This window comes from Pedobacter sp. AK017, assembly GCF_014200825.1.
In the GTDB taxonomy this organism is placed as follows: Bacteria; Bacteroidota; Bacteroidia; order Sphingobacteriales; family Sphingobacteriaceae; genus Pedobacter; species Pedobacter heparinus.
In genome coordinates, this window is record NZ_JACHCW010000007.1 from 115344 (window position 1) to 173014 (window position 57671).

At 42.5% G+C, this 57671-nt stretch carries 50 protein-coding genes, 2 tRNA genes and 1 riboswitch (2 of these 53 cut by a window edge); of the genes, 32 read left to right on the top strand and 20 right to left on the bottom strand.

Annotation, left to right across the window (positions count from 1 at the left end):
• Positions 1 to 2122 carry the 3' portion of a glycosyl hydrolase family 28-related protein gene (locus HDC92_RS11680; RefSeq protein WP_183874656.1) on the top strand. 830 nt of this gene lie to the left of the window's left edge, so the window shows 2122 of its 2952 coding nt (coding positions 831–2952); the start codon falls outside the window, past its left edge; its stop codon occupies positions 2120 to 2122.
• Here the strand turns inward: HDC92_RS11680 and HDC92_RS11685 are convergent.
• Positions 2111 to 2995 (bottom strand): LysR substrate-binding domain-containing protein, encoded by an 885-nt coding sequence (locus tag HDC92_RS11685; RefSeq protein ID WP_183874658.1) that lies wholly within the window; start codon positions 2993 to 2995, stop codon positions 2111 to 2113. The two genes, HDC92_RS11680 and HDC92_RS11685, sit on opposite strands and share 12 nt — an antisense overlap.
• A 109-nt stretch (positions 2996 to 3104) precedes the next feature.
• Here HDC92_RS11685 and HDC92_RS11690 point away from each other — a divergent pair, with 109 nt between their 5' ends.
• Positions 3105 to 4334 (top strand): MFS transporter, encoded by a 1230-nt coding sequence (locus HDC92_RS11690; protein WP_015809556.1) that lies wholly within the window; start codon positions 3105 to 3107, stop codon positions 4332 to 4334.
• 18 nt (positions 4335 to 4352) lie between these two features.
• Here the strand turns inward: HDC92_RS11690 and HDC92_RS11695 are convergent, their stop codons facing one another.
• Entirely contained in the window at positions 4353 to 4835 is a 483-nt protein-coding gene (locus tag HDC92_RS11695; protein ID WP_015809557.1) for a hypothetical protein, read from the bottom strand.
• A gap of 234 nt (positions 4836 to 5069) precedes the next feature.
• On the opposite strand from HDC92_RS11695, the gene HDC92_RS11700 reads away from it, so the two are divergent.
• Together HDC92_RS11700 and HDC92_RS11705 are read left to right on the top strand one after the other, a co-directional pair.
• Entirely contained in the window at positions 5070 to 5669 is a 600-nt protein-coding gene (locus tag HDC92_RS11700; protein ID WP_015809558.1) for a Crp/Fnr family transcriptional regulator, read from the top strand.
• 12 nt (positions 5670 to 5681) lie between these two features.
• The gene (locus tag HDC92_RS11705) at positions 5682 to 6662 is read left to right on the top strand and encodes a GlxA family transcriptional regulator (protein WP_183874660.1); all 981 of its coding nucleotides are present in this window, start codon (positions 5682 to 5684) and stop codon (positions 6660 to 6662) included.
• A gap of 57 nt (positions 6663 to 6719) precedes the next feature.
• On the opposite strand, the gene HDC92_RS11710 is transcribed toward HDC92_RS11705, so the two are convergent.
• Together HDC92_RS11710 and HDC92_RS11715 are read right to left on the bottom strand one after the other, a co-directional pair.
• Positions 6720 to 6791, bottom strand: a tRNA-Glu gene (locus tag HDC92_RS11710).
• Between the two features lie 44 nt (positions 6792 to 6835).
• Positions 6836 to 6908, bottom strand: a tRNA-Met gene (locus tag HDC92_RS11715).
• A gap of 111 nt (positions 6909 to 7019) precedes the next feature.
• Here HDC92_RS11715 and era point away from each other — a divergent pair.
• Positions 7020 to 7907, top strand: coding sequence for a GTPase Era (gene era / locus HDC92_RS11720; protein ID WP_183874663.1), 888 nt, complete (start codon positions 7020 to 7022; stop codon positions 7905 to 7907).
• Positions 7908 to 7982: 75 nt separating this feature from the next.
• On the top strand, positions 7983 to 9284 hold the full coding sequence (gene der / locus HDC92_RS11725) for a ribosome biogenesis GTPase Der (RefSeq protein ID WP_015809578.1): 1302 nt from the start codon (positions 7983 to 7985) through the stop codon (positions 9282 to 9284).
• Position 9285: 1 nt separating this feature from the next.
• On the opposite strand, the gene HDC92_RS11730 is transcribed toward der, so the two are convergent.
• Positions 9286 to 10866 (bottom strand): S41 family peptidase, encoded by a 1581-nt coding sequence (locus tag HDC92_RS11730; RefSeq protein ID WP_183874665.1) that lies wholly within the window; start codon positions 10864 to 10866, stop codon positions 9286 to 9288.
• A 313-nt stretch (positions 10867 to 11179) separates the two neighbouring features.
• On the opposite strand from HDC92_RS11730, the gene murQ reads away from it, so the two are divergent.
• From murQ to HDC92_RS11750, 4 genes are all read left to right on the top strand, one after another.
• Positions 11180 to 11986: an N-acetylmuramic acid 6-phosphate etherase gene (gene murQ / locus HDC92_RS11735; protein WP_183874667.1), complete on the top strand. Its 807-nt coding sequence runs from the start codon at positions 11180 to 11182 to the stop codon at positions 11984 to 11986.
• 9 nt (positions 11987 to 11995) lie between these two features.
• Entirely contained in the window at positions 11996 to 12565 is a 570-nt protein-coding gene (locus HDC92_RS11740) for a hypothetical protein (RefSeq protein WP_015809581.1), read from the top strand.
• 48 nt (positions 12566 to 12613) lie between these two features.
• Positions 12614 to 13363 (top strand): Bax inhibitor-1 family protein, encoded by a 750-nt coding sequence (locus tag HDC92_RS11745; protein ID WP_183874669.1) that lies wholly within the window; start codon positions 12614 to 12616, stop codon positions 13361 to 13363.
• 92 nt (positions 13364 to 13455) lie between these two features.
• Positions 13456 to 14775, top strand: coding sequence for a glycosyl hydrolase family 28 protein (locus HDC92_RS11750; protein ID WP_183874671.1), 1320 nt, complete (start codon positions 13456 to 13458; stop codon positions 14773 to 14775).
• Between the two features lie 22 nt (positions 14776 to 14797).
• On the opposite strand, the gene msrA is transcribed toward HDC92_RS11750, so the two are convergent.
• The 8 genes from msrA to HDC92_RS11790 all read right to left on the bottom strand — a co-directional run bounded on the left by msrA (position 14798) and on the right by HDC92_RS11790 (position 27247).
• Positions 14798 to 15286, bottom strand: coding sequence for a peptide-methionine (S)-S-oxide reductase MsrA (gene msrA, locus HDC92_RS11755; protein ID WP_183874673.1), 489 nt, complete (start codon positions 15284 to 15286; stop codon positions 14798 to 14800).
• A 62-nt stretch (positions 15287 to 15348) separates the two neighbouring features.
• A complete protein-coding gene (locus tag HDC92_RS11760) occupies positions 15349 to 17556 on the bottom strand; it encodes an alpha-N-acetylglucosaminidase (protein ID WP_015809585.1) in 2208 nt (735 codons plus the stop codon).
• Between the two features lies 1 nt (position 17557).
• Positions 17558 to 18367, bottom strand: a complete 810-nt coding sequence (locus tag HDC92_RS11765) for an endonuclease/exonuclease/phosphatase family protein (RefSeq protein WP_221270957.1) — start codon at positions 18365 to 18367, stop codon at positions 17558 to 17560.
• Positions 18368 to 18444: 77 nt separating this feature from the next.
• Positions 18445 to 20022: a DUF5689 domain-containing protein gene (locus HDC92_RS11770; protein WP_015809587.1), complete on the bottom strand. Its 1578-nt coding sequence runs from the start codon at positions 20020 to 20022 to the stop codon at positions 18445 to 18447.
• A gap of 37 nt (positions 20023 to 20059) precedes the next feature.
• Positions 20060 to 21616: a SusD/RagB family nutrient-binding outer membrane lipoprotein gene (locus tag HDC92_RS11775; RefSeq protein WP_183874675.1), complete on the bottom strand. Its 1557-nt coding sequence runs from the start codon at positions 21614 to 21616 to the stop codon at positions 20060 to 20062.
• 7 nt (positions 21617 to 21623) lie between these two features.
• On the bottom strand, positions 21624 to 25133 hold the full coding sequence (locus HDC92_RS11780; protein WP_183874677.1) for a SusC/RagA family TonB-linked outer membrane protein: 3510 nt from the start codon (positions 25131 to 25133) through the stop codon (positions 21624 to 21626).
• A 230-nt stretch (positions 25134 to 25363) separates the two neighbouring features.
• Positions 25364 to 26542 (bottom strand): FecR family protein, encoded by a 1179-nt coding sequence (locus HDC92_RS11785; protein WP_183874679.1) that lies wholly within the window; start codon positions 26540 to 26542, stop codon positions 25364 to 25366.
• A 66-nt stretch (positions 26543 to 26608) separates the two neighbouring features.
• Positions 26609 to 27247, bottom strand: coding sequence for an RNA polymerase sigma factor (locus HDC92_RS11790; RefSeq protein WP_183874681.1), 639 nt, complete (start codon positions 27245 to 27247; stop codon positions 26609 to 26611).
• Positions 27248 to 27510: 263 nt separating this feature from the next.
• Here HDC92_RS11790 and HDC92_RS11795 point away from each other — a divergent pair, with 263 nt between their 5' ends.
• From HDC92_RS11795 to HDC92_RS11835, 9 genes are all read left to right on the top strand, one after another.
• On the top strand, positions 27511 to 28656 hold the full coding sequence (locus HDC92_RS11795; protein ID WP_183874683.1) for a pyridoxal phosphate-dependent aminotransferase: 1146 nt from the start codon (positions 27511 to 27513) through the stop codon (positions 28654 to 28656).
• Positions 28657 to 28684: 28 nt separating this feature from the next.
• Positions 28685 to 29533 (top strand): prephenate dehydrogenase, encoded by an 849-nt coding sequence (locus HDC92_RS11800; protein ID WP_183874685.1) that lies wholly within the window; start codon positions 28685 to 28687, stop codon positions 29531 to 29533.
• Between the two features lie 103 nt (positions 29534 to 29636).
• The gene (locus HDC92_RS11805; protein WP_183874687.1) at positions 29637 to 30029 is read left to right on the top strand and encodes a hypothetical protein; all 393 of its coding nucleotides are present in this window, start codon (positions 29637 to 29639) and stop codon (positions 30027 to 30029) included.
• A 30-nt stretch (positions 30030 to 30059) separates the two neighbouring features.
• Positions 30060 to 31475, top strand: coding sequence for a PLP-dependent aminotransferase family protein (locus tag HDC92_RS11810; RefSeq protein WP_183874689.1), 1416 nt, complete (start codon positions 30060 to 30062; stop codon positions 31473 to 31475).
• Between the two features lie 59 nt (positions 31476 to 31534).
• Positions 31535 to 32764, top strand: coding sequence for a carboxypeptidase-like regulatory domain-containing protein (locus HDC92_RS11815; protein ID WP_183874691.1), 1230 nt, complete (start codon positions 31535 to 31537; stop codon positions 32762 to 32764).
• Positions 32765 to 32883: 119 nt separating this feature from the next.
• Positions 32884 to 34863 (top strand): heparin-sulfate lyase HepC, encoded by a 1980-nt coding sequence (gene hepC / locus HDC92_RS11820; RefSeq protein ID WP_183874693.1) that lies wholly within the window; start codon positions 32884 to 32886, stop codon positions 34861 to 34863.
• 394 nt (positions 34864 to 35257) lie between these two features.
• A riboswitch (SAM riboswitch) is annotated at positions 35258 to 35367 on the top strand.
• 115 nt (positions 35368 to 35482) lie between these two features.
• Positions 35483 to 39142, top strand: a complete 3660-nt coding sequence (gene metH / locus HDC92_RS11825; RefSeq protein WP_183874695.1) for a methionine synthase — start codon at positions 35483 to 35485, stop codon at positions 39140 to 39142.
• Positions 39143 to 39163: 21 nt separating this feature from the next.
• Positions 39164 to 40120, top strand: coding sequence for a methylenetetrahydrofolate reductase [NAD(P)H] (gene metF / locus HDC92_RS11830; protein ID WP_183874697.1), 957 nt, complete (start codon positions 39164 to 39166; stop codon positions 40118 to 40120).
• A gap of 76 nt (positions 40121 to 40196) precedes the next feature.
• The gene (locus HDC92_RS11835; RefSeq protein ID WP_015809601.1) at positions 40197 to 40631 is read left to right on the top strand and encodes an META domain-containing protein; all 435 of its coding nucleotides are present in this window, start codon (positions 40197 to 40199) and stop codon (positions 40629 to 40631) included.
• On the opposite strand, the gene thrC is transcribed toward HDC92_RS11835, so the two are convergent.
• The 3 genes from thrC to thrA are packed head-to-tail and all read right to left on the bottom strand — an operon-like array spanning position 40609 to position 45327.
• Positions 40609 to 41928: a threonine synthase gene (thrC, locus tag HDC92_RS11840; protein WP_183874699.1), complete on the bottom strand. Its 1320-nt coding sequence runs from the start codon at positions 41926 to 41928 to the stop codon at positions 40609 to 40611. The two genes, HDC92_RS11835 and thrC, sit on opposite strands and share 23 nt — an antisense overlap.
• Positions 41929 to 41939: 11 nt before the next feature.
• Complete coding sequence (locus HDC92_RS11845) at positions 41940 to 42875, bottom strand: homoserine kinase (protein ID WP_183874701.1); 936 nt, start codon at positions 42873 to 42875, stop codon at positions 41940 to 41942.
• A 4-nt stretch (positions 42876 to 42879) separates the two neighbouring features.
• Positions 42880 to 45327 carry a bifunctional aspartate kinase/homoserine dehydrogenase I gene (gene thrA / locus HDC92_RS11850; protein ID WP_183874703.1) on the bottom strand — a complete coding sequence of 816 codons (2448 nt, stop codon included), beginning with the start codon at positions 45325 to 45327 and terminating at the stop codon, positions 42880 to 42882.
• Between the two features lie 300 nt (positions 45328 to 45627).
• On the opposite strand from thrA, the gene rsgA reads away from it, so the two are divergent.
• From rsgA to HDC92_RS11865, 3 genes are read left to right on the top strand one after another with little or no spacing between them, the layout of a single operon-like run.
• Positions 45628 to 46548 carry a ribosome small subunit-dependent GTPase A gene (rsgA, locus tag HDC92_RS11855; protein WP_015809606.1) on the top strand — a complete coding sequence of 307 codons (921 nt, stop codon included), beginning with the start codon at positions 45628 to 45630 and terminating at the stop codon, positions 46546 to 46548.
• Positions 46549 to 46550: 2 nt separating this feature from the next.
• Positions 46551 to 47003, top strand: a complete 453-nt coding sequence (gene dtd, locus HDC92_RS11860; RefSeq protein ID WP_183874705.1) for a D-aminoacyl-tRNA deacylase — start codon at positions 46551 to 46553, stop codon at positions 47001 to 47003.
• The gene (locus HDC92_RS11865; RefSeq protein WP_015809608.1) at positions 47003 to 47347 is read left to right on the top strand and encodes a nucleotide pyrophosphohydrolase; all 345 of its coding nucleotides are present in this window, start codon (positions 47003 to 47005) and stop codon (positions 47345 to 47347) included. The genes dtd and HDC92_RS11865 overlap by 1 nt, the downstream gene beginning before the upstream one ends.
• 82 nt (positions 47348 to 47429) lie before the next feature.
• On the opposite strand, the gene HDC92_RS11870 is transcribed toward HDC92_RS11865, so the two are convergent.
• The 4 genes from HDC92_RS11870 to rsmA form a co-directional block, all read right to left on the bottom strand.
• Complete coding sequence (locus tag HDC92_RS11870; protein ID WP_183874707.1) at positions 47430 to 47831, bottom strand: HIT family protein; 402 nt, start codon at positions 47829 to 47831, stop codon at positions 47430 to 47432.
• Between the two features lie 6 nt (positions 47832 to 47837).
• Positions 47838 to 48311 (bottom strand): transcription elongation factor GreA, encoded by a 474-nt coding sequence (gene greA / locus HDC92_RS11875; protein WP_015809610.1) that lies wholly within the window; start codon positions 48309 to 48311, stop codon positions 47838 to 47840.
• 167 nt (positions 48312 to 48478) lie between these two features.
• Positions 48479 to 49402 carry a 2-hydroxyacid dehydrogenase gene (locus tag HDC92_RS11880; RefSeq protein ID WP_183874709.1) on the bottom strand — a complete coding sequence of 308 codons (924 nt, stop codon included), beginning with the start codon at positions 49400 to 49402 and terminating at the stop codon, positions 48479 to 48481.
• A 53-nt stretch (positions 49403 to 49455) separates the two neighbouring features.
• On the bottom strand, positions 49456 to 50238 hold the full coding sequence (rsmA, locus tag HDC92_RS11885; RefSeq protein WP_015809612.1) for a 16S rRNA (adenine(1518)-N(6)/adenine(1519)-N(6))-dimethyltransferase RsmA: 783 nt from the start codon (positions 50236 to 50238) through the stop codon (positions 49456 to 49458).
• Positions 50239 to 50339: 101 nt separating this feature from the next.
• Between rsmA and pdxA the strand changes: the two genes are divergently transcribed.
• From pdxA to HDC92_RS11935, 10 genes are all read left to right on the top strand, one after another.
• Positions 50340 to 51419 (top strand): 4-hydroxythreonine-4-phosphate dehydrogenase PdxA, encoded by a 1080-nt coding sequence (pdxA, locus tag HDC92_RS11890; RefSeq protein ID WP_015809613.1) that lies wholly within the window; start codon positions 50340 to 50342, stop codon positions 51417 to 51419.
• A 60-nt stretch (positions 51420 to 51479) separates the two neighbouring features.
• Positions 51480 to 52013 carry a YceD family protein gene (locus HDC92_RS11895; protein WP_015809614.1) on the top strand — a complete coding sequence of 178 codons (534 nt, stop codon included), beginning with the start codon at positions 51480 to 51482 and terminating at the stop codon, positions 52011 to 52013.
• An 18-nt stretch (positions 52014 to 52031) separates the two neighbouring features.
• Positions 52032 to 52223: a 50S ribosomal protein L32 gene (gene rpmF / locus HDC92_RS11900; RefSeq protein WP_015809615.1), complete on the top strand. Its 192-nt coding sequence runs from the start codon at positions 52032 to 52034 to the stop codon at positions 52221 to 52223.
• A gap of 98 nt (positions 52224 to 52321) precedes the next feature.
• Entirely contained in the window at positions 52322 to 53260 is a 939-nt protein-coding gene (gene plsX, locus HDC92_RS11905) for a phosphate acyltransferase PlsX (RefSeq protein WP_183874711.1), read from the top strand.
• Between the two features lie 11 nt (positions 53261 to 53271).
• Positions 53272 to 54261 (top strand): beta-ketoacyl-ACP synthase III, encoded by a 990-nt coding sequence (locus HDC92_RS11910; RefSeq protein ID WP_015809617.1) that lies wholly within the window; start codon positions 53272 to 53274, stop codon positions 54259 to 54261.
• Positions 54262 to 54333: 72 nt separating this feature from the next.
• The gene (accB, locus tag HDC92_RS11915) at positions 54334 to 54807 is read left to right on the top strand and encodes an acetyl-CoA carboxylase biotin carboxyl carrier protein (RefSeq protein ID WP_015809618.1); all 474 of its coding nucleotides are present in this window, start codon (positions 54334 to 54336) and stop codon (positions 54805 to 54807) included.
• A gap of 15 nt (positions 54808 to 54822) precedes the next feature.
• Complete coding sequence (accC, locus tag HDC92_RS11920) at positions 54823 to 56163, top strand: acetyl-CoA carboxylase biotin carboxylase subunit (RefSeq protein WP_015809619.1); 1341 nt, start codon at positions 54823 to 54825, stop codon at positions 56161 to 56163.
• 81 nt (positions 56164 to 56244) lie between these two features.
• Complete coding sequence (tatC, locus tag HDC92_RS11925) at positions 56245 to 57138, top strand: twin-arginine translocase subunit TatC (RefSeq protein WP_015809620.1); 894 nt, start codon at positions 56245 to 56247, stop codon at positions 57136 to 57138.
• 36 nt (positions 57139 to 57174) lie between these two features.
• Positions 57175 to 57615 carry a ribose 5-phosphate isomerase B gene (gene rpiB, locus HDC92_RS11930; RefSeq protein WP_015809621.1) on the top strand — a complete coding sequence of 147 codons (441 nt, stop codon included), beginning with the start codon at positions 57175 to 57177 and terminating at the stop codon, positions 57613 to 57615.
• A 10-nt stretch (positions 57616 to 57625) separates the two neighbouring features.
• Positions 57626 to 57671: the start of a M28 family peptidase gene (locus tag HDC92_RS11935; protein ID WP_183874713.1), read on the top strand. It continues 1544 nt past the right edge of the window; only the first 46 of its 1590 coding nucleotides appear in the window; its start codon is at positions 57626 to 57628; the stop codon falls past the right edge of the window.

Sequence of the window (57671 nt, forward strand, 5' to 3'; positions counted from 1 at the left end):
AACCAGCGCAGGTATCGGGGCTGAGACCGCTACACTTAATGTAACCAGTAACGTTTCAGATTTTGAACGGGTGCTGAATAAGGACATCCAGTATAAAGAAACGGCCGACAGCTATACCACTGCCAATTTTAGCTGGGGCGTAAATAACAATATCCAGAATCCGGCTTTAATGCAATCACTGGATCATGGCAAAAACTGGAAATCCTTACCGGCGAAAATAGATTCAAAAAAAGGCTTTGCAACAGTTACCGGCTTACAGCCCAATAAACTATATCACTTTAAACTGATAGTGAAAGATGGCCCGAACAAAGGTTCTTCAAATGTGCTGAAATTTTATTCCGGTAAAATGGACGTTAAAAGCTTTGGGGCAAAAGGCGATGGAAAACAGGATGATACGCAAGCTATCAATGAAGCCATTGCCACGATAAACAATATGGGTGGCGGTACCTTGTTGTTTAGCAGCGGGACCTATAATGTCAGAACCGTGCATTTGAAAAGTAATGTATACCTGTTTTTAAATAAAGATGCAACAATAAAGGCCATAAAAGGTGCGGACGCACCGGAACCGACCTGGTTTAGCGATAAAAAATACAGATCGGGCCTTTCACCTACTGCACCAGGGCCTTATGCAGATCCTGAAAACTACATGACCAAACAAGATGTAGGGCACCACTATTTCAGAAATACCATGTTTTTTGGTGAACGCCTGGACAATGTAAAAATTATTGGACGCGGACTGATTACAGGAGATGGGAACCTGGTAAATGGTGATGGCGTGATGAACAATACACCTGATAACAGGGCAGATAAGATGTTTACACTTAAGCTTTGCACCAATCTGGAAATAGGTGGTATATACCATCCTGAAGACCTTTGGTACGATGAAAGCAAAGACGAGCCTTATTACATTCAAAAAGATGGCTCAAAATCATTTGACCATGACAACATGCTGAAAATTGAACGCGGCGGACACTTTGCCCTGCTGGCTACAGGAACCGACCACATCAATGTACACGACACTTACTTTGCTAAATACAATACCACTAACGCCAGGGACATTTATGACTTTATGGGCTGCAACAACGTTACGGTAACTAATATTTACTCCAAAGTAAGTTCTGATGATATCGTTAAACCAGGTTCTGACTGTGCTTTGGGCTTTACCCGGCCGGCAAGGAATTATAAAGTACGCAATATTATTGGCGACACCAATTGCAACCTGTTCCAGATTGGCTCTGAAACGGCAGATGACATTAAAGACATCTGTGTTGATAACATCTATGTACTTGGGGCAAATAAAGCTGGCTTTTCTATTTCTACCAATGATGGGGCACACATCAGCGATATCCATTTAAATTGCGGACATACCGGAAAGCTGCATTCCAGGTCTAAAATGTTTCGGACCAGAGCCCCGTTTTTTATTTCTATATCTAACCGTGCGCGCATTTTAGGTGCCACAGTGGGCAGGTATGTTTTCATGGAAAACGGGATAAAGCATGATGAGCTGCTGGTTCAAAATGTAAATATTGGTAAAGTGGAAAATATTATCCTCAATGGAATTGATATTGCAGAAGTATACGGCGGTAGTTCATACGGCGGGAAAAATGGCCGTTGGAAAGCCTATGATGGCAAACAGGAAAAAGCAACTCCTATTGTTGCCGGTTATAAATTACCTGATCCGGAAACTGTAACGGGAGGGCTTAATTTTAAACTTCCAAATGGGCTGCATACCGGTTATATCAAAAACATTGTATTTAACGATGTCCATGTATTGGTTAAAGGAGGTAATGCAGCTGCCGACACCGCCAATCTGGCACCCGAACTGGGTGTTGGGCAATACAATGTGGCCAACCTTAAAGTTCAGCCTTCTTATGGCATCTGGGCAAGGCATGTGAGCGGACTTACCGTAAAAAACAGCACTTTCAATTATGAAAAACGCGACAGCAGGTATGGGATATTTTTAGACGATGTACTGGGTGCCAGGTTCTCTGCATTAAAACTGGTAAGGGCTAAAGACAATGCTACCGTTATTAAACTTAAAAATTCATCAGATGTGGCAATAGAAGATGTAGTTTATTTTAACGATGAATGGGGAAAATTGCCATTGAAACTAGCCCAATAAGGTTTTAATCAGCTCATCGACAAAAAGGGTGGCTGATTTTTTTCTGTATATTCCTTTTTGCCATAAGATAAAGGCCTGTTTATAATATTCTTTGCCGGAGATGGGGATGGCGATCAGATTTTCCCAGGTAAGGATGGCCTTTTCATTGATGATGGTAGCCCAGTTCCCTTCATCTACCATGGAAAGCAGGGAGTGTACATCATTCATTTCAATTTTGATCAGCGGGCTGAGTTTTCTTTTCCTGAACAGTTCATTGAGCAGATCTCTGGAACTAAAGCCCTTGCTGGGCAGGATCAGTTCTACTTTGGCCAGCTCATTCAGCGAGATCTTTTTAAGGCCTGCAAGGGGGTGTTTTTTTGAAACCACCATCGAAATCCTGGAAGAAAAGAGATGTTCCATTTCCAGGCTTACATTGTCGTTGTCTGTCTGATCGTGAAAAGCAAGGATCACATCCAGTTCGGCCTGTTTCAGGTTATGCTCCAGTTCTCCGGCTGTTCCATATTCAACCACAATTTTAATTCCGGGATATTTGGAAGAGAAAGGTGCCAGGGCGGGCAGCAACATGGAACTAAAGGCATAAGTAACCCCAATCTTTAAATCTCCTGTTATCAGATTGTTCAGTTCAAGGATGGCCTGCTTTGATTTTTTTACATCCAGCACAATTTGACGGGCATGCTTAAGGTAAACATTTCCTGCTTCGGTTAAACGTACATGCTTCCCCACCCTGTCGAACAACAACATCCCCAGCTCCTCTTCCAGCTGTTTAATTTGCTGGGAAAGGGTAGATTGCGTTACAAAGCAAGCTGCCGCGGCTTCAGTAAAGTGCAGCATTTCGGCAGCTTTAATAAAATAGTTGATCTGTCTTATTTCCATAACCGCTTACAATCAATCGTTAAAACTAATCAATATCATTAAAACAATCAATTTTACCTATTTAAATGTAATGCCGAAATTTGCTGCACCTGCTTAATGAAACACACCTATGTTCAGATCATTAAAATACCGCAATTTCAAGCTCTTCTTTTATGGACAATCTATCTCCCTTATAGGAACCTGGATGCAGAAGACGGCGGTAAGCTGGCTGGTGTACAGGCTAACCGATTCGGCCATGATGTTGGGCCTGGTAGGTTTTGTAAGCTTAATCCCCTCACTCTTTCTTTCGCCTTATGCCGGGAGCCTGATCGACAGACACAACCGCTATAAAATCCTGCTGATCACCCAGGTGGTCTCGATGCTCCAGGCGGGGGCTTTGGCTGCTTTAATTTTCTTTAAGTATTATCATATTCCTTTTATTATCTTTTTAAGCCTTGTTCAAGGCATTATTAACGCTTTTGATGTTACCTGCCGACAATCGCTTATGGTAGAAATGGTAGAGGACAAAGCCGACCTGCCTAATGCGATTGCCCTGAATTCTACCATGGCCAATCTGGCACGCATTGTAGGCCCGGCTATTGCAGGGGTGATACTCAGTACCTTTGGCGAAGACTTCTGCTTTGTGGGCAACTTTGTAAGTTATGTGCCGGTACTGATCTGTCTGCTGATGATGAATCTGAATATCACTGTAATGCCCCACGGACAGAAAAGCATATGGACAGAACTTGAAGAAGGTTTTAAATACATATCCGGGGATAAGGACCTGAGCAGTATGATTGTCATGATCGGGATAAGCAGTCTGTTCGTCATCCCCTTCAATACTTTAATGCCTATTTTTGCCAAAACCATTTTCAATGGTGATGCCGGCACCTTCAGTTGGTTTGAAAGTGCCGCAGGTCTTGGATCGGTTGTAGCTGCTATGTACCTGGCCAATTTAAAATCGGCCAAACCGATGATGAGGATCAGCATCATCGCCAGTGCTATATTTGGCTTAAGCCTGGTACTCCTGTCCTACTCAGGGATACTACCTATTGCACTTGTATTCATGACTTTAAGTGGATTGGGCATGATGGCACAAACCTCTTCTATCAATACCTATATTCAAACCCATGCCATACCCGAAATGAGGGGCAGGGCAATCAGTTATTATGTAATGGCCTATCAGGGCATGATCCCCATCGGCAGCCTGCTCATTGGCTGGACGGCAGATGCATTTGGTTCCAGAATGGCGGTTTGCATAGCCGGACTGATTGGGCTCGGGGCTACGGTATCATTTGTGCTGTATAAAAGCAGGTTCTCCAGCCGCAGGATCTCAGCATTGATATTACATCATAAATAAACAGTACGGCAGCTGAAATTATTCCTTACAATCTGCAGGAGCAAATGTAAACCTGCCTTTATCGAAGCTGATGGGCTTACCTTTTACAAAATAAGACCTTCCCAAGGTTGTCTCTATCTGACCAACTCCAAGGATCAGTTTACCGTCTTTACTTAAAAATGCCAGTGGGTTTTTATAAATGGTCTTGTTTTCATTACCAATTTTAAAGGTATAATCTACAAATAAGGTATCTCCGCTATAAGCCCCGGCAATCTCGCCGTCGTTTTTCCCTTTTTCGGCGTAATTAATCACCAGCTTACCTTTTACTTTCCCACTGTTCATTGTTTTTATACTCAAATCTGCAGTATCTTTTCCATCGATGGCCACATAACATTGTTTATGCGTCATGGTATCGGCCATTGCCAGGCTATCTTTTAATTCGGAGCCCTTGTTACTACTTTGATTGCAGCTAAATAAAAGCGGCAGGGCCGCAATTGCGAGGTAAAGAGAGGTGTTTTTCATCTTAAGAATTTTTATGGGATAAAATAATTTAATTAGCCATTCTAATATACATCAATAAAAATAAAAGATGTATTGTTTTAAATAATTTCATTGCGCATATTCCTGACATCAATACCCCAGCAATTCATTACAGAAGCATATCTTTAATAAAAAAATAAAAACCTCGTTGTATATTAGTAGCTGATTAGCTATCACTTATACAAAAACAAGATCAGAAAAAGAAGCGTAAAAAAGATGAAAAATCAGGATGGATGTTATGATAAACTCATTCAATTTACAAAACAAAGGGGATTTGCTTTTAGCGATAAGGAATGTAAGCTTGTACACGCGCTTACAAAGCACAAAACAGTAAGTGCCCATAGTATCCTCATGGAACAGGGCAAACCTGTTACAAAATTCTACTTCCTAAATTCGGGTATTGTCCGTTTGTTCAGGGTGCACAAGGGTGTAGATTATACGCTTGGCCTGGTTTCTACCAATGATTTTGTATCAACCCTCTTATATCTCGCCAATGGGCTGCCCTCTTCCTGCGGCCTGGAGACCCTAACAGATGCAACATTGCTGGAGTGGGGCAAAGCAGAAGTTGAAGCGATGAAACTGCAACTAAGCGTGGCACAAGATCTGGAAATGGCCATTATGGACCGGCTGCTCAACTGGCTGCAAGACCATCAGATTGATGCCGTATGCCTTACTGCTGAAGAGCGGTACCAAAAACTGATGGAGCAGCAACCAGAAGTGATCAGAACAATCCCTTTAAAGTATATCGCCTCCTATCTTGGCATTCACCAGGATAGCCTGAGCCGGATCCGTAAAATTGTTAGCAGAAAAACATAAAATTAAAACTCAATGAAACATCTTACCATAATCGTTCCGGATGGGGAAAACAACCTGAGCAGCATTGTAGGTGCTTATAAAATATTTTCGAGGGCCAACAAATATTGGGTGGAAAACGGGAGAAAAGAATTGTTCAAAATTCAGTTGGCCGGCATTTCAAAAAAAGTAGATTTTTACGATGGTTTATTCTCTGTAACGCCACATACCCACATTTCGGCAATAACCAAGACCAATCTCATCATTATCCCTTCATTGAACCATAATTATCTTAAAGCCATAACAAGGAACAAATTGCTGGTAGACTGGATTGAACAGCAGTATAAGGATGGTGCCGAAATTGCCAGCATATGCACAGGGGCATTTATGCTGGCCTCTTCAGGCCTGCTGGATGGAAAAAGTTGTTCTACACATTGGGCGGCAGCGGATAATTTCAGAAGTATGTTCCCTAAAGTAAATTTACAGACGGACCAGCTGATTACTGATGAAAACGGGATTTATACGAATGGTGGCGCTTATTCTTTTCTGAACCTGATGATTTATCTTATAGAGAAGTATTACGACAGGCAAACAGCAATTTTTTGTTCCAAAGTATTTCAGATTGAAATAGACAGGCAAAGCCAGTCGGCATTTACCATATTTACCGGCCAGAAATTACATGGGGATGAAATGGTAAAGAAAGCGCAGGCTTATATCGAAAGTAAACTGGACGAAAAAATATCTGTTGAACATTTGTCGGCCAGCTTCTCGGTTGGCCGCAGGAACTTTGACAGAAGGTTTATTAAAGCTACAGGGAATACCCCTGTTGAATATGCACAGCGGGTAAAAATTGAATCCGCAAAAAAAGCGCTGGAAACCAGTTGTAAAACAATTAATGAAGTGATGTATGGCGTAGGCTATTCGGATGTGAAGGCCTTTCGTGAAGTATTTAGAAAAATCACTGGTATGTCGCCTTTGGAATACAGGGGCAGATACAACAAGGAGGCTGCAAGGTAGTAAATATTGACATTAAATAAAAAAAGCCTCGATGTTGATAACATCGAGGCTTTTCCGTAGCCCGTAGGGGAATCGAACCCCTGTTTCCAGAATGAAAATCTGGCGTCCTCACCCCTAGACGAACGGGCCATTTTAAAGTTGCCTCAGCTGAATTAAAGCTGCGAACTTTTAGGTAGCGGGGACCAGACTCGAACTGATGACCTTCGGGTTATGAGCCCGACGAGCTACCAACTGCTCCACCCCGCACTATATACAATTTCGTTAGTGTCTGTTAAATCCTTAACTCTTCTTCCGAATTGGAATGCAAAGATATAATTCGTTTCTTTGCGGTGCAAATTTATTTTAAAAAATATTTTCATGTCGCATAAAGCAGGTTTTGTAAGTATCATCGGTAAGCCCAATGTGGGCAAATCAACCCTAATGAATGCCCTGGTGGGTGAAAAACTTTCTATCATCACTCCAAAAGCGCAGACTACGCGTCACCGGATTTTAGGAATTGTGAACGAAGAAAGTTATCAGATTGTTTTTTCTGATACCCCGGGCATCATAAAACCGCTATACGGCTTACAGGATTCGATGATGAATTCTGTAAAAGGTGCATTAACTGATGCCGATCTGATCCTGTTTGTAACGGATATCAATGAGCAGCATGATGAAAATGATGTGCTGGAAAAAATCACCAATACTGAAATCCCATTGGTGGTGCTTTTAAATAAAATTGACAATGCTACTCAGGAGCAGGTGGATGAAAAAGTAGCCTACTGGCAGGAGAAATTGAATCCCAAACATATTTTTGCCATTTCTGCCCTGCACCAGTACAACCTGGAGGGTATCATGAGCATGGTACTGGATTACATGCCGGAGCATGCGCCTTTCTATGACAAAGAAGACCTGACCGACCGCAGCCAGCGCTTCTTCGTTTCGGAGATCATAAGAGAAAAGATATTTTTCAACTACAAAAAAGAAATCCCCTATAGCACAGAGGTAATCGTTACAGCCTTTAAAGAAGAGCAAAGTAAAAGCGGCCCAATGGTTCGCATTACCGCCGAAATTGTCGTGGAACGCGATTCACAAAAGAACATTCTGATTGGGACTGGCGGTGCAATGCTTAAAAAAGTGGGAATGGAATCCCGCAAGGACATCGAAAAATTTCTTGATCAGAAAGTTTTCCTGGAAACTTTTGTAAAGGTAATCCCCGATTGGCGCAGCAAAAAGAACTACCTTAAAAGCTTTGGCTACGACTAACTAAAAAACTAAACTCAGCCATATCAATGGGATTATGTATCTTTGTGGCTTTTAAAATATTCGTATAAAATACCCATGTCAAATATTATTGCAATTGTCGGAAGACCAAACGTAGGCAAATCTACCCTTTTTAACCGCTTAACAGAAAGTCGTAAAGCCATTGTTGATGATTTTAGCGGGGTAACACGCGACCGTCATTATGGTGTAGCCGAGTGGACAGACAAACAGTTTACGGTTATTGATACAGGTGGTTATGTGGCCAATTCGGAAGATGTTTTTGAAGCTGCCATCCGTGAGCAGGTGATCATTGCCATAGAAGAAGCTACTGTACTGCTTTTTATGGTTGATGTAACCACAGGCATTACCGACCTGGACGATGAGATTGCCCAATTGCTCAGGAGAAGTAAAAAACCTGTATTCATTGTTGTGAACAAGGTTGACAACACTCAGTTGCAAAACGATGCCGCAGTATTTTATGGTTTTGGCCTGGGTGAGATCCACCCCATATCTTCTATGACAGGATCAGGTACCGGAGACCTGCTTGATGAGGTGATCAAACACTTTGAAGATGTTCCTGAAGAAGAAAATGCATTGCCTAAGATCACCATTGTTGGAAGGCCAAATGTGGGTAAGTCTTCCCTGATCAATGCTTTGATGGGCAAAGAAAGAAATATCGTGACCCCTATTGCCGGCACGACAAGGGATTCCATTCACATTCATTACAACCAGTTTGGTCATGAATTTATGTTCATTGACACTGCGGGCCTCCGTAAAAAAACCAAGGTTAAGGAAAATATAGAATTTTACTCGGTAATGCGTACCATTAAGGCGCTTGAAGAGGCCGATGTTGTGATCCTGATGATAGATGCCATGGAAGGTCTGGAATCGCAGGATGTAAACATTTTTCACCTTGCCGAGAAAAACAAGAAAGGTATTGTTATCCTGGTCAACAAATGGGACCTGGTAGAGAAAAACAGCAAAACTGTAAATATCTTTGAAGATCAGATCCGCCAGAAACTACAGCCCTTTACCGATATTCCCATCATCTTTATTTCCGCATTAAATAAGCAACGTATTTTCCAGGCCGTAGAAACTGCACTGGATGTATTTAAAAACAGGGGCAAGAAAATACCCACATCAAAATTAAATGATGTGATGCTGCCTATCATCGAAAACTATCCTCCACCAGCATTAAAAGGGAAGTACATTAAAGTCAAGTACATTACCCAGATCAACGCAAGCTCCCCTATGTTTGCATTCTTCTGTAACCTTCCGCAATACATTAAAGAACCCTATAAAAGGTTTATTGAAAACAAGCTGCGTGAAAACTTTGATTTTAGCGGGGTGCCTATCCAGATCTATTTCAGACAAAAATAGTTTATTGCAAACTCGTAACTGCCTGCTTTACCATCGGATCATGTAGGTTCAACGCCTTATAATAACCGGCGTCACCAAGGTGATACTTATAGAGTAACAATTTAAGATCGTTATAGATCAGCGGCTTAGCAATATACAATTGTTTTGAGTCGATCGGGATGTGACGGTTTTGGATGTATTTCAAAAAATCATTATAATCTGCCTCAGTGATCGCAAATACATTCATTTTTTGTTCTAATTGTGCGGCATTGTACCTGCTGCCCAATACATCGTATACAAAGTCGAAAAGTATCTTTTTAGCCACCAGTTTACTGTAAAACCGGTTATAGCCATTTGTATCCAGTTTAACGTAAACATCAGGCTGTATGCCCCCGCGCGTATAGTTTTTACGTTGCAAACTATCCTTTGCTCCGGTTAGTGTCTCTGAAGTAAGCTCACCATGATTAAACCGATCTTCAATCTCATTCTGATAAGCGTTGTAGCCCTTTTTATAAGACTTTTGTATACTTTTCCCCGAAGGGGTATAATACCTGGCTATCGTCAGGTTTAAAGCAGAACCATCCCCAAAAGGGAATTGTTCCTGTACCAGGCCTTTACCAAAAGAACGGCGCCCTATAATAACTCCCCTACCCCAGTCCTGTACTGCACCGGCAAGAATTTCACTGGCCGAAGCAGAGTTTTCATTAATCAGCACGGCAAGTTTGCCCTGTTCAAACTCCCCTCCACCGGTAGCTACATAATCTGTCCGCGGTTCATGTTTACCCTCTGTATACACAATTAGCTTATTCTCGGGCAAAATCTGATTGGCAAGGCCTGTTGCTGCGCTCAGATATCCTCCCCCGTTATCTCTCAGGTCAAGGATCAGTTTTTTCATTCCTTTTACCTTGAGTGTTCTTACCGATTCAACAAAGTCCTTGTCTGTATCTGCACCAAACTTACTGATCCTGATGTAAGCGGTTTCGGGGTTCAGCATATAAGCAGCGTCAATACTGCTTACTTTTACCCTGTTCCGGTTTACGGTAAACACTACTGGCTGGTTATCAGCCGGATGCACAATGGTCAATCTCACCGCGGTCCCTTTACGGCCCCTTATCCGTCCGATCATCTGATCCCTTGGCAGGGCTTTCCCACTCACTGTAGCGGTATCGATCTTCAATATTTTATCTCCCTGCCTGATGCCGGCGTTAAATGCTGGCCCGTCTTTTACTACATTGGTGATCAGCAAAGTATCTTTCAATATATAATATTCGATACCAATACCTTCAAAATTACCACCCAATGTTTCCGCCATCTCGTTTGCTTTAGCCGGGGGCAGGTATATACTGTGCGGGTCAAGCTGATGCAGTAAACTATCAATCGGCAAATGGGTCAGGGAATCGGCATTTATTTCATCCACATAATTTTTATTGATGATGTGGATAATTTCATCTACCTTTTCTGCGTTACTATCAGCAAACTGAACCGGCTTTTGAAATTGAAACCCCTGGTCCTTTAAAAATTTATAGCCAAAAAACATTCCGCCAATCAATGTAACGGAATAAGTGAGGGCTATTAAGACATTATAACGGGTATTCTTCTTCATGGGTAAATGCTGGGTAAAGTTATAAAATTACCCTGTCAATTAATAAATTAAACGATGTTCATTTGTTATTGTTTGACATTTTTTACAATCATCCGGAACAGTGCTTATTTCCGTATAATTTATGTTGATTTTATGTATATATTTCTTGTTTAGAAAGAAAATGCCGAATTTTATGAAACATTAGGAAAATACCAGTGACTTTTGTAGATAGAGATGCACAGAACTGTCTGCCGGGGAACTAAACTTTACAAGGCGGCTAAGGACTGGCAATAAAATTAAACAAGAATAAACCAAGAAAAAAAAATAAAAGAATATGATAAGAGTAACCGAGCAAGAATCAAAGTATCATGATATCGACCAAATGTCTGTACTTGAAATTCTGAAGGGAATAAATGAGGAGGATAAAATCGTTCCCCAGGCAGTAGAAAAGGCAATCCCGCAGATAGAAAAGCTGGCTACTGCAGTTGCTGAGCGCATGGTAAACGGAGGAAGGTTATTTTATATCGGAGCAGGCACCAGCGGTCGTTTGGGTGTAGTAGACGCTTCAGAATGCCCGCCAACATTTGGCGTTCCTTTTGATTGGGTAGTTGGCATAATTGCCGGTGGCGATACAGCCATCAGAAAAGCTGTTGAAAATGCAGAAGATGATGCGGCACAGGCATGGGTAGACCTGCAGGAATACAATATCAATGCTAAAGATTGCCTTGTAGGGCTTGCTGCGTCGGGCACTACCCCTTATGTTATTGGCGGTCTTCATACTGCCCGTAAACATGGGGTGCTTACCGGCTGCATCGTATGCAATGAAGGTGGGCCAATTGCAGCCGAGAGCGATTACCCTGTAGAAGTAGTGGTTGGCCCTGAGTTTCTAACGGGCTCTACCCGCATGAAATCAGGAACAGCACAAAAACTGGTGCTCAACATGTTGAGCACTACGGTAATGATCAGGCTGGGTAGGGTAAAAGGTAATAAAATGGTAGATATGCAACTTACCAACCATAAACTGGTTGACAGGGGCACACAAATGGTGATGGATGAATTGAACATCGACCATGATCATGCTGCTGATTTACTGATCCGTTACGGCAGTGTCCGCAAGGCTGTTGAAGCCAGTCACAAATAACCGGATATTATGCACGAAATTGAACCTTATTATCTCTGGCGCGACGATTACATTGCGGCTGAAGATGAGCGTTCGCCATTTTACAATACGGAATACTCAGAGTTTTATTTCGACAAGCAGCTATACAACTTCCTGATCCATCCCCAATGGGATGATTTTGGGTCCAATACGCTATACCTGAAAGTATTGTACGTTGATTACGATAGAAATTACGCCATTATAGAATTTATTGGCGAATGGAACGATGCCATCAACAATGACATTATGCTTTTAAAACGTGAAATTCTGGAGCTGATGATGGATGAGGGGATCAACAAGTTCATTTTGATAGGGGAAAATATATTGAACTTCCATTCTTCTGAAGACAGTTATTACGAAGAGTGGTTCCAGGAGGTTGAAGAAGGCTGGATTACCGGCATAAACTTCCAGGAACATGTGATCAACGAATTTAAAAGCAACAATATTGATTATTATATCAACTTTGGCGGGCAGCTTGACGATTTGGCATGGAGGACCTTAAAACCATTGCAATTTTTCAAAAAAGTTGAAGAAACCCTGACAAAAAGGCTCGGGGCATAGCTTTTGTATGAATCAAACTATTAGTACCTTTAAATAAATTTAAAACAAATGGATAATAACAATAATTACGATTGGGCGCAAAAATCAGTTTTTGTACAGCCTCAAACCGGAGTAGTTGCTAAGAAATTCTTTGCTAACGTTTTCTTATGGATGTTTGTAGCCTTAAGCTTATCAAGTCTGGCTGCGTTTTATATGGCCAGTACCCCTGAAATGATGAGCTATTTAATCAATCAGGAAACCGGTAAAATGGGCCTTTTGGGCTGGGTAGCCATGCTCGCCCCCCTTGGCCTGGTCTTATTGATGAGTGCCGGCCTGAGCCGCCTTTCTTTTGGCGCAATGGTAGGTGTGTTCATTCTATATTCCGTTTTAACTGGCGTTAGTTTAAGCTTTATTTTATTAGCGTACACCGGCGCTTCAGTATTAAGTTGCTTTATTGGTGCCGCAGGTATATTTGGAATTATGGCCATAATGGGCTATACCACCAATATAGACCTGAGCAAATTTGGCCCTATATTAATGATCGGAGTTGTAGGCTTAATCATTGCAAGTGTAGTAAATATGTTCATTCAAAGTGCAAACTTTAGTCTGTTCATGGCTTTTATCGGCATTGCCATATTTACTGCTTTAACTGCTTACGATGTTCAGAAGCTGAAAAGAATTGGTGAAGGCCTGGAAGCAAACGGTGCACAAATGGATGCGGATACTAAGAAATTAGCCATCATGGGTGCATTGTCACTTTATCTCGACTTTTTAAACATCTTTATTTATCTGTTAAGGATATTTGGAGACAGAAGGTAAATACACAAAAGAGCTATAGAAAAGCCGTACAAAAATGTACGGCTTTTTTTTAACAAAAAAAAAGCCCCGACAATAGCTATAAATGTAACTTTATGAGATTTTATTGCGTCCTCCTCACCCTTTCCTGGCTGATTTCTACTCAATTTGTAGTTGCACAGACTCGAGTTCAAAAAAAAGAGGTTGCCCAAGCGGCTTTAGCTCCAATTGGACCAAATGATTTTAAGGGCAATGATACGCACCGCATACAAGCGGCTGTAAATGCTGCAAAAGGCACTACCAATAGCATTACCATTCCACAAAGAAACGCAAACGGAACCACGATCTGGAAAATAGACCAGGCTATATTGCTTCCTTCAGAGATGACCGTGATTCTAGAAAACTGCGTGATCCAGCTATCGGATAGTTGTCGCGATAACATGTTTCGCAGTGACAATGCAGGTATCGGGATCACGAATCCTGTATGGAATAAAAACATCTCGATCATCGGCATTGGGGATGTTGTATTAAAAGGTGCAGCCAATCCCAGGGCAACTGGAGACGGCTTCAGAAAGCTAAGCCTGACTGCTACACCTACCCACAATAAGGACAGGAGCAGTTACGGTACGGATGCCGGTAAGGAAAACAGAAAACAGCAATCCGACTGGCGTAACTTTATGGTATTGATGGCTTATGTTGACGGTTTTAAATTAAAAAATGTGCAGATAGCATACGCCCATGCCTGGGCCGTTACCTTCGAACGCGTGCATCATGCAGAATTATCAGATCTCCGGTTTTACACTCCCCAGTTTAGGGATTTAAATGACAAAAGGATATACACTTATAATAACGACGCAATCAACCTAAGAGAGGGTTGTAAATATTTTCGGATAGATAATATTACCGCTGTAAACGGCGACGACTGTATTGCGCTTTCGGCACTTGACTTAGGGCCGGAATTTCATTCGAACGGCAACATCAACTCTTATCAGATTACTTCTACCAAACACACCGGGCCAGAAGATCATATTGAACACGTATATATTACCAATATCAAAACGAATTATACCGGAGTAGGCATCAGGGCAAGTGACAGTGCGAGCATTCATCATGTATACATTAACGGGGTAACAACCGCAGCAGATCCCAACATTCAAGCGCCATATAATGGAAGCCCCTACACTGTGCTGCTTGGCAACCGGGCCTATGGAAAACCACCGCTACCCGGACTTATCCATAACATTTACGTCATGAACATTGTTGGAGACGGGCTTAACATGATCGATGTGAAATCGCCCATTGCAAACTGTGTTTTTATGAATGGAATATATACCGGTACAGCTGCCGCGGGACCGGTAAGCTATTCAACCGATAAAACTTTAATCAAAAATGTAACTGAAGTAAATCTTGTCAAAATACCTTCAGAAGTCAAATAGATTTTATACGAAGCTGATGAACTTATAATTTCCAGTCGGGCCTCTCAAAGTGACAGGTATATCCATAGGGATTTTTCTGCAGATAATCCTGATGCTCTTCTTCGGCATCCCAAAAATCAGTTGCAGGCACAACTTCCGTTACAATTTTTCCCGGCCATATCCCTGAAGCTTCCATTTCTGCAATTAAAGCTTCTGCGGTTTCCCGTTGAGTCTCGTCCATAAAAAAAATTGCCGATCGATAAGATGTACCTATGTCATTTCCCTGTCTGTTCCGCGTTGTTGGGTCATGGATCTGGAAAAAATACTCCAGCAGCTTACGATAGGATAACTTGGCGGGATCAAATACAACTGCAATACCTTCAGCATGTGTTCCATGATTGCGGTAAGTTGCATTGAGTACATCCCCACCTGTATATCCTACTACAGTCGAAATAACACCCGGATAATGCCGGATCAGTTCTTCTACCCCCCAAAAGCAACCGCCGGCCAGAATGGCTTTTTCAGTATTCATATAAATCCTTTTTTTGAATAAAGGTAAGAAAAATTGACTGCTGTGACTACTGACGGGCTTGTTTAGTTGTACGTTTTTTTTAACTGAGCGATATATTTTTTATAGAGGCTTTCAGCAGTCTTAATCTCATTTCCGCTGGGTTGTTCGGTAAACACATCATTTTTATTTACCCAATCCCATTCCCAGCGTTTCATTTTTTCTTCAAATACTTTCTGGTCAAGCTTTGCACCTGATTTAAGTTGCTGTTTGGCATAACTAAAGAACTGCTGCCAGCGTGGTTTGTAAAAAGAAGAGATCAGGCCCGACCATTGTCTGCAGGAGTATTCATTCAGACTACTGTTTTGATCAGCCCATAAGGTGATCAGGTTTCGGGCATTTCTTTCATAGCGTTTCTTTTCTTCAGCTGTAGTCCCCATTCTTTTTGCTTCATTAAGCCATTTACCCAGCAAAAAATCCTTACGCGTTGCTAAAAGGTAATCTACATCGTCCATTACGGCTAAGAAATCCCCGCTCAGTCTGTCGAATTTTTTGCCATCTTTTCCCTGATAGGCCTGGGCAAACTGTCTTTGCAGGGTATCGGCATAGTTCACCAATACCTGCCGGGTAACATCAACCAGGTCGTACTTAAAACCATCCGTACTTAACTGTTGTGAAGCTTTGAGGAGTGCCTCCCATGCGGGGATCAGTTCTGCCGGTTTATAGTTCTTTTTTGGACGTGTGCTGCGCGTGCTTTCGGCCATGGTGGGCCTGCCGGTAAGAATAGATTCAGGACCTCCTGGTAAAATCCCACCGGTATAAACCGTCTTGTACAAAATTTGCCAGGCTTGTTCGGCCAATGCATTTTGGGCCCCATAACGCTGGCGGCTATAATTTTTTAACCAGGCCGTTACATTTATAGGCTCATCTGTCCAGATATTATCCAGCATCAACTGGTACATCACCGGATTTTGTTCTATGGCTTCAGGAGTCAGGCCTATGCCAACCATGTTACCCGAATTTGCCGCCTGTTTTGCTTTAATTGCACCAGAAGCCACTTCATCCATACGGCCATATAAACTGATGTTGCCGCCAAAATTGTGCAGCATGTTCCAGATCCATGGTTTTCCGTAATATGCAGCTGTGCGCTGCCATACCGGATGGTTTTCACTCCACAAGTCAAGTACAATCATTTTATCATTGGGTATCGCATTTAACAATGCTTTGATCTGTGTAGGTTTCCAGAATTTTTCACCATGATAAAATAACCATCCCTGCATAATCCAGGTGGCTTCAGGGTCTGCCAGGGCCATCGACTGGTATACTTTTTTGCTCACATTGCTCAGGTATAGCGAATCGGAGGTTGGGGGCGTATTCTCATTAAAGGTATCAGCGGTGTATAAATGATCAGTGCCAAATGTTTTTACTTCTTCTTCAATAAAGCGTTTGCCGATAGTAGTAAAAAGTTCATCTTCCGGATCCAAAATATATACTGAAGGAAATGTTGTCCAATTGGTCTTTTTGAGCTTTGCTTTCGGAAACTTATCCTTAAAAGCAGGAGGAACATGACCGGTAAAGGCCGGCAGGATAGGTGTCATCCCAAAGGAACGCTCACGTTCCAGGATCTTTTTTTGGAGTGCCTCATGGGCCAGCATCTGGCTTTTTGGAAGTGGGCCGCCCCAGCCGTCAATATTACCCATATAAAACCAGTTGAAATAAGCAGGGCCGGTAAAAAAATTTTCCAGTTCTTTATCGGTAAAGCCAAGTTCTTTATACACGCGGCTCCACACTGCGTTCTGACCGGTAATGGCCAGTGGCATATTGATGCCGTTCAGGGCCATAAAATCTATTTCCCACTGCCAGCGCTGCCAGTCCCACCAGCTCATAGAGTAATTAAAGGTACAATAGTTCAGGTAGTAACGGTACTTGTAAGGCGATGTTTTGCTTACTTTAACAGGAATTGCAGGCAATTTAGCCGGTAATTTCAGGTTACTGCCATTCCAGGAAATCAGGCAGCCTGCGTAATAGCGCAGGTAATGGTTTAGCGCACTGGCTATGGAAATGTTGTTGTTCCCGCTCAGTACAATCTTATTGTTTTTGCTCTCCAGTTCATACCTGTCGTTGCCATTGGCTGCAGCAGCGATATAACTGATCTCAAAATCGGCAGCATGGTCCTTAACTATACGTTTAAGAAAAGCTTCGGCCGCCCCCTGGTCTGGTCTGGCATACACAGTTGGGGTCAGTAAAAAAAATGACAGAAAGCCTGTAAGCAGGCAGCTAAAAGAAAGGTGCATGTTATTTTTCCAGGTTAAAAATTGCCATTACAGGTCTGTGATCTGAAGCATAAGTTTCTGCTATTACCTGATATTCCAGCAAAGGCCAGGTTACATTTTTGGTGGCGATATAATCTATAGTACGACGGGGGTTAATCTGGGGCGAGGTAGGAGGACAATTTTCTGTACAGGTACGTTTAAACTGCGCATCAAGTAAACTGATCACTGATGAACCAGCAACGCTGTTTAAGTCGCCACATAAAATTACCGGCAGCGCAGCATGCTCAAATTCTTTAAGGATGCTTTGCATCTGGACGAGCCTGTTTTCATCTGTCCTGCTTGCATCGAGGTGGGTATTTGCAAATATGATTTTCTGTTTACCTACCTTTATGGTGGCATAACCCAATATACGTTTTTCGGCAGTGATTTGCTGTGGCAGTGGTACCAGTCTGATCTCCTTTAATGGGTAACGGCTTAGTATGGCAATCCCATAATCACCGCCATCGTAATCGATGGCTTTAAAAAAATGGTACTGAAATCCTGTTTTTTCTGCAAGTATCTTCGCTTCGTTTGCCCCTCCGCTCCGGCTTACACCGGTTTCTACTTCCTGTAGTGCTACAATGTCTGCCTTACTAGCTGTGATCACCCGGGCAATGGCATCCAGATCAATCAGGTCTGGTTTGGATGGCGGGTTTGCATGGTGGATGTTATAACTCATGATGCGCAATGTCTTTCCTGCGCTTTTATCAGCAGGTTTTGTTTGCGCATATCCCTCGGGCCGGAGGTTCAGTTGCAGAAAGAGCGCAATCAGGAAAAATGTAATTCTGTTCATCTTATGTTTTGTTGATAAGGTGCTTCCCTCTTTTTTGTGGAAGCACCTGGTTATAATGCTATTGTTAAATATACGGGTTACTCTACAACTTTAGTTGGTACTATACCTGGAGTAGTACCGGTTCCTGCAGGAAATTCTTTTTCCAATTCATCAAGTACAGAGGTAATTTCTAAATCTACCCTATTTTGTGATCTTGCTGTTACCCAGCGCCCTAAGCGTATATTATACACTCCGCCCAGTTTATAGAAGAATCCTGCATTTGTGGGTGCCGGGCGACTTAAACAAATGGTGTTTGAGCCTTGTTTATACAATGGCTGTGGCTCTAATGTAACAGGGTTTACAATATCATACCAATCTGTGTTGGCAATACGCAAACCTGCCTCTTGCGCCAGGTTATAGATTGCTCCGTTTGCTCCCGTAATAATCACATCTATTGGGGTTGTATTTTTTGTAACTGTAAGTCCTTCAAACACTGCAATGCCATCTGCAAAACCACTGGTTCCGTTTAACAACAAATCGGCATTGATGTCGCCAAGGCCATCACCTGCCGAGCTTCCGGTATTTTTAGCTACAATCCACTTGCCATTTGCAATACTGGTAGAGCCTACTCCGTTAATCAATTTATTGGAATTTCCGCCTACATAAAAATACTGCCCTTTTGCTACCGTTCCTGCTTTTAAATCAAATTTGTAGGAACGTCTGCCTGTTGTAGCCCAGCCATTAAGTGGCACACCCGTTGGCTGATAGGCAGAGTTGGTATTATGGGTTACCACACAATATGGCGTTACAGAGAAATCAATATCCCGTGTTGCCAAAAACTGTATGTATTCGCCATTGGTAGATGGCGTACCTTCTGGCATGGCCAAAAATCCGGAAATTACAATAGCTGCCCTTGTAACCGTAGAGCTTAACACCCTGATGTCGGCTGGTTTTCGGATCCGCAAATGAGGTATGTTTTTGCCATCTGAACCTTTTGAATATTCCAGTACACCAAAGAAATTGGCCATTCCTGGTAAAGGGGTATTGGCAAAGGTTGCCGCTGCTGTAGTATGTAAGGTAAAATTACCAAAACCATCATTTACTAATTTATCGCCGCTATAAGTATCTGTTGGTGCTGGTATAGGATCAAAACCCCCTTTTACAATTACAATCTCGGTGCTTTCGTATTTATCAGGGTTAGCCAGAATGAAACTACTGGGAACCCGGTTAACCGGAATGTTTTTACCGGAAGCTACCTTTACCACTGCTGAACCATTGACCCCGGTAACCCGCAGCATTCCGTCAACTTGTTTCATCACACCGCCAACCAGGTTTACAGTCACCGAATCACCGGGAACATAGTTTGCAGCATCGGCCCCAATATCAATAGCAATGCCCCTAAGCTCGTTTAATCTCCACTTGTTTTGTACCATTAGCAGGCCAGAGGTCATGTTTTTACCGCTATGATCTGAAACAACTACGCCGGTAACACCAATTGAACCAAGCATAGACGATTGTGTAAGTGGATAATCAGCTCCTTTATAAAAGCTCCTTAAATCGTAAATGGCTATATGCGGATTTACCTCGGCACCGGGGAAATTTCCTGTTTTATCGCAACCAGCTAAGAGAAACAAAGCTGAAAACAGCAAGATAATATGGTGTATTAGCGTTTTCATCGTTATAAATATTTTAAATTATCTTAAATCTTATTTATTAAGGTTTCTGCCACCAAACCAAAGTATTCATATCGTCTCCGCCCATATTGGCTACAGCTTTACTATAGTTGGTTGGATTGGCCGATTGTACATAGACCGGGTAATTCATCCTGGCAGGCATTTTCCCTCCGTTTTTTAAGCCTTCACCTTTGGGCAATATCGGATGCCCGGTACGGCGGTATTCGAACCATTGCTGAAAATCGGTAAGAAAAAGACTATAATACTTTTGGAGATGGATGCGCTCCATTTTACTATCTCCAGTGGCCGCATTTAATGGCAGGTTATTATCCCAGGCAATACCTGCATTGGCTATATAACCGGTAAACTGTGTTCCTGAGATGTTTGTACTAAAGTTTGGCACCCAATAATTAATCGCACTTGCTATACCTGTATAATAGAAGGTCTGGGCAGAACCCGAAATCCAACCTTTGGCCGCTGCCTCTGCCAGTATAAACTGTAATTCGGCATAAGTCATAACAATACCGGTCAGCGGACTTTTCTGTATAGAAAATTCCGAGTTGCCAAACGAATAAAAATACGATTGTTTCTGTTCCTTGCTGCCGGGTTCGTAACCACTGTCTATGCCAATAAAACCACCGGTACCTGCTGCTATGCCCAGCCTGTTACGGGCGTTAGCCCCGTAAGTTGCACCAATATCTATCCGTGGATCATTCCAGTCATTCAGCTTAAGTATAAAGAAATTACACATAGAAGGTATGGTGAAGTCATTTTCACGCAAATTGATCACATAAGGGTTAGTATAAGGATCTGTAGTGGTAGTAGCGCCGGTCCATTTTAGCACTGCCGATTCTGCATTTGATGTAAACAACGGATATTTTGATGGATTTGTGTCTACCATTTCCTTGATTTTGGCAATCATGATACTGGCCACTTCCTGTTTTCCGGATAAACGCAATAGCAGACGCAGGTGCAAGCCATTACAGAACTTGCGCCAAAGCCCAATGTCGCCTTTATAAATTGGGTCACTTGCGGCATCGATGGGCACATTTCCTGTCAGCAAAGCGTTCGCTTCTTCTAACCTGGCCAGCAAAGCGGTGTAAATTTCTTTCTGACTGTCAAACACAGGTTCTACCAAACCTATTTTCCCCTGGTTGGCCTCTTTAAATGGCACATCACCATAGGTATCCGTAAGTAAAGAAAAAACCCAGGCTTCGCATACCAGTGAAATGCCCTTATAGGAATCGTTCTGATATTCGGGCCTGGAAGCGATCTCGTAAATATCCCTGAAGTTGGTGAGTTCCGGATACCAGATATTCCAGGTATAATCTGCAGTGTTTGGTCTGAAATTATATCTAAACACAGTAAAATCATCTTCACTTTGTGTTACCGTTACCTGCATCAGCTCGTTATTAAAGTTACGGTTACGCAGCATGTTGCCTGTTAAAACATTTACCAATGCCGGGGCCAGCAGCTTATCTGGTGAGGAGCTGATGATGTTTATAGGATCGGTATTTTCACGGTCAAATCCTTTATCGCAAGCAAAAAAGCCCGATACAAATGATAAAAGGGTAATGATGTATATTGTTCTTTTCATTGCTATATTAATTAATACCTATCACTAAATTAAAACCATAAGTACGGGTTGAGGGGAACTGTCCGATCTCAAATCCCTGTACAATATCAGTACCGCTCAAAGTACCAAACTCAGGATCGAACATAGGCCAGTTGGACCAGATCACGAGGTTACGCCCATACACACCTATAGTTGCCCTGGATATTTTTATTGATCTTAACAGTGATTTTGGCAGCGTATAATCAAACCTCGCTTCCCTGAATTTAATAAAGTCGGTTTTATAGGTTGCGCCTTCGCCATTAAGGGTTCCCATAGTTGTATTGTAAAACGAAGTAATATCTGTAGCTATAGTTGTATTTGGGCTATACGTTCCATCCCCGTTATCCACAACACCCTTACCGGTTATACCGCTGTAACGACCAGGTAAGGTAGCTGAAAGTTTGCCAAAATCGGCCAGGCGACCATGGGTATAGGAATGGGCCACCCCGCCTTTTTGTGCATCAAACAATACATTTAACTTAAATTGTTTATAGCTAAACTCAGTACCTATACTCGCTTTATATTTGGGAATGGTATTGCCCAGATAGACCGGAGTGCCTGACAGCAGCGGAATACCTGTAGTAGGGTTATAGACTACCTGCCCGTCCGGAGCACGTAAAAAGCCTGTACCATACATATCGCCCATGCTACCACCAACCTTTGCTATAATTTGCGCACCGCCTACTGCACTTGAACGCAACAATACGGTAGTATCGTTATTGGCTAAGGCAATGATCTTATTTTTATTGGTAGCAAAAGTCATAAAAGTCGTCCATTTAAAACTCTTGCTTTGTATGAGTGTGCCGTTCATTGCCACTTCCAAACCAGAGTTATCGATCTGCCCGGCATTAATAATCTGACGGGTATAGCCTGATGAGCGGTCGACAATACGTTCTAAAATCTGGTTTTTGGTATTTCCTGCATAAGCAGCAATATCAATACCCAAACGGTTCTTAAACAACTTAATGTCTGCACCTATTTCGTAAGCAGTAGTTTTTAGCGGTTGTAAATCAGGATTGGGTATTGTAGTTGGATTTTGTAACGAACCATTTGGGTAGGTTCCGTTAGCTGCCAAACCATATAAATAGGCAGTACGGTAAGGTATTGTACCACCGCTACCCACCTGAGAAACCGAAAGTCTTAACTTTGCAAAGCTGATGGTTTTAGGTAAACTAAAATAATCGGAGGCAATAAAGCTCAGGTTTGCAGATGGATAAAAGAAACCTGTGCTTTTCTCTCTAAATGGATTGGCCAGGGTGCTGTTCCAATCCATGCGACTGGTTACATCTAAATAAAGATAACTCTTATAGGAAGCAGAAAACAAGCCATACACACTGTTCAACGAGAAACGTGAAGTATCTGGTACATATACCAGCGGATTTTCAGCATTATCAAAGCTATAAACATTTGGCTCTATTAATCCATCAGCTCTTGTTTCTTTCTTGGAATAGCGGTTCTTAAGCATACTGCCACCAACTGTTGCGGTAATACTAAAATCCTTATTCAGTTGTTTGTTGTACTTCAATAAGAAATCACCACTGTATTCTTTAGAAACAATATCCTGGGTACGATAAGAACCAGTAGCTAAGCGTGCCGCCGTCCACGGGCGTTTTTGCACCCTGTCATCAATGGTGCGGTCTAAAGTTGCCCTTAACTGCAAGCTCAGCGCTTTGGTAAAAGCATAATTTAACTGTGCATTACCAGTTATGCCATTGCGTTTTGAACCATTGATAAACTCATACGAAATGGCGTAAGGATTTTCTGGCGATGCAGTAAAAACATCTTTAAGTTCTCTGTATTCTTTACCGTTTGTCCAATAGTTTCGCAACCAATTGATATCGGCATTTGGCACCCAAAACACATACCAGTACATTACGGATTGGTTTCCGTACCCCATTCCGGGTAAATTATCGCTTTCCCTATTCGTGTACCCTCCTTTTACAGTCAGGCTTAGTTTTGAAGTAATTTTACTGTTGGCCGAGAAGGAGATATTGTTACGTTTATAGCCTGTATTCGGAATGATCCACTCGTTATCAGCATGTGTTGCAGAAACACGGAAAGTCGTATTCTTTTTGATGTTTCCGCTAATACTGATAGAATTTGTAAAAGTTTTCCCGGTTTCAAAAAACTCCCTGATCTGGTTTTTATAAGGAACCCAGGGTGTAGCTTCTGTAGTCGCAGCCTGAGTTACCGGGTCGTACTGTACAAAAGACTGTCCGTTAAACCTTGGGCCAAAAGCCAAACTACTGGCACTGTTCAGGCCATATCCGTAGGTATCGGCACCACTTTGCCCCTGTCCATATTCATATTGTAAATCTGGCCATCGGTTAGCGCTTTCAAATGCGGCATTAGCGTTTAGGGTTATACTTACAGCGCGGCTTTTTGCACTGCCCGATTTGGTAGTGACAATGATCGCTCCATTTGCGCCGCGTTGCCCGTATAACGCTGCAGCACCGGGGCCTTTAAGCACCGTAATACTTTCAATATCTTCAGGATTAAGGTCATTAATCCCGCTTCCAAAATCAGTTGGCTGTATCCCATCCGATGGTGCAGCTGCAGATCCTCCAGTTGCAGTTCTTCTGCCACTGCCATTATTTACGACCACGCCGTCTATTACAATCAGGGCTTCGTTGTCGGCCCCTCCTGTCAGGTTGTTCTCTCCGCGCAAAATAATTTTGTTTGAACCGGCAGGTCCTCCGTTTGACCTTACCATATTTAAACCTGCAACCTTTCCCGAAAGGGCATCAATCCAGTTTCCCGCTGGTGCATTGGTAATTTGGTTGCTGTCTATTTTAGTAATGGCATAGCCTAATGCCCTTTCTTCTCTCTTTATACCCAATGCAGTAACAACCACCTCGTTCAGTTTGCTGTCGGCAAGCAGCAGCCTGATTGTAAGGTCGCGGGTATCTTTGGTTACTTTTATTTCTTTTACCTGGTATCCCAGGTAAGAAACTTCCAGTGTAGCATTCTCATCGATACCCCTGAGTGTAAATATACCCTCGCCATTTGTTGTGGCAACCTTGCTGGTTCCTTTAACCTTCACTGTAGCTCCGTACATCGGCTGGCTGTTTTCATCCAGCACACGACCCCGAACATCAATTGCCTGAAATCGGGCAGCTAATTGTTCAAATAAGTTTTTATCTTTTTGTTTGATGATGACCGTTTTGCTGTCAATAGAAAAACTCAGCGGCTGATTCCTGAAAATCTGCTCCAGCACCTCCTCAAAGTTAAGTGCTTTAATGTTGATCGTTACAGGTAATGCTTCCTTTAAAACGCTTTCGGTATAGATGAATTCGTAACCACTTTGTGCCCTTATCTCTTTAATTACTGCTTTTAAAGAAGCGTTTGTTTTAGACAGACTGATTTTTTGGGCCAGCGTGGTGGCACTCACCTGCATAAGGGATGCTATTAATATAACGGTGGTAAATCGCATAATTAGCAAAATTTTACGGGCATACCGCTCGGGCATGACCAGTTTCTTCGTATAAATTCTATACATTAGTACTTGTTTGGTTGAGCAGCATGCCTGTTGCCTCGAAAACTCCGGGCATCTGCGGTTAACGGTTAATTTTTATTGGCGTAGACCGAACATACACCAGGAGTGCTAGTAACACTTCTGGTTATTTTTTACCTGGCCCCCGGCGGCTTTAGTTATCCTTTTGTAAACATTTCTCCATTTTTGATTTTAGGGTTAATAATCTGTCCATTGTTTATCGTAGATGATTCTATTTATTTTGATACCAAAATTCTCCTGCCTTCAATCTTAAAATGCGCACCTCCGGTAGATTCCAATATTTTCAATACCTGCGAAACATTGTCAAAGCGGGATACTCCCCCTCCGAATTTCTCTGTTGGCATTTCTCCTATATAAACTACCTCTACATTATACCAGCGTTCAATCATGCGCATGATATACCGGATATCATCATTTTCAAAAAGAAACTTATTGTCCTTCCAGGCTACCGCACGCTCCGTATCTACTTCAGTAATTGAAATCGATTTTTCATTTACTGCCGACTGGTCTCCCGGCTTTAAGATTTTGGATCCTGGTTTTCCGGATACTTTTACACTGCCTTTCAAAAGTGTAGTTGTTACTTTCTCTTCATCGGGATAAGCATTCACATTGAACCACGTACCCAGTACCTCAATTTTTTGTCCCCCGCTCTCTACAATAAAGGGGCGGGTCTTATCTTCGGCTACCTGAAAATAGGCTTCCCCTTTAAGCATAACTTTACGCTCCCTTTGATTTAAGCCGGCAGCGTAGGTGAGGCTTGAAGCCGCATTCATCCATACTTTAGTTTTATCGGGTAAGGTTAAAATATAGGTCTCACCTTTAGCAGTAGTTAGGGTATTGGTTTTGCTCGGATCACCATTTCCCTCTTCAATTTCATAAACCAGCTGTCCGTTTGCCATTTTGGTTACACTGATGCCAGCTTCTTTGGCAAGCTCGCCATTTGCGGCACCGGACAATCCGATTGTTTTTCCGTTGGCCAGCGTTAATGTGGCCCCCATTTTTCCTGGCTTGATGCTGTTTACATACTCAGGTCCCGAACCAGGTTCAGACTTAGGTACCGCATTAAAAATATAAATACCAAGTATAATCAAAGCAACTGCTGCTGCTATCCCGGCAGCAATACCTGGCCATAACTTAGTGATGCTCTTTTCGGGTTTAGTATCAATGGTGTGAACCACTTTTGCAAAAGACTGGTTTAGCAAGGTAAAAAGTTCAGGTTTGCCCAGCAACTGATCAGCAAGCGGCCCTTCCAGACCATTTTCTATCAATTGCAAAAAGACGTCCTTGTCGGCACCTGACTGCAAATGTTCAAGAAATTGTCTAGCCTCTTCTTCCCCCAATTCATTGTTCAGGTATTTGTAAAAGGAGGTTTCTATCTTATCTAAATTTTCCAAGTCTTATCCATTTACAGCTAATACACTTGAAAAATGCAGAGCATCTGCTCTGAAATAGAATATTTTTTAAAGATTTTTTAAAAACACTGAAATTACGGTCAAAGTAACCGCAGCACCGAAAGATGCATGGCGTTGTTTTAAAAATTTTGTAGCCTTAACAATATGATCATTAATTGTAGAAGAAGAAATTCCCAGTTGTTTACCAACCTCTGCATAACTTTTACCTTCAATTTTGCACAATTTATAGATTTGCTTTCGCTGGCTGGGTAATTCCTCAATTGCATTGAGGATAAACTGATCATTTTCCCTATAGGCGATTCCTTCCTCAATATGTGTATACAACTCTGTATTTTCGAGACTGAGATAAGTTTTTAGCTTTTTATCCAGATTGAGCTTGCGGATAAAGTTATACACAGTGAATTTGGAAATCTGAAATAAATAAGATTTAAAGGATTGTTCGGGATCAATAAGGCCCCGCTTTTCCCAGACCTTAATGAATACATCCTGCAGGATTTCCTGGGCATCTTCAACAGATTTCACCATCTTTAAGATATTCAGGAAGATCCTGGGGCTATAGCTCTGGTAAATTTTTTCAAATGCAAGCCGGTCTCCCGATTTAAGCGCAATCAGCAGCTGAATTTCATTTGAATTACTTCCCCTTTCCTGATGCATAATGGATGTTCCCCTCTCTTTGCAAAAGAACATACCCAATATTAACTAAATTTTTCCAAATTATTAACAAACAGCCTATACATAACCCTCAACTTTCCCACTCTTTTCCAGACCAGCATTCCCCGTCCGGGTATCTCCTTAATTTCTTTGTCAGCACCAACTTAAATTTGCAGCAATAAGCAACTTAATTTTTTAGATAAAATAAATGAACATATATTTACGCAAAGTGCTGTATGGCCAAAAAATTTGCAATTATCAGCTATTACTGCCGCACACCTTGACAAAAATTTTTTATAATGATTGCAAAAAGACTGGAGGGTATCAGTGAATACTACTTCTCCCAAAAATTAAGGGAAATCGAATCCCTGAATAAAGAAGGCAAAAACATCATTAACTTAGGTATCGGCAGCCCCGATCTTCCACCACATCCCGATGTCATCAAAACATTGCAGGAAGAAGCCGCCAAACCAGGGGTACATGGCTATCAGGGCTATAAAGGCATACCTGCATTGCGACAGGCTTTTGCAGACTGGTATCAGCAGTGGTATCATGTAACCCTTCATCCTGATACAGAAATATTACCACTGCTTGGGTCCAAAGAAGGGATCATGCACATCTGTATGACTTATCTGGATGAGGGCGACGAAGCATTGATCCCCGATCCGGGTTACCCTACTTACGGCAGCGCGGTTAAACTTGCAGGTGGTAAACCTGTGAATTACATTTTACAGGAAGCGCAAAACTGGTATCCGGATCTGAAGGCATTGGCCGCAACAGATCTGAGCCGGGTGAAACTCATGTTCGTAAATTACCCAAATATGCCAACAGGCCAGCCTGTTGGCCAGGACCTATTTGAGGCTCTTGTCCGTTTTGCCAAGGAACATCACATCCTGTTGGTACATGACAATCCTTATAGTTTTATCCTGAATGATGAACCGATAAGCCTTTTGGCAGTACCAGGTGCAAAGGAAGTGGTATTGGAATTGAACTCTTTAAGCAAATCACACAATATGGCCGGCTGGCGTATTGGTGTGCTGTGCGGTGCAAAAGAACGCATTGAAGAGGTACTTAGGTTTAAGAGCAATATGGACAGCGGCATGTTTATGCCCCTGCAACTGGCCGCAGCAAAAGCTTTGAGCCTTGGTTCCGACTGGTATAGCCATATCAATGGCATTTACGCAGAAAGGAGAGCTAAAGTATACCGCATACTCGATATCCTGGGCTGTAGCTATTCGCTTAAACAGGTTGGTTTATTTGTATGGGCAAAAATTCCTGATCATTATGAAGATGCTTATGCACTTAGTGACGAAGTGCTATATGGATCGGGCGTTTTCCTTACACCTGGAGGTATATTTGGAAGCCAGGGCCTGCGGTACATCAGGATCAGCCTTTGTGGCGACCTCTCCAGGTTTGAACAGGCTGTAAACCGGATCAACAAATAACTTATACAGAACTTTATAATATTAAATAATGAAGATAGCAGTAGTCGGCCTCGGACTTATTGGAGGTTCCATGGCTTTAGTATTAAAGCAAAAAGGCTTTGCCACAAAAGTATATGGTGTAGACAATCAGGAAACACATACACAAAAGGCGCTGGAGCTTGGAATTGCAGATGAAATAACAGACCTGAATACAGCAGTAGCCAAGGCCGACCTGGTCATACTGAGTGCTCCGGTAAGTGTCTGTACCGTATTATTGCCACAGATACTGGATCAGGTAAAACACCAGATCGTACTGGATACCGGCTCTACTAAAACATCTTTGCTTGATGCGGTAAAGGGACATCCCCACAGAGGCAGGTACATTGCTACACACCCTATGTGGGGTACCGAATTCAGCGGGCCGGAAGCAGCTACGAACGATGCATTCCATGGCCGGGCTAATGTGATCTGCAATGCAGCAGAAAGCGATAAAGATGCACTGGCAACCGTTGAAAAGTTGTATACCCTGCTTGGCATGTACAATGTATATATGGAAGGAAAAGACCATGATGTCCATGTAGCTTATGTTAGCCACATTTCCCATATTACTTCTTTTGCATTGGCCAACACTGTACTGGAAAAAGAGAAAGAAGAAAATGCCATATTTGAACTGGCCAGTGCCGGTTTTGAAAGTACAGTAAGGTTGGCAAAAAGTAGCCCTGCTATGTGGATGCCCATCTTTAAACAAAACAAAGAAAACGTGCTGGATGTACTGAACGAGCACATTACCCAGCTCAGAAAATTTAAGTCCTGTATTGAAAAAGAGAACTGGGCTTACCTTACCGAATTGATGGAAAACGCGAACAAAATCAAGCATGTCCTGGATAGGGAAGAATAACTGGGGTACCCAGTTAAAAAATCTGTACCCATAAATTAATGCATTTTTGTATCTGTATACCTAACATTAAGCTGTCTAATTTTGTAAGACAATTATTAATATTATGGTCGCACAGGAAAAAGAACACAGCCCAATCAAATTTAGAGAGGTATTTTTATCAGACTTAAAATCAATCGTCAACCTGTACAGAACTCAAAAAACGATCCATAGCACTGGTCTTAACGCTGATTTTGGCCTGCCCCTGGGCATCGCCGAATTAAATTGTAAGATCATCGCTTATGCTTTTGTAAATATCAATGATGCCGGAAAAGCAGTGGTACAGGTACATACCGACAAGGAGTTGGCACAAGATCAGGTTTGCGAAACCTTAAAAAACATTTCTTTAAAGCGTTTTAAAGCGCAGTGGACCTTCGATGACAATGGTATATCAACGGAAAACCATGTTAAAAATGCCATCTCCAGGCTGGTAAACTGGCTAAACAATTGTTACCAATAATCGTACATTTATCTACATTACAGCAACAGCATGTCAAAAGAAGTATTGTACCTGAAAATTGCCGGTACGGTTGAGCAGCAGATTGCTTCCGAAACCCTCAAGGTGGGCGACAAATTGCCCTCTATCCGTACCGTACAAAAGATTTACAATGTAAGCCTGAATACCGTTAAACAAGCATTTTTAGAACTGGAAAGCAAATCGCTGATCGAATCCAGGCCTAAATCGGGCTATTATGTCAGCAATGCTTATGGCCGCAGGCTTTCCATTCCCGATACCAGCAAGCCAAAGTTGTACGATAAAGAAAAACATCCTGAAGACCTGATCACCAGGGTTTTTGATACCCTGTACTACAAAGACATCACCAAGTTTTCATTAGGTGTACCTGCCAACGGCTTATTACCTATTGCCAAATTAAACAAAGGGGTAATCAAAGCCATGCGTAACCTGGAAGGGAGTGGCACGGCCTACGAACCTGTACAGGGCAGTGTAAACTTACGGCGGAACATATCCCGCTGGTCTTTTGTTTGGGCCGGTCAGCTCACCGAGAATGATGTGGTAACTACCTCGGGTGCTATGAATGCCCTGTACAATTGCTTTATTGCCGTTACCAAACCTGGCGATACCATTGCCCTGGAAAGCCCTATATATTTTGGGATATTACAGATGGCGCGCGAGCTGGGCCTAAAAATTATTGAACTGCCTACTCATCCGGTTACCGGGATTGAAATAGATGCTTTGAAAAAAATCCTGCCCATTATTAAAGCCTGTTGCCTGGTCAGCAATTTCAACAATCCTCTCGGCAGCTGTATGCCCGATGAGCATAAAAAAGAGGTGGTCAGGCTGCTTACCCAGCATAACATACCCTTGATTGAGGATGACCTTTATGGCGATATTTTTTTCGGAACTACACGTCCGGTACCCTGCAAATACTATGATGAGGCCGGAATGGTCATGTGGTGCGGTTCCTTTTCCAAGTCCCTGGCTCCGGGCTACAGAGTAGGCTGGGTAGCTCCGGGGAAGTTCAAAGAAAAGATCATCAGGCAGAAATTGTTACAGACCATATCAACACCCCCGCTTTACCAGGAAGTAATTTCCGATTTTATGGAGCATGGGCGTTACGACCATCACCTGCGGACTTTAAGACATAAGTTATATACCAACTGCCTTCAATATCAGCGGGCAATAACAGATTACTTTCCCGAAAACACAAAGGTAACACAACCCCAGGGAGGCTTTGTATTGTGGCTGGAGCTCGATAAGAGAATAGATACCGCAATGCTCTATAACCAGGCCATCAAACAGAACATCAGTTTTGCGCCCGGCCGCATGTTTACCCAGCACAATCAGTTTAACAATTGCATGCGCTTAAATTTTGGCCTCAAATGGGATGAAAAACTGGAGTCTGACTTAAAACGGCTGGGGAAGATTGTGAAGAACGCTTTATAGTACATAGAATGTAATGAATTGGCATTGATAAAACTATACAATTCATTACATTCGCATTCATGACAAAAGTCCTGCTGGTATTTCTGCTTATCGTATATACAAGCTTTCCTTCATCCGCCCAAAACTCATTCTCCATAACAGGTACTGTTAAAGATCAAAAAGAAAGTCTGCCAGGTGCGGGGGTATATTTAAGTGGTTATAAGGTTTCAACAGTAGCCGATGCTGAAGGGAAATTCAAGATCAATAACCTGAAGCCGGGAAATTATGACCTGATGGTACAAATGGTGGGTTACCTTCCTTATTCAAAAAATGTGATTATCTCTGACAAATCTGTTCAGGTGGAGCTGATCTTAAAGGAAAGTACTACAGTTTTGAATGAGGTAGTGATCCGGGCAGACCCAAACCGGGCCAAATACATCAAACAGTTTAAAGAATTCTTTATTGGCACCACACCCAATGCTGCCCAATGTAAAATACTAAATCCCCAGGTATTAAATATTGATTATGATGTAACCAAAAGTACCTTAACCATAAAAACCTCAGAATTTTTAATTGTCGAAAACAAGGCTTTGGGTTACCGTTTAAAATATATGCTGGATAACTTTGAATACAATTCAAGGACCCGCATCATCTATTTTTCCGGACATCCATTTTTTGAAGAATTAAAAGCTTCGGGTGCAAAACTGAAAAAATACATTGATAAGCGTGAAACGGCTTATTATGGTTCTTCCCAGCACTTTTTCAGATCCCTGTATGCAGGAAATGTGAGAGAGCAGGGTTTTATCCTGAACAGGATGATAAAAATACCTAACCCTAACCGCTACCCCGACAGCATTATTCATAAAAACCTGGTCAGGTTAAAAACACCGCCAAAATCAACTGTCATTGGTAAGGGCAGCATGCTCCGGGACAGTGCAATGATCGCTTTCTGGATAAAACAACAGGACATGCCCCGATACGTAGACTACCTTGACCGTAAAGAAATTTCAGCGGCCAGCCTGGTCTCCACTTTTAACCAGAATTTAAAATTGCTGGACTGCAGCGGAGCACTGGCCATCAGTTATACCAAAGAGAAAGAAACCCTGGCTTATTCTAAAACAGGGTTCTGGGTATTCCGTCCGCTCGATATACCCGACTATGAAATATCTGTAGCCAACATAACGCAAAACACGGTACGCTTTTATGAAAACGGCAGCATATACGATTCCAGGGCCATGCTATATGAAGGTTTTTGGGCCTATGAAAAGGTAGCCGATATGGTGCCGATGGATTATGTCCCGATCCATTAAATGATCCCATCCGTTAAATTCACCAAATTCAAATGATTTCTGAAAGAAATTGAAAGCCAGTAAAGGTATTCATACTTACCTTCACCACGCTAACCATTAATCTAAATCTTAAAGATTGCATGACTACGAAAATTTTTAAAAGGATCATTGTATTTGCTGTAATTGCCCTATCGTCGGGAAATATACTTGCACAAAGCTCTTCCATTACCAGGAAAGATTTTGACCACATCAACCTTGAGTATTCCGGACTGGAAAAGGTTAATAAAGCAGTTGCTGCCGGCAACTATGACGATGCGGCCAAAGCATTACTGGCATACTACAGGGAAAAAAGTAAGGCCAGGGAACCTGATTTCAGTAATGCAGAAAAGCCTGCTGATATACGCCAGCCCATAGATAAGGTTACGCGTGAAATGGCCGACAAGGCATTGGTCCACCAGTTTCAGCCGCACAAAGGCTACGGCTATTTTGATTATGGTAAGGACATCAACTGGCAGATGTGGCCGGTAAAAGACAATGAAGTACGCTGGCAGTTGCACCGTGTAAAATGGTGGCAGGCTATGGCCCTGGTTTATCACGCTACGGGCGATGAAAAATATGCAAGAGAATGGGTATATCAGTACAGCGATTGGGCCAGAAAAACCCCATTGGGCCTGTCGCAGGATAATGATAAATTTGTGTGGCGGCCCCTTGAAGTGTCGGACAGGGTACAAAGTCTTCCCCCAACCTTCAGCTTATTTGTAAACTCGCCAGCCTTTACCCCAGCCTTTTTAATGGAATTTTTAAACAGTTACCACCAACAGGCCGATTATTTATCTACGCATTATGCCGAACAGGGAAACCACCGTTTATTTGAAGCCCAACGCAACTTGTTTGCAGGGGTATCTTTCCCTGAATTTAAAGATTCACCAAGATGGAGGCAAACCGGCATATCGGTGCTGAACACCGAGATCAAAAAACAGGTTTATGCCGATGGGATGCAGTTTGAACTTTCACCAATTTACCATGTAGCTGCCATCGATATCTTCTTAAAGGCCTATGGTTCTGCAAAACGTGTTAACCTTGAAAAAGAATTTCCGCAATCTTATGTACAAACCGTAGAAAATATGATTATGGCGCTGATCAGTATTTCACTGCCAGATTATAACACCCCTATGTTTGGAGATTCATGGATTACAGATAAAAATTTCAGAATGGCACAGTTTGCCACCTGGGCCCGGGTTTTCCCGGCAAACCAGGCCATAAAATATTTTGCTACAGATGGCAAACAAGGTAAGGCGCCTAACTTTTTATCCAAAGCATTGAGCAATGCAGGCTTTTATACGTTTAGAAGCGGATGGGATAAAAATGCAACCGTTATGGTATTAAAAGCCAGTCCTCCCGGAGAATTTCATGCCCAGCCGGATAACGGGACTTTTGAACTTTTTATAAAGGGCAGAAACTTTACCCCAGACGCCGGGGTATTTGTATATAGCGGCGACGAAGCCATCATGAAACTGCGGAACTGGTACCGTCAAACCCGCATACACAGCACGCTTACACTCGACAATCAAAATATGGTCATTACCAAAGCCCGGCAAAACAAATGGGAAACAGGAAATAACCTTGATGTGCTTACCTATACCAACCCAAGCTATCCGAATCTGGACCATCAGCGCAGTGTACTTTTCATCAACAAAAAATACTTTCTGGTCATCGATAGGGCAATAGGTGAAGCTACCGGAAACCTGGGCGTACACTGGCAGCTTAAAGAAGACAGCAACCCTGTTTTCGATAAGACAAAGAACCGGGTTTACACCACTTACAGAGATGGCAACAACCTGATGATCCAATCGTTGAATGCGGACAGGACCAGCCTCAATGAAGAAGAAGGAAAGGTATCTTATGTTTACAATAAGGAGCTGAAAAGACCTGCCTTCGTATTTGAAAAGCCTAAAAAGAATGCCGGCACACAAAATTTTGTCAGTATAGTTTATCCATACGACGGCCAGAAGGCTCCAGAGATCAGCATACGGGAAAACAAGGGCAATGATTTTGAGAAAGGCAAGCTTAATCTAACCCTTACCATTAACGGAAAACAACAGCCTGTGTTGGTTCCTTAGTTTTCCCTGATTAAAGTGGTATATCCCTTAAATGGTCTTTTGTTTATACCAAAATCAATAATATAGTAATAGGTACCCTCTGCCAGGGCATTGGCCCAACTGCTCACATAGTTCACACATTAGCCACACTTTCTTCACAAAAAGGTACCTGTTTGTGAGTTTTATGTGAAGGAGGTGTGAACCAGGTGTGAAGAATCCCTAAACTTGTGAACAGCCAGTCTCAGTCGTCAATTTGAGCTTCAACTAAAAACCATCCATATCTTACCTGCTATATGCAGGTAACGGATTCAAAATATTATTCTAATTCCAATAGTTTTTTACCAGTGTACTGGAATTTTATGGGGTTTAGACACCATTTTTTTGGAAATGATTTTTCTTTGTTGCACCTTTGTACTGCTTATAGAGAAAGATGGAGGGATTAGACCCTGCGAAGTCTTGGCAACCTGTGCTTACAAGGTGCTACATTCTACAGGAAATGCAGCTGTACTTCCTGACAGATAAGTGGATCTGTTCCCAACCAGAATCTCCAATAAGCTTTGCATGCAATAGGTTCGGCACTTGTTTAGGCCATAGCCTCTATCAACTTTAGCTTATTGCCTGCTCATATCATTATTGTTAAATGGATATCAGAAAAGAGTTAGAAAAACGTATCCTGATCATTGATGGTGCAATGGGCACCATGATACAACGTTACACCTTAACTGAAGAGGATTTCAGAGGTGAACGCTTCAAAGATCACCCCTGTGATGTAAAAGGGAACAATGACATGCTGAGCATCACACGCCCGGATGTCATTAAAGAAATCCATACTGAGTATTTAAAAGCCGGTACGGACATTATTGAAACCAATACTTTCAGTACCCAGCGCATTTCCCTGGCCGACTACCAGATGGAACCGCTTGCGTATGAGATGAGTTTTGAAGGGGCAAAAATTGCCAAAGAGGCGGTAAACGAATTTATGGCCGCCAATCCCGACCGCAAGTGTTTTGTGGCCGGAGCAGTGGGCCCAACCAACAGAACACTCTCCATTTCACCTGACGTAAATGATCCGGGTTTCAGGGCCATTACCTTTGATGAACTGGTTGAAGCTTACGACGAACAGGTACGCGGATTGGTAGATGGAGGTGCAGATTTGCTCCTTATTGAAACCATTTTTGATACGCTGAATGCCAAAGCTGCCATATTTTCAATTAAGAAATATGAAGCCGAAATTGGCCGTAAAATAGAGATCATGATCTCTGGTACCATTACTGATGCATCGGGAAGAACTTTATCTGGCCAAACGGCCGAAGCTTTCCTGAACTCTGTAATGCATGCCAATCCACTGAGCATTGGCTTTAACTGTGCCCTGGGCGCCAAAGACATGAGACCCCATATTGAAGAACTTTCTGCCAAAGCAGGATGTTATGTTTCGGCTTATCCGAATGCAGGTTTGCCCAATGAATTTGGTGCTTATGACGAAATGCCACATGAAACGGCCCACCTGGTGGAAGATTTCATCCAGCATGGTTTTGTAAACATTGTAGGTGGCTGCTGTGGTACCACACCAGAGCACATTGGTTGCATTGCCAAAAAAGCGAAAAATGTAGCACCCCGCAAAATACCGCATATTGAACCTTACCTGCGCTTAAGCGGGCTGGAGCCGGTAACCATTACGCCGGAAAGCATTTTTGTAAACATCGGGGAAAGGACCAACATTACCGGATCACCTAAATTCAGCAAGCTGATTTTGGGCGGCGATTTTGAAGCAGCACTGGCTGTAGCCCGTCAGCAGGTAGAAGGTGGTGCGCAGGTGATCGATGTGAACATGGATGAAGGGATGATCGATTCGGAAGCTTCGATGACAAAGTTCCTGAACCTGATCGCTTCTGAACCAGACATTTCCAAACTGCCCATCATGGTCGACTCGTCTAAATGGACAGTAATTGAAGCTGGCTTAAAATGCCTGCAGGGCAAAGGGATTGTCAACTCCATTTCACTGAAAGAAGGAGAAGATAAATTCAGGGAAAGTGCCCGTAAGATCATGACTTATGGCGCTGCTGTAGTGGTAATGGCTTTTGATGAGCTTGGCCAGGCAGATAATTTTGAAAGAAGAAAAGAGATCTGTAAAAGATCTTATGACATACTGGTCGATGAAATTGGCTTTCCGGCACAGGATATCATTTTTGACCCGAACATCCTTACCGTAGCTACAGGTTTGGAAGAACACAATAATTATGCGGTCGATTTTATCAATGCCACCCGCTGGATTAAAGAAAACCTGCCTTATGCAAAAGTAAGTGGCGGGGTTTCTAATATTTCCTTCTCTTTCAGGGGTAACAATACCGTAAGGGAAGCCATGCATTCGGCATTTTTATACCATGCCATAAAGGCAGGCCTGGACATGGGGATTGTAAATGCAGGAATGCTGGAAGTTTATCAGGAAATTCCACCGGAGCTTTTGGTGCTGGTTGAGGATGTATTGCTGAACCGCAGAGATGACGCAACAGAGCGCCTGGTTGAATTTGCAGACACCATCAAATCTAAAGGAAAAGAGATTGTAAGAGATGAGGAATGGCGCAAAACAAGTGTAGAAGAACGCTTGTCGCATGCTTTGGTTAAAGGAATCATAGAATACCTGGATGCCGATGTAGAAGAAGCGCGCCAGAAATACGCCAGACCAATAGAGGTAATTGAAGGGCCGCTGATGGATGGGATGAACATCGTAGGCGATCTGTTTGGTGCCGGAAAAATGTTTTTACCGCAGGTGGTAAAATCTGCCCGTGTAATGAAAAAAGCGGTGGCTTACCTGCTGCCCTTTATCGAACAGGAAAAACTGGACAACCCGGATCAGGATCAGAATTCATCTGCCGGAAAAATATTGATGGCCACTGTAAAAGGTGATGTACACGATATCGGAAAGAACATCGTAGGTGTAGTACTGGCCTGCAACAACTTCGAGATCGTAGATATGGGCGTGATGGTGCCCGCACAGGACATTATCAAAAAAGCCAAAGAGATCAATGCAGATATCATTGGATTGAGTGGTCTGATTACTCCTTCGCTGGATGAAATGGTACATTTTGCCAAAGAAATGGAACGTGAAGGTTTTACTATTCCCCTGATGATAGGTGGGGCTACAACTTCCCGGATCCATGCTGCTGTAAAAGTTGCGCCGAACTATTCGGGCCCGGCCATACACGTACTGGATGCTTCCAGAAGTGTAACAGTAGCCAGCACATTAATGAACAAGGATACCCGTGATGAATATATTGCAGGTATCCGCGCGGAATATGACAAGGCCCGTGAAGCGCACCTGAACAAACGTTCTGACAAGCGTTTTAAAACAATTGAAGAAGCCCGCAAAGACAATTTTAAAATCGACACCAGCCTGGTAGCCCCTGCCCCGACCTTTACAGGGACAAAGGTATTTGACAATTATCCGCTGGAAAAACTGGTGCCTTATATAGACTGGACACCTTTCTTTCAAACCTGGGAGCTTCGTGGTTCTTATCCAAGGATCCTGGAAGACAAGGTGGTTGGTGATGAAGCAAAGAAACTGTTTCATGATGCTAAGGTATTGTTAAAAAGGATTGTAGAGGAGAAGCTATTAACTGCCAGGGCAGTGATCGGCTTCTGGCCGGCAAATGCAGTTGGTGATGACATCGTTTTAGCTGTTGAAGGAAAAGAAGTGGTGATCCATACGCTTCGCCAGCAGGCAGAAAAAACGGCTGATCAGCCTTATTATGCCTTGTCTGACTTTATAGCGCAAAAGGAAACCGGCATACCTGATTATTTTGGCGGATTTGCCCTTACAACCGGCATCGGCTGTGATGAGCTGGTTGCTGAGTTTGAAGCGGTTTACGATGATTACAACAGCATTATGGCCAAAGCTTTGGCCGACAGGCTGGCAGAAGCTTTTGCAGAACGCATGCACGAGCTGGTCCGTAAAGAGTATTGGGGATATGCAAAGGATGAACACCTGGACAATGAAGCACTGATTAAGGAAGAATATTCCGGCATACGCCCTGCACCAGGCTATCCCGCCTGTCCGGAGCATACTGAAAAAGGCACTTTATTTGAACTGCTGGATGCAGAAGCCAGAATTGGGCTTAGCCTTACGGAAAGTTACGCCATGTACCCTACTGCAGCGGTAAGTGGATTTTACTTTGCACATCCGCAATCCAGATACTTTGGTTTAGGTAAGATCACCAAAGACCAGGTAGAAGACTATGCAGTAAGGAAAAACATGCCACTGGAAGAAGTAGAAAGATGGCTGAGCCCAAATTTAGCTTATTAACAACCATACGAACGACGATTCATGAAAATTATAGATCATATAAATAACGCCAAAGGAAAAACCTTATTCTCATTTGAACTGTTGCCACCCATTAAAGGGCAAAGCATTAAAGGAATATTTGATGCCATAGATCCATTAATGGAATTTAATCCGCCTTTTATTGATGTAACTTATCTTCGCGAAGATTACATTTATAAGCAACATGCCAATGGCCTCCTGGAAAAGGTGGCCTATCGCAAACGCCCGAGTACGGTAGCCACCTGTGCTGCAATTATGAACAGGTACAAAGTGGATGCTGTACCACATTTGATTTGCGGTGGTTTTACAAAAGATGAGACAGAAAATGCACTGATCGACCTGCAGTTTTTGGGTATAGATAATGTACTGGTTTTAAGGGGTGATGCACGTAAAAGCGATAGTTCTTTCATTCCAACACCAAATGGCCATGCTTACGCTTCGGAACTGCTGCAACATGTGGTAGACATGAACAACGGCAAATACCTGCATGACGACATGGAAAGTGCAGAAAAAACAGACTTTTGCATTGGTGTGGCGGGTTATCCGGAAAAACATTTTGAATCACCAAACCTGGATACAGATTTCAAATACCTGAAACACAAAGTAGATACCGGGGCTGATTTTATTGTGACCCAAATGTTCTTCGACAATAAGAAATATAAAGCTTTTGTGGATAAATGCAGAGAAAATGGCATCCATGTACCCATCATACCGGGGTTAAAACCAATTACCAGCAGCAAACAGCTGATCAGCCTGCCTAAAATATTTCACCTGGATATTCCAATAGAACTGAGCGAAGCGGTACATGGCTGTAAATCAGAGAAGGAAGTTAAAGAAGTTGGTATTGAATGGATGATCAATCAGTGCAATGAGCTGAAGGCAATGGGTGCGCCGGTGCTGCATTTCTATACGATGGGCAATCCGGAACCGACCAAAAAGATTGCGCAGGCGGTATTTTAGGGTTTAAAAACCCGGGGTATCTGTGTTTTCTGAAATACTCTTTGTATCTTCATATAACATTAAGACTTATATTTATATGAACAGACTGATGCTATTGTTGCTGGTTGCTGTAGGTTCTTTAACGGCCTGCACAACGATGAAACCCGGATCTATTGGTAATGGTGGCCTCTCCCAACTGGGTGGCACCTGGGAACTTAACTATATATCAGGACCAAGAATAGCCTTTAATGGATTATACCCGGGCAAGAAGCCGTTTATTAAATTTGATATTGCAGACAAAAGGTTTAGCGGGAATACCAGCTGTAATTCTTTTTCCGGACAACTGGTTGCAGATGACACAACCATCAATTTTACACAGCCTTTTGTTATGACAAAAATGGCCTGTCCTGGCGAAGGAGAGACCATTTTTGTGGAAATGCTAAAAAAGGCAAGTACTTATGCGATAACGAGCGACAGTACCCTGAATTTTATGATGGGCGACATTGCCATTATGCGTTTCCATAAGAAGTAAGCAGGTACTTTTTAAAGGATTCAAAACCGGTATCCATTGCTGTAGCCAGTTTTGGTTTGGCAGCCAGGCTCTTTACCTGCTCAGGGATTTCAATATCGGCCTTTATTTCTTCAGGAAAAACATCCGGAAATTTGCAGGCATGGGCGGTAGACAGGAAAACACCTGCAAATTCCTGATCTGAAGTATCCATTCTGTATTGCTGCAAAGCCAGCCAGGCAATGGCAGTATGCGGACAGGCGATGTAATCAAATTCATTATAAATGGCCTTGATGGCCTCCAGGGTCTCATCATCGGTAAAGCGATAACCTTTCATCACCTTTTCCAAGGCGGCTTTATCGTTATTGAACAGGTCCATGATCCTCACCCAATTGCTCGGTGCGCCTACATCCATGGCATTGGAGTAGGTTTGAACGGATGGTCTGGTCTCGTATATCCCGCTTTCCAGGAAGCGCGGAACGGTATCGTTTACGTTGGTAGCGGCCACAAATCGTTTTACGGGCAGGCCCATTTTATAGGCCAGTAAACCAGCGGCAATGTTGCCAAAGTTTCCGCTTGGCACTACAAATACCAGGTCTTTTTTTCCCTGCCTGCGCAATTGTGCATAGGCATTGAAGTAATAGAAGGTTTGCGGGATCAGCCTTGAGATGTTGATGGAATTGGCTGAAGTAAGGCGCAGTTTTTTATTGAGCTCTTCATCTGCAAAGGCCTGTTTTACCAGGTGCTGGCAGTCGTCAAATGTTCCCTCCACTTCTATGGCATGAATGTTCTGGCCATTGGTACAAAGCTGTAGTTCCTGGATGTCGCTCACTTTTCCTTTCGGATAAAGAATGGTAACACGGGTATTGGCCACACCCAAAAAACCGAGTGCTACCGCACCACCCGTATCGCCTGAGGTGGCGACCAGCACGTCTAAAGTTTTTTCATTTTCTTTCAGAAAGTAGCCCATGATCCGGCTCATGAACCTTGCCCCAAAATCTTTGAAGGCAAGAGATGGGCCATGAAACAACTCCAGTACAAAATCATTGCCGGCCAGGTTCACAACGGGAGCATCAAAGTTGATGGCATCGTCGATGATGGCCTTAAGATCGCCGGCCGGTATGGCATCCTGCAACAGCACTGAGGCAACTTTAAAGGCAATCTGTGGCAGGGAATACTGCTCAATATGGTCTATGAATTCTTTATCAAGCACAGGGATATCGACCGGCATATACAAGCCTTTATCTAAAGGCATGCTATTGAAAACCGCTGTTGGAAAATCTACGCTCAGGTTATGGTTATTGGTACTGTATAATTTCATTGTTTTTATGGCTAATCTAATACTACCGGTCCTTTTTTGTTCACTTCAGAGACGAAAGCCAGGCTGTTGATGGAAAGGCTTTTTAAATGCTGCTGTAAGTTTTGAGTAATTTTTTTTGCGGTCTCTTCATCCCTTGTAAGGGCAAATACAGAAGGGCCTGATCCGGAAATTCCGAAACCAATAGCACCTGTTTCCATCGCCATTGCCCTTAAAACATAAAAATCAGGGATAAGGATAGCCCTTGTGGGCTCTACCAGCACATCGGTCATACTCCGGCCAATCAGTTCATAATCGTTCATGAACAAACCACTTACCAGACCGGCCACATTGCCCCACTGGGTTACCGCATCTTTTAAATATACCTTAGAGCGGATCATCTGCCTGGCATCTTTGGTAGGTACATCTACTTCAGGATAAACAATTGCAGCATATAAATCGGCCGGAAAAGGTAAACTGATGATGTCTAAAGGGCTGTAACTTCTGATCAGTACAAAACCACCCATCAATGCCGGGGCAACATTATCGGCATGGCCATAACCACAGGCCAGTTCTTCGCCCTTCATGGCAAAAGGGATCAGTTCTTTATTGCTGAGCTGGTTATCGAACAGGGTATTGATGGCAAACAGGCCTGCTACGGTACTGGCAGAGCTTGAACCCAGGCCACTGCCTATAGGCATCTTTTTATGCAATTCTATTTCAATACCTGCATTGGGCTGGCCAATATGCTGCAGGTAATGTTTGGCAATGGCACTAACCGTATTTTTATCAGGGTCTAAGGGCAAACGGCCTTCATCTCCGGTGATTTTTAACAAGGAAACACCGGGTTTATCGGTAAGACGCATGATCACCTCATCACCGGGTTCATTTACGGCAAAGCCTAGTACGTCAAAGCCACAGACCACATTGGCTACTGTAGCCGGAGCGAAAACTTTTATTGATCTTTTCATAGAGTTATCTTTTACCTATGTTAATGATGTCAGCAAAAACACCGGCAGCAGTTACCTCGGCACCGGCTCCAGGTCCTTTTACTACCAGCGGACGCTCCTTATAACGATCAGTAGTAAAGGAGATAATGTTGTCGCTGCCGGAAAGCATATAGAAAGGGTGTGAGTCATCAACCATTTGCAGGGTAATGGCCACTTTACCATCCTCCAGCTTACCGATATACCTCAATACTTTATTGCTTTTAGCTGCTTCATTTTTTAAGTTCTCAAAATGCGCCGCATTGTTTTCAAGTTCCTGGTAAAACTCGGCCACACTGCTGGCCGCCAGACAGGCCGGTGGCAGCATACTTTCTATGGCCACATCTTTTTCTTCAAGTGCATAACCTGCATCGCGGGCAAGGATCAGCATTTTACGCATAAAATCTTTACCGTTCAGGTCGTCCCTCGGATCAGGTTCAGTATAACCCATATCCTGTGCCTCTTTTACAACTTCACTGAAAAGCCTGTCTCCCTTAAAGTTGTTAAAGATATAAGAGATGGTACCCGACAAGATGGCTTCAATGCGGTTGATCCTGTCGCCACTCAGCATCAGGTCCTTTAAGGTACGGATGATGGGCAGTCCTGCCCCCACATTGGTTTCATAATAAAACTCTACCCCGTGTTTTCTTGCCGCCTCTTTAAAAGCCACATACTGATCATATTCGGCAGAATTACCTATTTTATTACAGGTAACCACCGAGATGCTCGATTGCAATACATCCAGGTAATGCCGGATCGGGTTATGGCTGGCAGTATTGTCTACAAATACACAATTGGCCAGGTTCATGGACTTCATCTTTTTGATAAACTCAGCCAGGTCTGCCTGTTCACCCTTTTCGTTCAGGCTATCTTCCCAATTGTCCAGGTCTATTCCCTCTGCATCCAGGTACATTTTACGGGTATTGCTTACCCCCATTACCTTAACCTGCAGATCGTTATTTTTGGCCAGAAAAGGCATCTGGTGTTGTAATTGCTTAAATAAGGTTTTACCAATGTTTCCGGTACCCAGACAAAACACGTTCAGCGTTTTTTTCAGGTCGGCATAGAAAGCATCATGAACAGCGTTCACCGCTTTGGAAAGATCACTGCGTGACAGGATTACGGAAATGTTATATTCTGACGAACCCTGGGCAATGGCGCGGATGTTTACCCCATTCCTGCCCAGCGCACTGAATAACCTTCCGGAAATACCCGGTGTGCGCTTCATGTTTTCACCCACTATCGCTAAAACCGAAAGTCCGTTTTCTACCTCCGGGTATTCCAGTTTACGGGCCTGAAGTTCCAGTTCAAATTCTTTATTGATGAGTGCCAGTGCTTTTAAGGCATCTGCAGGTTTAACGGCAAAGGTAATGCTGTGTTCGGATGAGGATTGTGTGATGAGGACTACATTGACCTGCTCTCTGGACAACATAGAGAACAGCCTTCCGCTGAATCCGGCCTTACCAACCATACCGCTGCCGGATAAGTTAAGGATACTGATCTCATCAATCGAAGAGATCCCTTTGATCGGCAGGCTGGAGGCATGCACATTGTGTCTGATATAGGTACCAGGGAAATCAACATTAAAAGTATTTTTAATGACTATAGGTATTTTCTTTAAAAAGGCAGGGATCATGGTAGGTGGATAGATCACTTTGGCACCAAAATAAGAAAGTTCCATAGCCTCGGTATAACTCAGTTCAGGCAATGAAAAAGCCTTTTTAACGATCCTCGGATCAGCTGTTAACATGCCATCTACATCGGTCCAGATCTCAATTTCATCGGCACCAAGGGCTGCCCCCCAGATGGCGGCTGTATAATCACTGCCCCCACGCCCTAAAGTAGTGATACGCCCTTCATCGTTACTGGAAATGAAGCCGGTAACAAAAAGCAGTTTATCGTTATTGCCTGCATAAAAATCCCTGATGAGGTTTTCAGTCAGCTCAGTGTTCACTTTCGCCTGTCCGAAGTTATGGTCTGTTTTAATCAGTTCCGAGCCATCTACAAACAGGGCATTTGCAAAATATTGTCTGGCAATGTGGCTCACCATCATGGTTGAGCAGCGTTCGCCATAGCTTAAGATCAGGTCTTTGGTCTGCAAACTCAGCTCTTTCAGGTTATAAACTGCCTGCAGAATGTCTTCCAATTCATTTAAATAGATCTTTAGTTTGGTAAGTACCGGATTTTGAGCACTTGCAGGCAGCAATGCACGGATCACCTCGAAGTGTTTATCTTCTACCTTCTTCAGCGTTTCGGCATAGTCCTCTCCCTTTCTGGCACTTTCTGCCATATCCAGCAAAGTGTTGGTTACACCACCCATAGCAGATAAAACGACAATAGGGTGCTCAGCGTGCTTCCCCTTGATCAATATATCCATCAATGCACTTATGCTTTGAGCTGAACCGACAGATGTACCTCCAAATTTTAAAATATTCATAGTTGTTAGTTAAAAAAAAAGCGCCTTCCTGGATTAGAGGAAGGCGCTTTTTGTGGTTTTTATATTTTCTATTTTAGCCCACTAGCTTACCTTCCTCCGTTCGATGCCGGTGGTTGTGGTAATAGTGGTTGTGGTCAAATTTTTATACATTGTATTATTTACACTAACGAGGCGTAAAGTAAAGGCATATTTTTTTAATTCGCAAATGATTGTGAAAATAAATTATTCAATCGATCGGTTTAGTAGGATTTCACCTGAAGGAGTACATAACGTTACAATTTCTTATCTTTATCGCCTTATATGCAAGGATTAGTAATAAAATCGACCGGTAGCTGGTATCAGGTGCATGCTGAAAATGGCCTGGACTATGATTGCCGTATAAAAGGTAAGTTCAGGATACAGGGCATCCAAACCACTAATCCTGTTGCAGTGGGCGACCGTGTGGAGTTTGAACTTGAACCAAATTCGGACAACGGCATCATCAATAAGCTATACGACAGACGGAATTACATCATCCGAAAATCGATTAACCTGTCTAAACAGGCCCAGATCATTGCGGCCAATATGGACCAGGCTTTTTTAGTGGTTACGCTGGCTTCTCCCCGTACTTCACTGGGTTTTATCGATCGTTTTCTGGCCACTGCCGAGGCTTATGATATCCCTGCTATGCTGATATTTAACAAGCTTGACCTTTTTCATGAAGAAGGGCTGGAAATACTGGCCGAGTACCAAGGCATTTATGAAAATATTGGTTACCCCTGTTATTCGGTTTCTGCACTTAAGGGCACAAACATCCCTTTGATCGAATCTTTGTTAAAAGACAAGACGACTTTATTTTCAGGACATTCAGGTGTAGGAAAATCGAGCCTGATCAATGCCTTATTGCCCGGGCACAGCATTAAAACAGGTGAAATTTCGGGATCCAGTGATAAAGGGCAGCATACCACTACTTTTGCCGAAATGCATGCCTTACCTTTTGGTGGTTACCTGATTGATACCCCGGGCATACGTGAACTGGGTATATTTGACATCAGACCTGAGGAACTCGGACATTATTTCAGGGAAATGAGGGATTTGATGCACCAATGTAAGTTTAACAATTGCCGGCATGTAAATGAGCCTGGCTGTGCCGTAATTAAAGCTGTAGAAAGTGGGGAAATAGAACTGAGCAGATACGAAAGTTACCTGAGTATTTATCATGGTAACGAAACCAGGGCTTAAACATGAGGGCAGTTATTCAAAGAGTTGTTGCAGCCAGCTGCCAAGTGGATGAAAATATTACAGGCAGCATTGACAATGGTTTTTTGGTATTGCTGGGTATTGAGGATGCAGATACTGCAGAAGACCTGGTATGGCTGGCACAAAAGATTGCTGCCATGCGTGTATTTGGAGATGAAAACGGTTTGATGAATAAGGCGCTGGCAGATATTGACGGGAATATCCTGCTGGTCAGTCAGTTTACCTTATTTGCGGCTACAAAGAAAGGAAACAGGCCTGGATTTACCCGGGCTGCCAGACCAAAAAAAGCAATCCCATTATATGAAAGCATGGTCAAAGAACTTTCCAGGCTATTGGGAAAAGCGGTACAGACCGGCATTTTTGGGGCAGACATGAAGATCAGCCTGGTTAATGATGGCCCGGTAACGATAATTATTGATACAAAAAACAAGGAATAATGACCATAAAAGAAGCACAGGAAGCGGTTGATCAATGGATAGCTACTACCGGCATCCGTTATTTTAATGAGCTGACCAATACAGCCATCCTGATGGAAGAGGTTGGTGAAGTCGCCCGGATCATGTCGCGTAAATACGGAGAACAATCGTTTAAAAAGAGTGATGAAGCAGTTGACCTGGGGGATGAAATGGCAGATGTACTGTTTGTACTGATCTGCCTGGCCAACCAGACAGGTATTGACCTGACCGCTGCTTTGGAGAAGAACCTGGTTAAAAAAAGCATCAGGGATGCGGAAAGGCATAAAAATAATGAGAAGCTACAAAAAAAGCAGGGTTTACATTGACCCTGCTTTTTTTGTAGCGGAAATTTTCCGGTCCTTCATCGGGAAAGGTTTCCCGGATTTGGGGAGTGATCTGTTTTTCCTTTTAATCTTTAGAAAGTGCTGCCTTAATCTTAACCGCCGCCTCTGCAAGTTCTTCCTGCGTTGGTTGCAGCTTTGCCTTACTAAAATTCATATCACTTACATTGTTCATTGGAATGAGATGGATATGCACATGTGGTACTTCCAGGCCAATTACGGCAACGCCCACTTTTTTACATGGAAAAGCTTCCTTTAAACCTGTCGCCACAATTTTAGCAAACAAGGTTAACCCGAAATAGCTTTCTTCATCCATATCGAAGATATAATCGATCTCCTTTTTGGGGATCACCAGCACGTGCCCCATCACCAATGGGCTCACATCCAAAAATGCCAGAAATTCTGTAGTTTCTGCTACAATATGTGCGGGTATTTCACCGCTTACTATTTTTGAAAAGATACTGGCCATATTTTTTTATCTGCTGATCTCTAAAATTTCAAATTCCATTTTCCCTGCGGGCACTTCAATCTCTGTGGTATCACCAACAGATTTGCCCAATAATCCTTTTGCAATAGGTGATTTTACGGAGATTTTTCCGGTTTTAAGATCGGCCTCAGATTCAGCTACCAACTGGTATGACATCGTAGCACCATTTTTAACATTTTTGATCTTTACGATAGAAAGTGCAAGTACCTTTGATGTATCCAATTTGGATTCATCTATCAACCGGGCAGTAGAAAGTGTAGCTTCCATTTTGGCAATTTTTGCCTCGTGCAGACCTTGCGCCTCTTTTGCAGCATCATACTCAGCGTTCTCAGAAAGATCACCTTTATCTCTCGCCTCAGCTATCGCCCTTGAAATCAGCTGCCTGCCAGTAGTTTTTAAATACTGCAGTTCTTCTTTCAGTTTATCTAAACCATCTTGGGTATAATATGTTACCTCTGTCATAGCTCGTTTATTTTTTTGTAAATCCTCTAAAAAACAAACAAGACTACATCGGTTTTTAAGCCTACATAGTCTTGCTTCAATTGAAACGAAGATAACAGGGAGTTAGCATAAAAGCAAATTTTTAAGATTATTTTAACTTTCATTTACAATACGCCCTGTTCATGCTTTCAGATGTCCTTTAACTTTTCTGCCAGAACTTCTGAAATCTTACGGTAAGAATCGAATGTCCAGCCACCAACATGAGGTGTTAACACGACCTTTTCAGCTAATTTAAGCGTATTATACCATTCCTGATTGCTTAATGCCGGAAATTTTTCTACCTCCAGTACATCCAGCCCCGCACCGAGTATCCTACCCTGGGCTATCGCTTTTAAAACGGCTTCGGTACTAACCACCTCGCCCCTGGCGGTATTGATAAAAAACAGGGGTTTACGAAAATGGAACAGGTATTCTTCATTTACCATTTGCCTTGTTTCGGGGGTTAAAGGAATATGCAGGCTCAGCACATCACTTTGCTTTACAATTTCTTCCATGCTTACCTCCCTGGCATAGGCATCACTAAAACCCGTTTTATATTTATCATAAGCAATGACATGGACATCAAAGCCGGAAAGCTTTTTAGCGAAGCTTTTGCCCATAAATCCATAACCGATAATCCCAACTGTTTTACCCTTTAGTTCATATCCGCGGTTACCTTCCCTATCCCACACACCCTTACGCACTTCTGTATCAGCATTCCGAAAATTGTTCATGAGCGCCAGCAACATGCCAATAGCATGTTCTCCTACAGCATCCATATTGCCTTCGGGGGCATTCAGTAATTTGATCCCCTTTAATTTGGCAAAGGCCTCATCAATATTATCCAGTCCTGCCCCTGCCCTTGCAATGAATTTCAGGTTTGGGGCTGCTTCCATTAATTCTTTATCTATTAAAAATTTGGTGCGGACAGCAATCCCTTCATAATCCGCAATGATGGCCAGTGTTTCTGCCCTGGTAATCAAGGGGCGGTCATGTACATCATAACCCATTGCAGCAGCCCTTTCTTTAAATATAGGGTGCAGGTCATCAACAATTAAGATTTTTCCTTTCATCTTTCAATTTTATTTTTCGGTCGGATGGCGTTTTTTGGTTGTTAAAAATAATGTTACTTTGACAACTGAGCCAGGTGAGAGGTAAGCACAATAAAATCGTTCACACTCAACTGTTCGGCTCTTTTGTCAAAAAATGGATGTTCGTCCATTTTGTCTTTGGGGATAATGCCTGAAAGCGCATTTCTCAGGGTTTTTCTGCGCTGGTTAAAACCTGCTTTTACCGTGCGCCAAAATAGTTTTTCATCACAGGGTAATGTTTCAACAGCATTTCTGCTTAGCCTGATCACTCCTGAATTTACCTTTGGTGGCGGGTTAAATGTACCTGGTTTAACGGTAAACAGGTATTCTATATGATAATAGGCCTGGATCAGCACACTCAATATCCCATAATCTTTGGTCCCTTCTTTTGAAGCGCAGCGTTCTGCCACTTCCTTTTGAAACATCCCAACCATTTCTACAACACTGGACCTGTTTTCGAGAATTTTGAACAAAATCTGGGAAGATATATTGTAAGGGAAATTGCCAATAATAGCATATTTATCCTTAAATATATCCGACAGGTTTAAGGCTAGAAAGTCGCCATTTATCAACCTGCTCCCAAGTTGGGGATATTTTTGCTGCAAAAAATGATAGGACTCTACATCAATATCTATCAAATAGGTTTCCAGATCTTTTCGCTCCAGTAACAGATCAGACAAAATGCCCATGCCAGGCCCAACTTCAAGTACCTGTTTGTATTTATCGGTATGAACAAGGCCATTTACGATTTTGGCCGCAATGTTTTTATCGGTTAAAAAATGTTGCCCCAAATGCTTTTTTGCCCTAACCAAACTCATGTTGTTCTCCCTTAAAAAGCTGTAAAAATATTAAAGTTTTATGAGTATCGGACTAACATTAAGGTGAAATTCTGTAATTTGCGCCAAATTTCTATTCAGGCATGAGCAATAAAATTAAAATTGGGATAAGCATAGGCGATATAAACGGCATCGGATTAGAAGTAATTTTGAAGGCCTTGTCGCACAACAGCATACTTGATTACTGTACACCAATAGTTTACGGGCATACAAAAGTTGCTTCTTATCATAGAAAGGCATTGGGGCTTACCGACTTCGCTTTTAATGTGATCAATGAACCGGCCACAGCAAACCCCAAAAAGCCCAACCTGATCAACTGCTGGGAGGAAGATGTCAAGATTGACCTTGGTATCTCAAACGAAACAGGCGGTAAGTATGCTTTAATATCTCTTCAAAAAGCTACCGACGCATTGGTAAAAGGGGAAATTGATGCGCTTGTTACCGCACCGATCAATAAACACAACATTCAATCGGATACTTTTAAATTTCCGGGACATACAGAATATTTACAGGAACAGAGCAACAGCAATGATGTACTGATGTTCATGATCAGCGAGGACATCCGTGTGGGTGTAGTAACGGGACACATTCCGGTTGCGGCTATTGCCCCCCACATCAGCAAAGAAAAAATTGTAAAAAAACTGATGTTGATGAACGAGAGCTTAAAGAAAGATTTCTGGATAGAAAAACCAAAAATTGCAGTACTTGGCTTAAATCCGCATGCCGGAGATAACGGCCTGTTAGGTAAAGAGGAGGAAAACATAATTGTACCTGCGATACAGGAGGCCTTTGATAAAGGCATAATTTGTTTTGGGCCATATCCTGCAGATGGTTTTTTTGGAAACGGCAGCTACAAACAGTTTGACGCAGTATTGGCGATGTACCATGATCAGGGACTGATCCCGTTTAAGACCATTGCTTTTGGCACCGGGGTTAACTTTTCTGCCGGACTAAAAATTGTACGTACCTCACCTGACCATGGCACGGGTTATGACATTGCTGGTAAAAATCTTGCAGATCCCTCGTCGTTTATTGAAGCCGTATTTGCAGCTACACATATAGTTAAGAACAGAAGAGAACAGGAAGCCTTACTTGGCAATCAATTAAGAAGCGGTGGAAAAATTATTGAAACTCCCGCCGATATGAAGGACGACGCGAATTAAAAAAGAATTTGCACTGAATAAAAATAATCCCTACATTTGCGGGCTAAAATTTTGTTACAATTGAAACCATTAAAACAATTTTCAATCCCATTTACAGGCTTAAAAATTGGCAAACATCAGTTTGATTTTGAGATTGATAACAGCTTTTTTGATGCTTTTGAATACTCTTTGGTTAAAAAGGGGAACTTAAAAGCAGAAGTTGAGCTAGACAAACAGGAAACAATGTTAATACTACATTTCCGCATTAGCGGTACCATAGTATTGGACTGCGATAAATGTTTAGCTGAATTTGGGGCACCGATAAATATACAGGAAAGGCAGATTGTAAAATTTGCTGAAGATGAGCTGGAAAGCGATGATCTGGAGATCATTGTACTGAGTAAAAAAGAAAGTGAGATTGACATCTCTGAACTGATTTACGAATTCATCACGGTATCGGTACCTTATATAAAGATATGTGAAGAGAACGGCACTGGAGTAAAATGCGACCAGGAGATGATTGCAAGACTGGAAAGTTTAGCGGTTGGATCAAAACAGGAAGAAGAAGAACAAAATGACGACCCAAGGTGGGCAGCGTTAAAGAAATTAAAATAATAATTAAATAAATCAGCAATGGCACATCCAAAACGTAAAGTTTCTAAGAGCAGAAGAGATAAGAGAAGAACTCACTATAAAGCAGAAGCTCCTTCTTTAGCTACTTGTCAGACAACAGGTGCGATACACATTCCTCACCGCGCTTATAACGTTGATGGTAACTTATACTACAACGGTAAATTGGTTATTGAAAACACCTCAATAGGTTAATTTTCTTGAAAAATAGTTTGTGTTTTAAGTGTCCTATAGTTTAACTTAGAGGCCTTAAAAAAGCGGCAATTTTGCCTGGTACACAAACTGATTTTACTATGAAAATAGGTCTCGATATAATGGGCGGAGACTATGCTCCTAAAGCAAATGTTTTAGGAGCAATAGCAGCTCATCCATTGTTATCCCCGAAGGAGCACCTGGTGCTTATTGGGGATACCCAGCAGATTAAGCCCCTCCTATCCGAAAACGGATTCAATCCGGATCACTTTGAATATGTTCATACCGAAGAAGTAATTGGTATGGGCGAACATCCCACTAAGGCTATTGTTCAAAAGCCTAATTCAAGCATCTCAATAGGTTTCAATTTACTCAAAGAAGGCAAACTGGACTCATTTGCAAGTGCCGGAAATTCTGGTGCTATGCTTGTTGGTGCTGTATTTAGTGTAAAAACCATTCCTGGTATCATACGTCCATGTCTGTCTACTTTTCTGCCTAAATTAAGCGGTGGCGTTGGTTTAATGGTTGATGTTGGCGCAAATGCTGACTGCAAACCCGATATCTTACTCCAGTTTGGTATACTCGGCAGCTTGTATGCAGAGAATGTAATGGGAATAAATACACCTAAAGTAGCTTTAATGAACATTGGAGAAGAGGATGAAAAAGGCAATATGCTAAGTCTGGCCACCTTCCCCTTGATGAAAGATACCCAGCTGTTTAATTTTGTAGGTAACGTAGAGGGAAGGGACTTATTTAACGATAAGGCTGATGTAATTGTATGTGACGGATTTACTGGGAATGTGATGCTTAAACTTGCAGAATCATTTTATGTACTAACCTTAAAAAGGGGCTTAAAGGACGAGTTCTTTGACCGCTTTAATTATGAGAACTATGGCGGCAGCCCAGTGTTGGGTGTAAACGCGCCGGTAGTAATTGGCCATGGTATTTCAAGCCCATTGGCCGTTAAGAACATGATCATGCAATCCAGAGACATGATTACAACTGGCTTGGTTGGAAAAATACAAGCCGCATTTAAATAATTTGAGATAAAATGAATAAAATTCACGCTGCGATTACAGCTGTTCATGGTTATGTGCCAGACTACGTACTGACCAACAAAGAGCTTGAATCAATTGTAGACACTACGGATGAATGGATCACATCCAGAACAGGTATCAAAGAGCGAAGAATATTGAAAGGTGAAGGATTAGGCACTTCAGATATGGCTGTACATGCCGTAAATGGTTTGTTAAAGAAACGCGGGATCAGCGCAGAAGAAATTGAACTGATTATCTTTTGCACCACAACACCGGACATGCCTTTCCCGGCATCTGCAAATATTCTGGCAGATAAGATTGGCGCTAAAAATGCATGGGGATATGATCTTCAGGCCGCCTGTTCAGGTTTCATTTTTGGATTATCAACGGCATCACAGTTTATTGAATCTGGAAAACATAAAAAAGTACTGGTAGTGGGCGGTGATAAAATGTCATCGATCATTAATTACCAGGACCGTACTACCTGCATCATTTTTGGTGATGGCTGTGGTGCAGTTTTACTGGAACCCAATGAAGAAGGTCTCGGCATCATGGATTCTATATTAAGAACCGATGGAGCCGGAAAACAATTTTTACACCAGAAAGCCGGCGGATCGGCCCGACCCGCAACACACGAAACTATAGACAACAATGAGCATGTGGTTTACCAGGAAGGCCAGGCCGTGTTTAAATTTGCAGTAACCAATATGGCGGATGTTGCTGCCGAGATTATGGAACGTAACAACCTTACCTCCGATGATGTAACCTGGCTGGTACCACACCAGGCCAACAAGCGGATCATTGATGCTACTGCAAACAGAATGGGCGTAGGTTCGGAAAAAGTAATGATCAACATACAGCGTTATGGCAATACCACTAATGGTACAATCCCCCTATGTTTGTGGGAATGGGAAAACCAGTTGAAAAAAGGCGACAATCTGATATTGGCCGCATTTGGAGGAGGCTTTACCTGGGGTTCTGTTTATTTAAAATGGGCCTATTAATTTTATAAAATAAATAATCTTAACTTAGATAGTTCTAAAGACGTACTATTTTTTCTAAATAACACCTAAAAAATGGATATTAAACAAATTCAGGAACTTATTAAATTTGTTTCTCGTTCGGGCGTAAACGAAGTAGCTATTGAGCAGGAAAACTTCAAGATCACCATTAAAACCAATCAGGCACCTACCTATGTTCAGGCAACTGTTCCTGCCCAGATTGCGCCTGCTGTTGCACCAACTGCTGCTGCACCACAGCCGGTTGCCCCTACCGAAACCAAATCTGCACCTGTTGAAGATACTTCAAAATACATCACCATCAAATCGCCAATGATTGGTACTTTCTATCGCTCTGCGAGTCCGGATAAGCCTTCGTTCGCAAATGTTGGAGATGAAATTACTGCAGGCAAAGTGATCTGTATCATTGAGGCGATGAAACTTTTCAATGAAATAGAAAGTGAAGTGTCAGGAAAAATTGTAAAAGTTCTTGTCGACAATGCTTCACCTGTAGAGTATGATCAACCTTTATTTTTAGTAGAGCCGGTTTAATCGGAATAGATAAATATGTTTAAAAAGATACTAATTGCCAATAGGGGCGAAATTGCTTTACGCATTATTCGGACCTGTAAAGAAATGGGCATCAAAACCGTAGCGGTTTACTCTACTGCCGACAGAGAGAGTTTACACGTACGTTTTGCTGATGAAGCTGTTTGTATTGGCCCGCCACCAAGTAAAGATTCTTACCTGAGCATTCCAAATATCATTTCTGCAGCTGAGCTGACCAATGCGGATGCCATACACCCGGGATACGGATTCTTATCTGAAAACGCGAAATTTTCTTCTGTTTGCCGTGATTATGGGATTAAGTTCATTGGGGCAACACCAGAACAGATCAATTCTATGGGCGATAAGGCATCGGCCAAAGAAACCATGAAAAAAGCAGGGGTACCTACTATCCCTGGTTCGGAAGGTTTGGTAGAGAACATCAAAGAAGGTATTGTAACGGCCAACGAGATCGGCTACCCGGTAATCCTTAAGGCTACTGCCGGTGGTGGTGGACGTGGAATGCGCGTAGTCTGGAAAGATGAAGATTTTGAAAATGCATGGGACAGTGCCAGACAGGAGTCGGGTGCAGCTTTTGGAAATGACGGACTTTATCTGGAAAAATATATTGAGGATCCACGTCACATAGAAATCCAGATCATCGGAGATCAGTATGGCAAGGCCTGCCATTTATCGGAGCGCGACTGTTCTATACAGCGCAGGCACCAGAAACTGGTGGAAGAGGCCCCTTCACCTTTCATGACACCTGAATTGCGGGAAAGAATGGGCGAAGCGGCCATTAAAGGAGCTATTGCTGTTCAGTATGAAGGTGCGGGCACCATAGAATTCCTGGTAGATAAACACCGCAATTTCTATTTTATGGAAATGAATACCCGTATCCAGGTAGAACATCCGGTAACAGAAGAAGTAATCAATTACGATTTAATTAAAGAACAGATCAAAGTTGCCTCAGGTGTTCCGATTTCGGGAAAGAATTATTTACCTGATATGCATGCTATTGAATGCCGGATAAACGCGGAAGATCCATTTAATAATTTCAGGCCCTCTCCGGGTAAAATAACAAATTTCCACTCTCCGGGCGGACATGGGGTAAGGGTTGATACGCACGTTTATGCAGGTTATCAGATTCCTTCAAACTATGACTCTATGATTGCCAAGCTGATCTGCGTTGCACAAACCCGTGAAGAAGCGATCAGTACTATGGAGCGGGCTTTAAGTGAATTTGTGATAGAGGGTGTAAAAACCACGATACCTTTCCACTTAAAATTAATGAAAGATCCTAACTTTAGGGCGGGTAATTTTACGACTAAATTTATGGAGACTTTCGAGTTTTCAGAATAACATAAAAACTATTTGCTAGATTTTAAACGTAAATACCATTCTAAATAAAAGAATGGTATTTTTGTTTTACAAATAACGTACATGAGTGATAATAAAAAACGTGACCTGATTGGGGCCATCAAAGAAAAAGGAAAGACTTTAGAGGCAGAAATGTCTTTTTTTGACCATATAGATGTACTTAGAAAACATTTACTACGCTCATTACTGGTCGTAGTATTATTTACCATAGGCGCATTCTGGTTTTCAGACTTTATATTTAATGATCTGATCATGGGGCCTAAGAACCCTGATTTCTGGACTTACAGAATGATGTGCAAGATGGCTGCTGCATGGCCGAACCTGATCGGTTCAGACTTTTGCATCACGCATATTGATGCCAAGATCATCAATACAGAAATGGCCGGACAGTTTACCCTGCAGATCAATGCCTGCGTAATGGTCGGCATTATACTCGGCATCCCATACATTTTATTTGAACTATGGCTGTTCATTAAACCTGCCTTACACGACAATGAGCGCAAATCGGCCAGTCATTTTGTGATGTTTGCCTCTACACTTTTCTTCATAGGGATCCTGTTCGGTTATTATATAGTATGTCCGCTGTCCGTTAACTTCCTCACAAATTTTACGGTAAGCCCTGATATACAGAATACCTTTACCATCACTTCTTATCTTTCTTCTGTAGCGACATTAACCATTGGCTCCGGGATCATCTTTCAGCTGCCCGTAGTGATTTATATTCTGTCAAAGTTCGGCATCATGACCCCTAAGTTCATGCGTTCAACCAGAAGATATGCCGCTGTAATTATCCTCATTGTTGCTGCAGTTGTAACACCTACAGCAGACGTGATGACAATGCTTGTAGTAGCCTTCCCACTATTTGTACTATACGAACTGAGTATCTTTATATCAGCTAATATTGAGCGCAAAAGAAATAAGGAGCTTTATGGGGTAGCCAAAGTAAAGAAATCGTAAAACGCCCATATTACTTTATCAAAATAAATTTAAAAGATGTCAACCGATAAAAAAATTAAAATCGCAATAGGTGCAGATCACGCCGGCTTTGAATACAAGGAACTCCTAAAATCTTATTTAAGTGACCATGAAGTTAAAGATTTTGGCACCCACTCGGCCGATTCTGTTGATTATCCTGATTTTGCACATCCTGTTGCGGAAGCTGTAGAAAGTGAGGCTTATACTTTTGGTGTACTGGTTTGCGGCAGTGCCAATGGGGTTGCCATAACTGCCAATAAGCATCAGCAGATCCGCGCAGCAATCTGTTGGCAAAAGGAGATTGCCGAACTTGCCAGAATGCACAACAATGCCAACATTATCTGTATCCCGGCAAGATTTGTATCTGAAGAACTGGCAAAAGAGATGGTAAGCACCTTTCTAAACACTGCTTTTGAAGGTGGAAGACACGCTGGCAGAGTGAATAAAATGTCGTGCTAAACCAGGAAACATGAAAAAGCACCTTTTATATAGCAGTATTATTTTGCTGATGGGCT

What these genes read in the sequence shown, in the direction of transcription:
- HDC92_RS11845 (WP_183874701.1), bottom strand. Translation starts at nt 42,875, where the DNA reads ATGAAAAGATCAATAAAAGTTTTCGCTCCGGCTACAGTAGCCAATGTG.
- HDC92_RS11695 (WP_015809557.1), bottom strand. Translation starts at nt 4,835, where the DNA reads ATGAAAAACACCTCTCTTTACCTCGCAATTGCGGCCCTGCCGCTTTTA.
- msrA (WP_183874673.1), bottom strand. Translation starts at nt 15,286, where the DNA reads ATGAATACTGAAAAAGCCATTCTGGCCGGCGGTTGCTTTTGGGGGGTA.
- der (WP_015809578.1), top strand. Translation starts at nt 7,983, where the DNA reads ATGTCAAATATTATTGCAATTGTCGGAAGACCAAACGTAGGCAAATCT.
- HDC92_RS11805 (WP_183874687.1), top strand. Translation starts at nt 29,637, where the DNA reads ATGGTCGCACAGGAAAAAGAACACAGCCCAATCAAATTTAGAGAGGTA.
- HDC92_RS11685 (WP_183874658.1), bottom strand. Translation starts at nt 2,995, where the DNA reads ATGGAAATAAGACAGATCAACTATTTTATTAAAGCTGCCGAAATGCTG.
- era (WP_183874663.1), top strand. Translation starts at nt 7,020, where the DNA reads ATGTCGCATAAAGCAGGTTTTGTAAGTATCATCGGTAAGCCCAATGTG.
- metF (WP_183874697.1), top strand. Translation starts at nt 39,164, where the DNA reads ATGAAAATTATAGATCATATAAATAACGCCAAAGGAAAAACCTTATTC.
- HDC92_RS11705 (WP_183874660.1), top strand. Translation starts at nt 5,682, where the DNA reads ATGAAACATCTTACCATAATCGTTCCGGATGGGGAAAACAACCTGAGC.
- HDC92_RS11765 (WP_221270957.1), bottom strand. Translation starts at nt 18,367, where the DNA reads ATGAACAGAATTACATTTTTCCTGATTGCGCTCTTTCTGCAACTGAAC.
- HDC92_RS11690 (WP_015809556.1), top strand. Translation starts at nt 3,105, where the DNA reads ATGTTCAGATCATTAAAATACCGCAATTTCAAGCTCTTCTTTTATGGA.
- plsX (WP_183874711.1), top strand. Translation starts at nt 52,322, where the DNA reads ATGAAAATAGGTCTCGATATAATGGGCGGAGACTATGCTCCTAAAGCA.
- HDC92_RS11835 (WP_015809601.1), top strand. Translation starts at nt 40,197, where the DNA reads ATGAACAGACTGATGCTATTGTTGCTGGTTGCTGTAGGTTCTTTAACG.
- HDC92_RS11775 (WP_183874675.1), bottom strand. Translation starts at nt 21,616, where the DNA reads ATGAAAAGAACAATATACATCATTACCCTTTTATCATTTGTATCGGGC.
- thrA (WP_183874703.1), bottom strand. Translation starts at nt 45,327, where the DNA reads ATGAATATTTTAAAATTTGGAGGTACATCTGTCGGTTCAGCTCAAAGC.
- HDC92_RS11815 (WP_183874691.1), top strand. Translation starts at nt 31,535, where the DNA reads ATGACAAAAGTCCTGCTGGTATTTCTGCTTATCGTATATACAAGCTTT.
- thrC (WP_183874699.1), bottom strand. Translation starts at nt 41,928, where the DNA reads ATGAAATTATACAGTACCAATAACCATAACCTGAGCGTAGATTTTCCA.
- HDC92_RS11910 (WP_015809617.1), top strand. Translation starts at nt 53,272, where the DNA reads ATGAATAAAATTCACGCTGCGATTACAGCTGTTCATGGTTATGTGCCA.
- HDC92_RS11790 (WP_183874681.1), bottom strand. Translation starts at nt 27,247, where the DNA reads ATGTTCTTTTGCAAAGAGAGGGGAACATCCATTATGCATCAGGAAAGG.
- HDC92_RS11745 (WP_183874669.1), top strand. Translation starts at nt 12,614, where the DNA reads ATGGATAATAACAATAATTACGATTGGGCGCAAAAATCAGTTTTTGTA.
- accB (WP_015809618.1), top strand. Translation starts at nt 54,334, where the DNA reads ATGGATATTAAACAAATTCAGGAACTTATTAAATTTGTTTCTCGTTCG.
- HDC92_RS11800 (WP_183874685.1), top strand. Translation starts at nt 28,685, where the DNA reads ATGAAGATAGCAGTAGTCGGCCTCGGACTTATTGGAGGTTCCATGGCT.
- rsgA (WP_015809606.1), top strand. Translation starts at nt 45,628, where the DNA reads ATGCAAGGATTAGTAATAAAATCGACCGGTAGCTGGTATCAGGTGCAT.
- accC (WP_015809619.1), top strand. Translation starts at nt 54,823, where the DNA reads ATGTTTAAAAAGATACTAATTGCCAATAGGGGCGAAATTGCTTTACGC.
- HDC92_RS11870 (WP_183874707.1), bottom strand. Translation starts at nt 47,831, where the DNA reads ATGGCCAGTATCTTTTCAAAAATAGTAAGCGGTGAAATACCCGCACAT.
- HDC92_RS11700 (WP_015809558.1), top strand. Translation starts at nt 5,070, where the DNA reads ATGAAAAATCAGGATGGATGTTATGATAAACTCATTCAATTTACAAAA.
- greA (WP_015809610.1), bottom strand. Translation starts at nt 48,311, where the DNA reads ATGACAGAGGTAACATATTATACCCAAGATGGTTTAGATAAACTGAAA.
- HDC92_RS11770 (WP_015809587.1), bottom strand. Translation starts at nt 20,022, where the DNA reads ATGAAAACGCTAATACACCATATTATCTTGCTGTTTTCAGCTTTGTTT.
- HDC92_RS11810 (WP_183874689.1), top strand. Translation starts at nt 30,060, where the DNA reads ATGTCAAAAGAAGTATTGTACCTGAAAATTGCCGGTACGGTTGAGCAG.
- HDC92_RS11740 (WP_015809581.1), top strand. Translation starts at nt 11,996, where the DNA reads ATGCACGAAATTGAACCTTATTATCTCTGGCGCGACGATTACATTGCG.
- rsmA (WP_015809612.1), bottom strand. Translation starts at nt 50,238, where the DNA reads ATGAGTTTGGTTAGGGCAAAAAAGCATTTGGGGCAACATTTTTTAACC.
- rpiB (WP_015809621.1), top strand. Translation starts at nt 57,175, where the DNA reads ATGTCAACCGATAAAAAAATTAAAATCGCAATAGGTGCAGATCACGCC.
- rpmF (WP_015809615.1), top strand. Translation starts at nt 52,032, where the DNA reads ATGGCACATCCAAAACGTAAAGTTTCTAAGAGCAGAAGAGATAAGAGA.
- HDC92_RS11780 (WP_183874677.1), bottom strand. Translation starts at nt 25,133, where the DNA reads ATGTATAGAATTTATACGAAGAAACTGGTCATGCCCGAGCGGTATGCC.
- HDC92_RS11880 (WP_183874709.1), bottom strand. Translation starts at nt 49,402, where the DNA reads ATGAAAGGAAAAATCTTAATTGTTGATGACCTGCACCCTATATTTAAA.
- dtd (WP_183874705.1), top strand. Translation starts at nt 46,551, where the DNA reads ATGAGGGCAGTTATTCAAAGAGTTGTTGCAGCCAGCTGCCAAGTGGAT.
- HDC92_RS11750 (WP_183874671.1), top strand. Translation starts at nt 13,456, where the DNA reads ATGAGATTTTATTGCGTCCTCCTCACCCTTTCCTGGCTGATTTCTACT.
- metH (WP_183874695.1), top strand. Translation starts at nt 35,483, where the DNA reads ATGGATATCAGAAAAGAGTTAGAAAAACGTATCCTGATCATTGATGGT.
- HDC92_RS11730 (WP_183874665.1), bottom strand. Translation starts at nt 10,866, where the DNA reads ATGAAGAAGAATACCCGTTATAATGTCTTAATAGCCCTCACTTATTCC.
- HDC92_RS11865 (WP_015809608.1), top strand. Translation starts at nt 47,003, where the DNA reads ATGACCATAAAAGAAGCACAGGAAGCGGTTGATCAATGGATAGCTACT.
- HDC92_RS11760 (WP_015809585.1), bottom strand. Translation starts at nt 17,556, where the DNA reads ATGCACCTTTCTTTTAGCTGCCTGCTTACAGGCTTTCTGTCATTTTTT.
- HDC92_RS11795 (WP_183874683.1), top strand. Translation starts at nt 27,511, where the DNA reads ATGATTGCAAAAAGACTGGAGGGTATCAGTGAATACTACTTCTCCCAA.
- hepC (WP_183874693.1), top strand. Translation starts at nt 32,884, where the DNA reads ATGACTACGAAAATTTTTAAAAGGATCATTGTATTTGCTGTAATTGCC.
- murQ (WP_183874667.1), top strand. Translation starts at nt 11,180, where the DNA reads ATGATAAGAGTAACCGAGCAAGAATCAAAGTATCATGATATCGACCAA.
- tatC (WP_015809620.1), top strand. Translation starts at nt 56,245, where the DNA reads ATGAGTGATAATAAAAAACGTGACCTGATTGGGGCCATCAAAGAAAAA.
- pdxA (WP_015809613.1), top strand. Translation starts at nt 50,340, where the DNA reads ATGAGCAATAAAATTAAAATTGGGATAAGCATAGGCGATATAAACGGC.